This is a genomic window from Plantibacter elymi (nom. nud.) (assembly GCF_900177795.1).
GTDB lineage: Bacteria > Actinomycetota > Actinomycetes > Actinomycetales > Microbacteriaceae > Plantibacter > Plantibacter elymi.
In genome coordinates this window covers 913,172-970,842 of the sequence record NZ_FXWJ01000002.1, presented here as the reverse complement: position 1 = coordinate 970,842, position 57,671 = coordinate 913,172, and the positions used below count along the sequence as shown (strand labels likewise).

The following is a 57,671-nucleotide window of genomic DNA, read 5'->3' as shown; positions in this document are numbered from 1 at the left end:
GACGGCGGCGGCGCGCAGACCACCGCGGCCCTGCTCGACGGCACCGTCCAGCTCGCCGACATCTACACCACGACGCCGTCGATCACCGAGAACGACTTCGTCACGCTCGAGGACCCGGAGAACCTGATCCTCCCGCAGAACGTCCTGCCGCTGATCAACTCGGCCAAGGCCAGCGACAAGGTCAAGGAGGTCTTGAACGCCGTGTCCGCGGAGCTGACCACCGAGGACCTCATCGAGCTCAACGCCCGCAACCAGGGCGACGAGAAGGCCGCTCCGAAGACCCTCGCGGCCGACTGGCTGAAGGACAAGAAGCTCTTCAGCTGAGCAGCAGCCACACGTCGATGGCGTCGTCCGGTTCTCCGGGCGGCGCCATCGCGCTGTTCGCGGGGAGCGCATCCGCCTGCAGCCGGATGTCCAGGGGGTCTCCGACACCTGAGGAGTTGGTAGCGTCAGGGTATGAGTTCCGAGACCCCCGCAGAGTTCATCGCGTCCTGGACCGCCTGGCACACCGCTCGCGAGCGTTCCGTCCGAGCACCCCACGGTATCGCCGCCCTCCGGTTCACCCACTGGCTGACCGAGGAGGCGACCGCCCTCGAGGGCGCGCCAGGCACCTGGCGTGCGGACGCGACCGGCATCGTCGGGGAGCGGCTCACGGGTACCGGACTGACCACGCCGAGTGGCGCGCAGATCATGACCGACCGCGTCGAGCTGGTGCACGGTGACGAACTGCACTTCGGCGACGCGCTGCTCCGTGGCATGGAGCGGGACGGCGTCTACGCCCTCCGCGTGCTCGACCCGGAGGCACCGACGCGGACCTCGCTCGCGGGCATCAGCGCGTTCGCTCCCGACGTCGCCTGGATCCGGCCGGCGCGGTTCGTGCCGTCCCCGGACGTCACGGTCGAGACCGAGTCGATCGACGGCCACGTCACGACCGAGACCCCCGTCGGCCGCGTCGAGTTCGAGCTCGGTGATGAAGCGGTGTCGCTGACGGTCACCGGCGGCCCGAACGGACTCTGGGCGGTCTTCTCCGACGGCACGAGTGGCGACGAGAGCTACCGGTTCCGGTTCATCAGCATGCAGGCCCCGACCGCGGACGGCCACGTCCTCGTCGACTTCAACCGCGCGTACCTGCCGCCCTGCGCGTTCAGCGACCACTACGTGTGCCCCCTGCCTGCGCCGAACAACCGGCTCCGCACGCGGATCACGGCGGGCGAGCGTCTGCCGCTCGGCCAGTAGGTCCCAGGCCACGGACCCCGCATGACGAACCGGCTCGCCGAGGCGATGAGCCCGTACCTCCGCTCGCACGCCGAGCAGCCGGTCGACTGGTACCCATGGGGGCCGGAGGCCTTCGCCGAAGCGGCCCGCCGTGACGTCCCCCTGCTCGTCTCGATCGGCTACTCGACGTGTCACTGGTGTCACGTCATGGCACGCGAGTCGTTCTCGGACGAGCACATCGCCGACCTCCTCGGACGCGACTTCGTGGCGGTGAAGGTCGACCGCGAGGAGCATCCCGACGTCGACGCCAGTTACCTCGCCGCCGCCGGCGCGTTCACCCGTGACCTGGGGTGGCCGCTGAACGTGTTCGTGACGCCGCGCGGACACGTCTTCCATGCGGGGACCTACTCGCCTCCCGTCCCGCTCCGCGGGCATCCCTCGTTCCCGCAGGTGCTCGAGGCCGTCCGCGTCGCGTGGACCGAGCGACGGGAGCAGGTCGTCGAGAGCGCCGACGGACTCGCGCGGGCGATCGCCGAGACGATGGCGTCCACGGATGACGCCCCACTGCCGGAGCCCGGTGACCTCGACGCGGCGATCATGGCGGTCGAGGCGCTCGAGGACCAGGAGCTCGGCGGCTTCGGCACGGCTCCGAAGTTCCCGATGGCCCCGTTGTTCGACTTCCTGCTCACACCGCGCGAGGGGGAGGTCGCCCGCCGCGGTGTGGACCTCGCGCAACGCACCCTCAGGACGATGGGGGCCTCGGCGCTTCGGGACCCGGTCGAAGGCGGGTTCTTCCGGTATGCGGTCAACCGGGACTGGACCGAGCCGCACTACGAACGCATGCTGACGGACAACGCGCTCCTCCTCACCGCGTACACGCGGGCCTGGGCCGAGCGCCCGAGCTCGTGGGCGGCCAGTGTCGCCGCCGGGATCGCCGAGTTCCTCATCGGCACGCTGCAGCAGCCGAGCGGTGGTTTCGGGTCGGCGCAGGACTCCGAGAGCGTCGTCGACGGCGTCGGATCGGAGGGTGGCTACTACCGACGCGATGCGGACGGCCGGGCGACGCTGACCCCGCCGGCCGTGGACCGCAAGGTGCTCGCCGGTTGGAACGGGCTCGCGATCGGCGCGCTGGCGGAGGCCTCGACGGTCTTCACCCGCCCCGAGTGGCTCGAATCAGCGAGGTGGGCGGCGGACGCGGTGGCCGAGAACCACCTCGGCTCGGACGGCACACTCGCCCGGGCCTCGCTCGATGAACGGCGGTCGGGTGCGGCGGCGGCCCTCGAGGACTACGGCATGCTCTCGGAGGGGCTCCTGCGCCTCGGCCTCGCGACGGGCGAGGTCCGCTATGCGGAGGTCGCCCGCGACCTCGTCGACCGGTGCCTGCCAGCCGACACCGTGCCTGACGAGACCATGACCGACGCCTCCTCCAACACGGTGGCCGGCTTCATCCTGCCGGGCGGCGGCGACCCGGTGCTGTCGGCCCAGGGCATGCGAATCGACGGCGACCCGTCGGAGGGCGCGTATCCCTCGGGGATCTCCTCGCTCGGACGCGCGTCGCTGCTGCTGTTCCAGCTGACGGCCGACGGACGGTTCCGGGACGCCGCCGTGGGCGCGGTCCGGTTCGCCGCGTCGGCTGCGCTGTCGGCACCGACCGCGTTCGGCGCGAGTCTGGCCCTGGCGGCATCGCTCACCGGTCCGGCCTCGCAACTGATCGTCGTCGGTCCGGATCGGGCTGATCCGGACGAGGACGAGGATCGCGCGACGGCGGACCGGGCGATGCGCGACGCGGTCCGGACGCGCCGGGACGACGTGATCGCGGTGGTCTCCGAGCGGCAGGCCGCGGCCTGGGCGATGAGCGGGTTCGACCTCTTCGCCGAGCGGACGAGTCGGGACGGCCGACTGACCGCCTACCACTGCCGGGACTTCGTCTGCCGTCTCCCCGCGACGGATGTGGCGCAGCTCGACGCCCGCTGAACCAGCGTGCCCATCGCCCCGACAGCCGGGCGGGTCAGGCTCCGAACGTGCCGTCCGGTCGGCCGAAGCGCAGCTCGCGGGCTTCGGAGCGCCATCGTGCGAGCCCGCCGTCGAGGAGTGCGACGCGTTCGTACCCGGCTCCGGTCAGCGCTGCACGGAGGCGCTCGGCCGAGCGCCCGTCCAGCTGGTCGTACAGGACGACCGTGTGCTGCTCCGTGACACCGATGGAAGCCGCACCGCGTCGGACCTCGTCCGGTGAGGATGCTCCGAGCCCCTGGCGTGCGTCGAGCAGCTCGACGAACACGGCGCCGGGCACATGGCCGTCGAAGAGGTACAGGTCGTAGCCGCTCACCAGTCGTACCGGGCCGCCGTCCTGCGCAGGCAGCTCGACGACACTCGCGTCGAGGACGATGAGGCTGTCGCTGCCGAGATGGTCCGCGAGCCACTGGGTGGAGACGAGCGGGTCCACCAGGAACGGCGCGTGCATGGAGGTCATGCGCCCACCGTAGGAGGCCGCTGCCCGGATGACCACGGTTGTCGGCAATACGCGGTCACATGACGCCGCGGTTCAGCACTCGATGACGTTGACCGCGAGACCGCCCTCGCTCGTCTCCTTGTACTTCGTCGACATGTCGACGCCGGTCTGGCGCATGGTCTCGATCACGGTGTCGAGCGACACCAGGTGCGTCCCGTCGCCGTGCAACGACAGGCGTGCGGCGCTGACGGCCGTCGAGGAGGCGATCGCGTTGCGTTCGATGCACGGGACCTGGACGAGCCCGCCCACCGGGTCGCACGTGAGGCCGAGGTGGTGCTCCATCGCGATCTCCGCGGCGTTCTCGACCTGACGCGGTGTGCCGCCGAGGACGGCGCACAGGGCACCGGCGGCCATGGCGCACGCGGAGCCGACCTCGGCCTGGCAGCCGCCCTCGGCGCCCGAGATGGAGGCGTTCGCCTTGAAGAGCGAGCCGATGGCGGTCGCCGTGAGCAGGTACCGACGGATCCCGTCGAGCGAGGCGCCCGGCACGAACCGCAGGTAGTAGCTCCCGACCGCCGGGATGATCCCCGCAGCCCCGTTCGTGGGTGCGGTCACGACCCGCCCGCCCGAGGCGTTCTGCTCGTTGACCGCCAGGGCGAACGCGTGCAGCCACTCCGTGGGGAGCTCACGCCCGCTCTCGGCCTCGGCCACGTCGAGGCGCTCACGGACGGCACGTGCCCGGCGCTTGACGCCGAGACCGCCCGGGAGTGTGCCGGTGTCGGCGAGCCCGGCGGTCACGCACTCGTGCATGGCCGTCCAGATGGCGTCGAGGCCGGCGTCGACCTCGACCGCGGACCGTAGGGCCTCTTCGTTGCGTCTCGCCATCGCGTCGATCGGGAGCCCCGTCTCGTCGCAGAGCCCGATGAGCGTCTCAGCGGTCCGGAACGGCATCGGCACGGGTGTCGACGGCAGCACCGTGCTCGGGTCGTCGCCGTCACGGCGGATGAAGCCGCCGCCGACGGAGTAGTACGTCTCGGAGCGCACCGGGAGGTCGCTCCGCTGATCCCAGGCGTGCAGCGTCATGGCGTTCGGGTGGCCCGGCAGCCTCGTCCTGGGCACGAACGAGACGTCGTCCTTCGAGAACGCGATGGCACGCGTCCCGGCGAGCGTGAGCGGAGCGCCGTCGGGGTGGTCGCTCCAGGCCCGGCGGACCTCGGCGGGATCGCACCCTTCGGGGGTGAGTCCCTGGAGTCCTGCGACGACGGCGTCGGGGGTGCCGTGACCGATGCCGGTCGCGCCGAGCGATCCGTACAACGAGCACGTGACGCGGTCGACCCGGTCGAGCAGGCCGTCGTCCGCGAGCCCGGTGGCGAAGGCCAGGGCCGCCCGCATCGGTCCGACCGTGTGCGAGCTGGACGGCCCGATTCCGATGGAGAAGAGGTCGAACGCGGACACGTATGCGGTCACTGGACGACCCCCTTCGGTGCGACTGGCTCCTCTCACTCTAAGCGTCTTCGGCGCCGGGTGCGGTGTCAGCGGCCGTCAGCGGGTGTCAGCGGCAGGTGAGCGATCCGTGAGCGCCCCCGCCCACACTGTTGTCCGGGTCGCCCACCGGCGGCCCACACCTGATTTCGAAAGGCATCCGCATGAGCATCAGCTCCGACTGGGCGATCGAAGCCCACGGCCTCGTGAAGACCTTCGGCGACAACCGGGCGGTCGACGGCGTCGACCTCTCGGTCCGCACCGGCACCGTCTACGGCGTCCTCGGCCCGAACGGCGCCGGCAAGACCACCACCATCAGCATGCTGGCGACGCTCCTGCGTCCCGACGCCGGCACCGCCACCGTCTTCGGACACGACATCCAGCGGGAGTCGCAGGTCGTGCGCCAGCTCATCGGCGTGACCGCGCAGTTCGCGTCCGTCGACGAGAACCTCTCGGCCACCGAGAACCTCGTCATCTTCTCCCGACTGCTCGGACTCGGCCGCGCGGAGGCGAAGCGCAAGAGCGCCGAACTCCTCGAGGAGTTCGGCCTGAGCGACGCGGCGTCGCGACCCCTGAAGAAGTTCTCGGGCGGTATGCGTCGCCGTCTCGACCTCGCGGCGAGCCTCATCGCCCAGCCGCCCCTCATCTTCCTCGACGAGCCGACCACAGGCCTCGACCCGCGGACCCGTGCGCAGATGTGGGACACGATCCGCCGCCTCGTCGCGACGGGCTCGACCGTCCTCCTGACCACCCAGTACCTCGACGAGGCGGACCAGCTCGCCGACCGGATCGCCGTCATCGACCGCGGTCTCGTGGTCGCCGAAGGCACCTCCGTCGAACTGAAGGCCTCCGTCGGCGAGTCGTCGCTGCAGCTGCGGCTCGCGGACCCCGCCGACCTGGAGGATGCACGTCGGGTCATCTCGAGCGTCCTCGGCGTCGACACCGTCGTCTCGCCGGAGGCCACCCGCATCACGGCCCCGATGCGCGACCCCGACGCCGTGACCGACCTCTTCATCACGCTCCGGGAAGCCGGGATCCGGCTCGCGGAGATGAGTGTCCAGAAGCCGACCCTCGACGAGGTCTTCCTCACCCTCACCGGCCACGGTGTCGAGGCGGACGACGCCGGCGCCACATCCGACACCGATTCCCTCGACACCGCAGAGCAGGTCCACGCATGAGCACGATCACCATCACCCCGGCCGCAGACCGGTCCCTCCGGAACCACGTCAGCCTCTCGCAGACGGTCCGCAACTCCTTCACCATGGCGTACCGCGGACTGCTCAAGATCAAGCGCACGCCCGAACAGCTGATCGACGTGACGGTCCAGCCGATCATCTTCACCCTGATGTTCACGTACATCTTCGGCGGCGCGATCGCCGGCGACGTCGCGAGCTATCTGCCGATCATCATCCCGGGCATCCTGGTCCAGACCGTCATCACGACCTCGGTCGTGACCGGCATCCAGCTCCGCGAGGACATGGACAAGGGCGTGTTCGACCGCTTCAAGTCGATGCCCATCGCCCGCATCGCACCGCTGGCCGGTGCCCTCCTCGCCGACACGGTGCGGTACACGATCGCCACGACGCTCACCTTCGCGATGGGCTTCGTGATGGGATACCGGCCGGAGGGCGGCATCGGCTTCGTGGCCCTCGCCGGGCTCCTCGTGATCGTCTGCGCCTGGGCCATCAGCTGGATCTTCGCGTTCTTCGGGGTCATCGCCCGCAGCGCGAGCAGCGTTCAGGGCATCTCGTTCCTCGTCCTGTTCCCGCTGACGTTCCTGTCGAACGCCTTCGTGAACCCGGAGACGATGCCGAGCTTCCTCCAGGGCTTCGTGGACGTGAACCCCGTGTCGCACCTCGTGACCGCGGTCCGTGACCTCGCGAACACGGGTGTCTTCGGCGGTGACGCCTGGCTGGCGCTCCTCGGTGCCGCCGTCATCGTCGCGGTCTTCGCGCCGCTCACCGTGCGGGCGTACATGCGCCGCGCCTGACGACGAGACGACCGCCGCGACCGATCAGCGCGCCGCCAGGGCAGGACTGCCGAGCAGTTCGAACGCCCTGGCGGCGCTCTCGTGCGCCTGCAGGGGGAGGGTCCGCTCGGCGATGCGGTCGCGCTCGGTCGCGGTGAGGCGCGCCGCCGCTGCTGCCTCGTGTGGTGCGCGGACGAGCGACGGGATGTCCTGACGGGAGGCGAGCGCACTGGCGAGCACGACGAGCTCGGCACCGATCAACCGCACCTCGTCGTCGTCCGAGCGGACGTACCAGGAACCGAGGGCGATGACGGTGGAACCCAGCACCGGTCGGTCGAACCGGTTCGGGAGGAGGCGTCCCAGCGCGATGGTGCGGGTGCGGACCCGTCGCACGAGATGCTGGACCTCGGTGGCGTCCGGGACGCCGTCCAGCACGGCGGCGGCGATCGAGGCGGAGCCGACGAGGGTGAACCACGGCGATCGTCGCGACTCACCCGGAGCGAACGCGACGAGCGCCTTCCCGTAGAGCTCCGCTCCCCGTGCGGCGTCGCCCTGTGCCCGCGCGATCTCGGCGAGACCGGCCCAGCCGATCGACCGCCGTTCGGGGAGGGGTGCGAACGCGGAGAACGAGACGTCGTCCGAGAGGAACCGGTCGAGCACGGTGGTGGCGGCGGCGTGGTCACCGCGGGCGATGTCGCCGATCGCGATCAGCCACTCGAGTTGACGGAGGTCCGCCTCGGCACCGATCGCGGTCAGACCCTCGGCAGCGCGGGCCGCCCAGACGAGCGCCTCCTCCGGCTCGTCGTTCTGGCTGTGCAGTTGGGCGAGCATGTGCGCACTCATGGCAGCGCCCCACACGTCTCCGAGCGTGAGCGAGAGGTCGTTCGCGCGCAGGGCGGCCGCTTCGGCGGCGCGGGGGTCGCCGTCGTTCTCCGCCGCCTGGGCCGACATGAGGTTCCCGAGGTTCGCGACGTGCGGGTCGTTCGACCGGGAGTACTCGCGGAGGAGGGCCTCCGCGCGTTCGGGGCGGCCCGCGACCAGCAACAGGCTGACCATCGCGCGCATCCGTGGGGCCTGTGTCCTCCGCGCCCGTTCGAGTCGGCGGAGGACACCGATCGCCCGCGCGGACGTCCGGGGATCGGTGGCGAGGAAGGTCACGGTGATGATGGCGACGGCGATGGCCGGGGTGTCGGTCGACACCGACTCCGGGTCCTGATGGCGGAGCACGTCGAGGACGGCCGTTCCGAAGACCAGGACCTCCTGATGCGCGCTGCGGATCGTCCAGAAGAGGGCGAGTCCCGCGAAGACCGGGGCGACGACGTCGGCGCGATCGTCGGCGACGGCCCTGCGGAGCACGTCCACCAGGGTGTCCTGTTCGAGGGCGAGGCGCGCGAATGCCGCCACCTGTCGCGGTCCCTGCATGGCGGGGAGGAGCGTCTCGGCGAGTGCGACCGCCCAGGTCCGAGTGCGGTCGAGCACGAGGGCGTCCTCGTGCGCCTCGGCGGACTTGATCGCGCCGAACTCGCGGACCGTCTCCAGCATGCGGAATCGGACGGTCCCGGTGGCCGGGTCGTCCTGCACGGTGAGCAAGGATTGGCCGACGAGCGCGTCGAGCGCTTCCACGACCTCGACCTCGGGGGCGAGCGCTGCAACCGCCTCCAGATCGAAGCCGTCGGGGAACCTGGACATGCGACGGAGGACGACACGTTCGTGCTCGCCCAGGAGGTTCCAACTCCAGTCGATGACGGCGAGGAGGGTGCGGTGGCGCTCAGGCGCACTGCGATCACCGGCGGTCAGCAGGGTGAAGCGGTTCCCGAGTCGCCGCTCCACCTCCTCGACCGACATGGATCTGGTGCGCGCCGCCGCGAGCTCGATCGCCAGCGGGAGGCCGTCGAGTTTCGCGCAGAGACGTGCCGCGACGTCGAGTGGCACATGGAGCGCCGGACGGGCGGCGCGGGCACGCTCGACGAACAGCCGCACCGCCGGGCCCGCGTGTTCGAGGTCGGTGCCGTCCACGGCGGCGTCCAGCGGGTCGAGTTGATACACGTGCTCCGCGGCGATCGACAACGGGCTCCGACTCGTCGCGAGGACGCGGAGGTCGCCGGCCCAGTCCAGCGCGTCGGCGATCCAGCGTGCCGCCGCGTCCACCAGGTGCTCGCAGTTGTCCATCACGAGCAGCGTCGGCCGCTCCGAGAGTCGGTCGATGATGCGCTCGTGCAGTTCGACCGGTTGCGCCATGATCGCTTCGCTCAGCCGACGCGGCGTCGGGGCCTCGCGAATGCCGAGTGCGGTCGCGACCGCGAGCGGAAGATCGTCCGGGTCCCGCACGCTCGCCAGTTCCACCACGACGACGCCGGGCGTGGTCGTGGTGGCGCGCCGGGCGACCTCCTGGGCGAGTCGGGTCTTCCCGAGGCCACCGGGGCCGAGGATCGTGGTGAGGCGGACCTCGGACACGAGCGTGCCGATCGCGTCGAGGTCGGTGTCGCGACCGAGGAGCTCGTTCGGCGCCGTCCGGAGTCCGAGCACCATGCTGGAGACCCGGGCGGCCAGGGGAGTGGCCGCCGGCGGAGACGGCTCGACGGCGTCCTGCAGGAGCGCCGCGTGTGCCGCGACCAGCGCCGACGTCGGGTCGGCACCGAGTTCGTCCCGGAGTCGGTGTCGGTGGTCTGCGAAGAGCTGCATCGCGTCGGAGCGACGTCCGCTCTGCGCGTAGGCGTTGAAGAGCATGAGCTGGGTGGCGTCGTCGAGCGGGTCGGCGGCGACGAGCGCCTCGAGATCGGTGATGACGGCCGCGCCGTCGCCGAGTTCGAGGCGGCTCTGGGCACGCACCCGGCGCAGCTCGTCGCGCAGCCGCGCCGCGCGGTGCGCCAGCTCGTCGCCGAGCGGGCCGTCCAGTTCCGCGCCGGGATCACCCGTCCAGAGGAGGAGCGCGTCCCGGGTGAGCGTGCCCGCGGCGTGCGGGTCGGCGGCGCGGATGGCCGTCGACGCCGCATCGGCCGCCTGCGCGGCGACGTGGAGATCGACCAGGGACTGGTCGATCGACAGTCGATAGCCGGCGGCCGAGGAGTCGATGAGGTCGGGCGCCGACACGGCGCGCACCCGTGAAACCAGGGTCTGCAGCGCGGCTTTGGCACCCGCGGGCGGTGCGTCGTCCCACAGCTCGTCGATGAGGGCCGCCGTCGAGACGGCGCGCCCGTCGGCGAGCACCAGGATGGTCACCAGCGCTTTGGCGAGCCGGCCGCCGGGTTCGACGAGCCGACCGGTGCGTCCCTCGACGAGCACCGGCCCCAGGACGGTCACTCGGAGGTTCGACGCAGGCACGTCACGAGTGTATCCAGGGCTGTATCCCGGACTGTCCCGGTCACTGAGCCGTCCCCGGTCACTGAGCCTGTCGAAGTGCGACCTGCCGACGAGTTCAGGGAACCGAGGCGTCAGCGCAGGGTCTTGCGGGCGGTGATCTGGCCGGTGTCGAAGCCGAGCAGGTGGAGGCCACCGTGGAACCGCGCGTGCTCCACCTTGATGCAGCGGTCCATCACGACGTTCAAGCCCTTCGACTCGCCGTACTCGGCCGCCTCCTGGTTCCAGATGCCGAGCTGCACCCAGACGGTCGGTGCTCCGATGGCGACGACCTCGTCGATGACCTGTGGGATGCCGCTCGCCTTGCGGAAGACGTCGACGATGTCGGGTACCTCCGGCAGGGAGGCGAGGTCGGGGTAGGCGGGCTGACCGAGGATCTCCGTGGCGTTCGGGTTCACGAAGTAGATCGTGAAGTCGCTCGACTGCTGCAGGTAGGTGCCCACGAAGTACGAGGAACGCGCCGGGTTCGGTGAGGCGCCGACGATCGCGACGGACTTCGCCTCGCGGAGGAGCTTCAGGCGGGCCTTCGCATCGGGGCCCGCCCAGGTGCGCTGCGAACGCAACAGCTTCGCGAGCGGCGAATTGGCGGGCAGCGAGCAGGTGAGGCCGTTGGTGAGCCGCACCGTCTCGGTCGCGTCTCCGTCGGTCACGGTCGCGTCCACACCGGTCACTGAGCTTGTCGAAGTGCTCATGCCATCACTCCTTCACCGCGGCGGCGAGCGCCTGGTCGAGGTCGTAGATGATGTCGTCAGGGTCCTCGATGCCCACGCTCAGCCGGACGATGCCCGGCAGCACGCCGGCGTCGACGAGCTGCTGGTCGGACAGCTGCGCGTGCGTCGTCGATGCGGGGTGGATGATGAGCGTCTTCGCGTCGCCGATGTTCGCCAGGTGGCTCGCGAGGTCGACGGACTCGATGAGCTTCTGGCCGACCTGACGGCCACCCTTCACCTCGAAGCTGAAGACCGAGCCCGGCCCCTTCGGCAGGTACTTGTTCGCGCGCTCGTGGTGCGGGTGAGCGGGGAGCCCGGCCCAGTTGACGGCGGCGATGCGCGGGTCGGCGTCGAGCCACTCGGCGACGATCCGCGCGTTGTCGACGTGGGCCTGGATCCGGAACGGCAGCGTCTCGACGCCCTGGGCGAGGAGGAAGGCCGAGTGCGGTGCGAGGGCCGGACCGATGTCGCGGAGTTGCTCGGCGCGCAGCCGGGTGAGGAAGGCGTATTCGCCGAAGTTGCCCGACCACTGCAGGCCGCCGTAGCTCGGGACGGGCTGACCGAACAGGGGGAACTTGTCGGTGTTCCAGTCGAAGCGCCCGCTCTCCACGACGACACCGCCGAGGGTCGTGCCGTGGCCGCCGAGGAACTTGGTGGCCGAGTGCGTGACGATGTCGGCACCCCACTCGATCGGGCGGTTGAGGTAGGGCGTCGCGATGGTCGAGTCGATGATGAGCGGAATGCCGTGCGCGTGCGCGACGTCGGCCAGGCCCTCGATGTCGGCGATCTCACCCGAGGGGTTCGCGACCGTCTCGGCGAAGACGAGCTTGGTGTTCTCCTGGATGGCGGCGGCGTAGTCGGCGGCGTCGGAGGACTGCACGAAGGTGGTCTCGATGCCGAACCGGCGGAGGGTGACGTCGAGCTGCGTGATCGAGCCTCCGTAGAGGTTGGCCGAGGCGACGATGTGGTCGCCCTGCCCCGCCAGGGAGGCGAAGGTGATGTACTGCGCGGCGAGACCGGAGGCGGTCGCGACGGCGCCGAGGCCGCCCTCGAGGCTGGCGATGCGCTCCTCGAAGCTCGCGACCGTCGGGTTGGCGAGGCGGGAGTAGATGTTCCCGTACTTCTGCAGGGCGAAGCGCGCGGCGGCGTCGGCGGTGTCGTCGAAGACGAAGGCACTCGACTGGTAGATGGGCAGCGCCCGTGCGCCGGTCACCTGGTCGGGGATGTTGCCCGCGTGGATCGCACGCGTGCGGAAGCCATACTCACGATCTGCCATGCGTTCACGCTACCGGAGCACCGTCGAGCGCTTCACCGTGCTGCAACATTGCGTCGCATTCGACCCCACTGCACAGGGCCTGCCCAGGGCGTCGGCGTATCGTGTGAGTCACAGCCCTGATCGGGCTGCCGGACGAGGGCGCAGTACCCGGAACGCGACAAGACTGACCACTTGGGAGTGATCGTCATGTCTTGGATCGTACTCATCGCCTCCGGCGTCCTGGAAGCCGTCTGGGCCACCGCGCTCGGCAAGTCCGAGGGCTTCACGAAGCTCTGGCCGACCGTGACGTTCGCGGGGGCGCTCGTGCTCAGCATGGCCGGCCTCGCCTGGGCCATGCGCGACATCCCGGTGGGCACCGCCTACGCGGTCTGGGTCGGGATCGGTGCCGCGCTCACCGTCGGGTACGCCATGACCTTCGGCGGCGAGCAACTGTCGGTCGTCAAGGTGCTGCTCATCCTCGGGCTCATCGGCTGTGTCATCGGCCTGAAGATCGTGGGCGGCGAGCACTAGCCGAGCTGCCCAGGCACGTGCCCGCGCCCGCGGCACGCCGTGCATGACGTGCCGCGAAAGCGACCGCGTGCCCCTGCCTCAGGCCAGGTGCACCGCTCCGAGCGCGAGCACCGCGATGAGGAGCCAGGAGACGAGCCCGACGACGAGCGCGCGCCACCCGGTGGTGACGAGCGTGCGGACGCGGATCGCGGCACCGAGCGAGAAGAGCGCCATCGCCAGCAGCGCGGTCTGCACGCCGTCGGCGACGTCGAGGACGAGCTCGGGCACCGGGAGCAGGGTGCGGACGAGGACCGCGGCGATGAAGCCCGCCACGAACAACGGGACGATCGGCGGTCGGGCTGCGGTCGCGGCTCCGTCTGCATCAGCATGGGCACCGGTGCGGGCCGACACCGCCAGGAGTCGGCGGCGCTCGATCGTCGCGGCGGCGGCGACCATGGGGGCGAGGAGCACGACGCGGGTCAGCTTGACGACGACGGCGATCGCGAGTGCGCCCGTGCCGGCGATCTGGGCGGTCGCGACGACCTGGCCCACATCGTGCACGCTCGCCCCCACCCAGTGACCGAACTGCTCGTCACTGAGCCCGAGTGGGCCGCGGAGCGCCGGGAGGACGAAGATCGCGAGGGTCCCGCAGAGCGTGACGAGCGCGACGGGCGTCGCCTGCTCCTCGTCCTTCGCCTTCACGACGCCGCTCATCGCGCCGATGGCGGAGGCGCCGCAGATGGAGAAGCCCGTGGCGATGAGGAGCGGTTCGGGGCCCGCGAGCCCCAGTCTCCGGCCGAGCCAGAGGGTGACGAAGAACGTGACGACGACGATCGCGACCGTGGTGGCGAGCGTGACCCACCCCAGGCCGGCGATGTCGACGAGGCTCAGCTTCAGCCCCAGCAGGACGACACCGATCCGCATGAACCGTTTCGCGCTCATGCCGAGTCCCGGCTTCAGGACGCCCGCCGCGAGCCGCTGGAACGGCGGAAGCTGGCCCACCACCATGCCGAGCAGGACGCTCGCGGTGAGCAGCGGGACGACCGGCAGGAGGGTGTGGAGGCCCAGGGCGGCGAGCGCCGCTGCACCGGCGACGAGCACCCCGGGGAGCGCCTTCATCACCGACCTCCCGTCACACCCATGACGGCAACCAGGCGTGCAGGTGCCAGAACCAGTAGGGCACGGTGATGGCGGTCCAGAGCGGATACCAGAAGATGCTCAACAGCGTCGTGATGGTCACGAACACCCCGATGACGCCGACGCCGGCGAATCGGCGTTCCTCCGGGTCGTCGCGGGACCCGAGGATCTTCCCGATCGCGAAGACGAGCGCCAGGATGAGGTACGGCTCGAAGACGATCGTGTAGAACTGGAACACCGTCCGGTTCAGGTAGAGCAGCCAGGGCAGGTACCCGGCTGCGACGCCCAGGACGATGAGCCCGACCTGCCACTCGCGGTAGCGGACGAGCCGGTAGACGCAGTACCCGAGCGCGACGGCGGCGCCCCACCAGATGAGCGGGTTGCCGATCGAGGTGATCGCGGAGGAGCAGGCGTCCCACGCGCAGCCGTCGGTCCCGGTGGCGGGGGACTGGTAGTACATGCTCGTCGGCCGGATCATGAGCAGCCAGCCGAGCGGGTTCGCGGCGTAGGGGTGCGGGGTGCTGAGGCCGACGTGGAAGCTGTAGGCGCTCTGGTGGTAGTGGAGGAGACTCTGGAACCAGTGGGGGACCCACGCGAAGGTGCCGGTCCAGGCGTTGCCCACCGCATCGGCCCACTGGCGGTCGTACCCGCCGGACGTCCTGATCCAGCCGGTCCAGCTGGCGAGGTACACGACGGCGGACACGGGGACGAGGGTCACGAAGGACACGGGGCCCTGCTTGAGGACCGCTGCGCTCGCCCACAGGCTGAGGCCCAGTCGGCGGCGGAGCAGCAGATCCGTGACGATCACGTACACGCCGAACGCGGCGAGGAAGTACAGCCCGTTCCACTTGACCGCGGTGGCCGCGCCGAACGCGACCCCTGCGGCGAGCAGCCACGGCCGCCACCAGAGGACGGGACCCCAGGCCGGATCGGCGCCGCTCGCCCGGGCTGACGCGACCTTCGCCGCGAGGCGTGACGCGTGCCACGACCGGTCCAGCAGGATCGCGCCGAATCCCGCCAGGACGAAGAACATGACGAAGTTGTCGAGCAGCGAGACCCGGGCCATGACGATCGCGTGGCCGTCGATCGCGAACAGGAACCCGGCCAGGACGGCGAGGATCGACGAGGTGAACAACCGCTTGGCGATGAGCGTGACGAGCAGGACCGCGAGCGTTCCGGCGATCACGGTGGAGATGCGCCACCCGGTGCTGTCGTCGATGCCGAAGACGGCGATGCCGAGCGCGATCAACCACTTCCCGAGCGGTGGGTGCACGACGTAGGAGGGGTTCGTGCTCGGGCTGCCCGCGTCGCCGTTCGCGAAGCCCTCGTCGGCCCCGTCCGGCCAGGTGCTCTCGTAGCCGTTCAGCCACAGCGACCACGAGTCCTTCACGTAGAAGGTCTCGTCGAAGACGAGCGAGTGCGGGTGACCGAGGTTCCAGAACCGCAGCACGAACGCGAGGAGTGTCACGGCGGCCGGACCGCCCCAGATCCAGAGCTTCCGGCGGCGCTCGGTGCGGAGCATCCGCTCCCACCAGCGGTCGAGGCGGGATCCCGTCACAGGGGCTTCCAGAAGATCGACCGACACCGTCTCATCTAACCACCCCGACCGGATGGGAGACTGGTCCGGTGATCATCCTCGGAGCGACCCCCATCGGCAACCTCGGCGATGCGTCGCCACGACTCCGGGAAGCGCTGGCCGCGGCGGAGGTCATCGTCGCCGAGGACACCCGGACGGCCATCCACCTCCTGCGCGCCCTCGGTGTCGAATCGCGGCCGAGGCTCATCGCCATGCACGACCACAACGAGCGCGAACGTGCGGCCGAGATCGTCGAACTGGCCCGTGAGACCGACGTCCTCGTGCTCAGCGACGCCGGCATGCCGACCGTGTCCGACCCCGGCTTCCATCTCGTCGACGCGGCGGCGGCCGCAGACGTCCAGGTCACCGCGATCCCCGGGCCGTCGGCGGTCGTGACGGCGCTCGCCGTGTCCGGCCTCGCGACCGACCGCTTCACCTTCGAGGGGTTCCTCCCGCGGAAGCCGGGCGACCGACGCAGCAGCCTCCGGGGCCTCGCGACCGAGCCACGCACGATGGTGTTCTTCGAATCGCCCAACCGACTCGCCTCCTCCCTCGAGGACATCGCCTCCGTGCTCGGAGCCGAACGTCGCGTGGCGGTGTGCCGGGAGCTCACCAAGCTGTTCGAGGAGGTCAAGCGGGGAACGGCCGCTGAACTGGCCGAGTGGGCGTCCGGGGGTGTGAAAGGCGAGATCTGCATCGTCATCGCCGGTGCGGAGGCCGTCGAGGCCGATCCGGCCACCGCGCTCGAGCAGGTGCTCGCGCTCGTGGCGTCGGGCACGCGCCTGAAGGACGCCTCCAACGAGGTCGCCGAGGCCACCGGCCTCTCGAAGCGCGACCTGTACCAGGCGGCCCTCGCAGCCCGGCCCCCGAAGGCGTCACCGGACGCGCAGGTGCGTCCCGCACCGTAACAGGCACGGTGGCGACGCCCGCTCGTCCTAGGATTGACCCCATGGCCGACGGCACCTCGTTCTACATCACCACGCCCATCTTCTACGTCAACGATGCCCCGCACATCGGGCACGCCTACACGGAGGTGGCCGCGGACGTCCTCGCGCGCTGGCACCGTCAGGCCGGAGACCGCACCTGGTTCCTGACCGGGACCGACGAGCACGGCCAGAAGATCCTGCGCACGGCGACCGCGAACGGCGTGACGCCGAAGGAGTGGGCCGACAAGCTCGTCAGCGAGTCCTGGTACCCGCTGCTCGACACGATCGACATCTCGAACGACGACTTCATCCGCACGACGGACGAACGGCACGAGCAGAACGTCCAGCTCTTCCTCCAGCGCCTGTACGACGCCGGCTTCATCTACACCGGTGAGTTCGAGGGGTACTACTGCGTCGGCTGTGAGGAGTACAAGCAGGAGAGCGACCTCGTGCAGGGCACCGGCGAGTACGTCGGGCAGCTCGTGTGCGCGATCCACTCGAAGCCGGTCGAACTGCTCCAGGAGAGCAACTACTTCTTCCGCATGAGCGACTTCGCCGAGCGCCTGCTGGCCCTCTACGAGGAACGACCGGAGTTCGTGCAGCCGGAGTCGGCGCGCAACGAGGTCATCCAGTTCGTGCGCCAGGGGCTCAAGGACCTGTCCATCTCCCGCTCGACCTTCGACTGGGGCATCAAGGTGCCGTGGGACGAGAGCCACGTCGTCTACGTGTGGTTCGACGCCCTGCTCAACTACATCACCGCCGCCGGGTACGGCTCCGACGAGGAGGCGTTCGCCGAGCGCTGGCCCGCCACACAGATCGTCGGCAAGGACATCCTGCGGTTCCACGCGGTCATCTGGCCGGCCATGCTCATGGCCGCCGGGCTCGAGGTCCCGAAGCGGGTCTTCGGTCACGGCTGGCTGCTCGTCGGCGGCGAGAAGATGTCGAAGTCGAAGCTCACCGGTATCGCACCGAGTGAGATCACCGACACCTTCGGCTCCGACGCGTTCCGCTACTACTTCATGCGCGCCATCGCCTTCGGGCAGGACGGTTCGTTCAGCTGGGAGGACCTCTCCGCGCGGTACCAGGCGGAGCTCGCGAACGGCTTCGGCAACCTCGCGTCGCGCGTGCTCGCCATGGTGACGCGGTACTTCGACGGCGTCGTGCCGGCGAGCGGCCCTTCCGAACCGGCCGACGTGGCCATCCAGGAGACGGTCGCCCGGGCGGCTGCGGACGCCGACGCCGCGATCGAGCGCCTCGCCATCCAGGACGCGCTCGCGGCCATCTGGCGGATCGTCGACGAGCTGAACGGCTACATCACCGAGCAGGAGCCGTGGGCGCTCGCGAAGGACGAGGCCAAGCGGGAGCGGCTCGGCACCGTGCTCGCCACGGCGGTCGAGGGCCTGCGCGCCCTGTCGGTCCTGCTGCACCCCTTCGTCCCGAAGGCGACCACCAAACTGTGGTCCGCTCTCGGCGCCGAAGCCGCCCTCGGCGAGCTCGGGGCACAGCGCATCGGCGACGTCGGCACCTGGGGGCAGCTGCCCGCCGGCACCTCGGTGGCAGGGCTCGAGCCCCTGTTCCCGCGGATCGAGGCCGTCGCCGAATGAGCGGGGGCGTCGCGCCGGATCCGGCCGCCACACCGCACCTGCGGCAGCGCGAAGCGGGGGAGCGGAAGCAGCTGAGCTACCCCGAGGCACCTGAGGTGCTGCCGGTCGCGGTCTACGACAACCACACGCACCTCGAGCACGCCGACGGCGACGCCCCGCTGACCCCGTCCGAGCACTTGGACCGTGCGGCCTCCGTCGGGGTCCGCGGCATCGTGCAGGTCGGCACCGACGTCGAGACCTCGCGTTGGTCGGCGGCGATCGCCGCTCGTGACCCCCGCGTGCTCGCGGCGGTCGCGATCCACCCCAACGACGCACCGGACCTCGACCGCGCGGGAACCCTGGACGAGGCGCTGGCCGAGATCGACCGTCTCGCGGCAGAGCCCCGTGTCCGTGCCGTCGGCGAGACCGGCCTCGACTTCTTCCGCACCGAGGAGGACGGCCGAGCGGCGCAGTTCGCATCGTTCGAAGCACACATCGCGATCGCGAAGCGGCACGGTGTCGCGCTGCAGATCCACGATCGGGACGCCCACGACGAGGTCGTCGAGACGCTCCTCCGGGTGGGCGCTCCCGAACGCACCGTCTTCCACTGCTTCTCGGGCGGCCCGGAGCTCGCCGAGCTGTGCGCCGAGCACGGCTGGTACGCCTCCTTCGCCGGGACGGTCACGTTCAAGAACGCCGCACCGCTGCGTGAGGCGCTCGCGATCCTGCCCCGCGAGCTGATCATGGTCGAGACCGACGCGCCCTACCTCACGCCCGCCCCGTTCCGTGGCCGTCCGAACGCGCCGTACCTCCTCCCGTACACGGTGCGCGGCATGGCCGAGCACCTGGGCGAGGACGTCGCCGCGTTCGCGACGCAGCTCGCGACGAACACCGAGCGCGTCTACGGCTCCTGGGCCGACTGAGCGACTGAGCCCGTCACCGAGCCTCGCGCCCGTCGCCCGACGAGGACCGGCTCCGCGATCAGGGATACTGGAGGGATGACCGCCTCCGTCGCCCTGCTCGGCCCCGCCGAGATCCGAGATCTCGCCACCCTGCTGGACGTGACGCCGACGAAGAAGCTCGGTCAGAACTTCGTCATCGACGCGAACACCGTCCGCAAGATCGTGTCGGTCGCGCACGTCGCTCCGGGCGACGTCGTCGTCGAGATCGGCCCTGGCCTCGGCTCGTTGACGCTCGGCCTGCTCGAGGCCGACGCGAGCGTCGTCGCCGTCGAGATCGACGGTCGGCTCGCCAAGCAGCTGCCGCTCACCGTGGGGGAGATGGCACCGGGCATGATCGACCGGTTGTCGGTCGTCCACGAGGACGCGATGCGCATCGAGGAACTCCCGGCGCAGCCCAACCGACTCGTCGCCAACCTGCCGTACAACATCTCCGTGCCCGTCCTCCTGCACTTCCTGGAGCACTTCACCTCGCTGACGGCCGGTGTCGTCATGGTGCAGGCCGAGGTCGGCTACCGACTCGCCGCCGGCCCGGGGAGCAAGGTCTACGGCGCCCCGAGCGCGAAGGCCGCCTGGTACGGCGCCTGGCGCATCGCCGGTCAGGTGAGTCGGCAAGTGTTCTGGCCCATCCCGAACGTCGACTCCGTGCTCGTCGGATTCGAGCGGCGCATCGACGTCATCGGCACCGAGGAGGAGCGCATCAAGACCTTCGCGCTCATCGACGCGGCGTTCCAGCAGCGTCGCAAGATGCTCCGGCAGGCACTCGGGAGCGTCCTCGGCAGCTCCCAGGCCGCGACGGAGCAGATGGAGGCCGCCGGGGTGAAGCCGACGGCCCGCGGCGAGGAGCTCACGGTCCACGACTTCCTGTCGATCGTGCGTGCGGGACGATAACGTTGGCGCATGACCGCTGATGCTCGATTCCCGCTGAACGTCCCCGACATCCACCGCCCGTACGCAGCGGCGGACGACCGCTACGCGCGGAACGACTACCGCCAGGTCGGCACCTCGGGGCTCTTCCTCCCGCCGATCTCGCTCGGCCTCTGGTACAACTTCGGCGACAACCGGCCGTTCGACGGGCAGCGCGCGCTCCTGCGCCACGCGTTCGACCACGGCATCACCCACTTCGACCTCGCGAACAACTACGGCCCGCCCTACGGCTCCGCCGAGACGAACTTCGGTCGCATGATGCGCGAGGACTTCGGTCCGTACCGCAACGAGCTCATCATCTCCTCGAAGGCCGGCTACGACTTCTGGCCAGGCCCGTACGGCAACTTCGGTTCGAAGAAGTACCTGACCGCGAGCCTCGACGAGTCGCTCGAGCGGATGGGTCTCGACTACGTCGACATCTTCTACTCGCACCGGGTCGACGAGGTCACGCCCATCGAGGAGACCGTGGGCGCGCTCGACGCGATCGTGCGCTCCGGCAAGGCCCTGTACGTCGGCATCTCCTCGTACTCGGCCGAGCGGACGGCCGCCGCACACGCCGTCGCTCGCGAGCTCGGCACGCCGCTCGTGATCCACCAGCCGTCGTACTCGATCCTCAACCGCTGGGTCGAGGACGGCCTCACCGAGGTGCTGACCGAGACCGGCCTCGGCGCGATCGCCTTCGTGCCGCTCGCGCAGGGCCTGCTCACCGACAAGTACCTCGGCGACGGCCCGGCCGAGCGTGCGACGAACCGTCCGTCCCTGCCCGACCGGCAGGTGAGCGAGGAGATGGCGACCCGCCTCCGGTCCCTCAACGACATCGCCGTGGAGCGCGGGCAGACCCTTTCGCAGATGTCGCTCGCCTGGGTCCTGAACAACCCCGCGATCACCTCCGCCCTCATCGGCGCCTCCCGCCCCGAGCAGCTCGACGAGAACCTGGCGGCGCTCGACGGCCCCGCGTTCACGACCGAGGAGCTCGAGGAGATCGACCGACTCGCGGAGGGCGCCGACGTCAACATCTGGGCGGACTCCTCCGACAAGTGACGCGGTCCGAGGCGCCTGCTCGATCGACTAACTTGGAACAATGACCACCGAGGCCATCCTCAAGCACGTCCACGTGCGAGCACCGGGGAAGATCAACGTCTTCCTCAAAGTCGGCGAAGTGATGGACGACGGCTACCACGACGTCGCGACCGCGTACCAGGCGATCTCGCTGTACGAGGACGTGCACGCGTACCCGGCCGACGACTTCAGTGTGTCGTTCTCCGGCTCGGTCGACGTGTCGGGTGTGCCGACCGACACGAGCAACCTCGCCATCCGTGCCGCGAAGGCCCTCGCGAGACGGACCGGGTACCGCGGCGGTGTCCGGCTCGAGATCGAGAAGCACGTGCCGGTCGCCGGCGGGATGGGCGGCGGCTCAGCCGACGCCGCGGCCACGCTGCTCGCCTGTGACGCCCTCTGGGGGACCGAACGCAGCCGCGACGACCTCCTGGCGCTGGCGGCACGCCTCGGCGCCGACGTGCCCTTCGCCCTCCTCGGCGGCACCGCGGTCGGAACCGGCCGCGGCGACCAACTGAGCAGCGCGTTGGCCAAGGGACAGTTCGAGTGGGTGCTCGCCCTCGCCGACTTCGGCATGTCGACCCCGCAGGTCTACCAGGAGCTCGACGCCCACCGTGCGCGGCACATCCTCGACATCTCGCCGTCCGGTCGTCAGCCGACGGTCGACGCCGCGGTGCTCCAGGCGTTGCGGGCGGGCGATGCCCACCTCCTCGGCGAGGTCCTCTACAACGACCTGCAGGCCGCTGCGCTGCAGCTGCGCCCGGTGCTGGGCGAGGTGCTCGAGTTCGGCGACTCCCAGGGCGCCCTCGGCAGCCTCGTCTCCGGCTCAGGGCCGACGATCGCCTTCCTGGCGGCCGACACCGACGACGCCGTCGAACTGCAGGTGACGCTCGCCTCGTACGGGCTGAAGGTCATCCGTGCCCACGGACCGGTCCACGGCGCCCGCATCGTCTCGCAGAGCTGAGACCCGGCCCGCACGACACGAAGCAGCCCCGGTCGGAGATCCGACCGGGGCTGCTGGACGAAGGTGGCGCGGTTCAGGCAGCGACGCCGCGCACGCGGAGCGAGTTCTCGATGATCGTGAGCCCCTCCATGCCGGGGAGCTTCGCGATGTGCCCGTCGATGCGACGCACTTCGGCCAGGCCGTCCTCGTCGCCGAAGAGGTGGCCCATGACGTGCGTGACCTCGGAGTCGGGCATGACGCCCGAGCCGACGGGGCCCCACACCTTGCGGAGCAGGAAGCGGGTGAGTCGACGTGCGCTCTTCGACGACTCCAGGCGTGCCTTGGCCTGGCTCGCGTAGAACGCCACGTGACGCGTCTCCTGCTTCGCGATCCGCTTGAGGAGCACCGAGAGCACCGGGTGCCGCTCCAACTGCGCGAGGCGGGTGTACGCGGCGGTCGCGGACCACTCGTTCGCCGCGCCCCAGCTCATGTGCACCGCGATGAAGTCGGTGCCCACGAGGTTGCCGAGGATCGACTGCTTGATGGGGTCGAGGCGGTCCTTCCAGCCGAGCTTCAGGCGCGTCGCCTTGAGCTCGTCGAAGTCGACCGTGATGTCATGGGCGGCGAGGACGGCGGCGAGCGCCTCCCCGTGCCAGAACTCCTCACGGTTCCACATCGTCATGAACGCGCCGACCTCGTCGTCCTCGTGGGACGGCGTCATGAGCATGTCGCGCAGGTAGCAGACCGTGTGGTACTCGATGTCGCACATGTAGCGCAGGCTGCGCAGGGTGGAAGCGGGGAGCGGGTTCGTCTTGAACTCGTCGAAGTCGAGGTCGCTCCAGTTCACCGAGACACTCGTCTCGGTGAACTTGTCGATGTCAAACGCCATGTGCGGTGGGGCGGTCGGGGATCGTGTCCTCGGCCGTCCGCTCTCCTCTCGGCTGTGCGGGGCGCGGTGCGCGGGTCAGTTCGTCTTCGGAGCGGACGCCTCCGGTGGTTCGTGCCCATTCTCGCACCGTCCACCGGCCGGCCTGCGCCAGCTTGTACAGGGTGTGGTCGGGGTTGACGGCGACCGGGTTCCCGACCAGCTGCAGCCAGGCGGCGTCCGCATGGGAGTCGCCGTAGCCGTAGGAGTGCGCGAGGTCCATGCCGTGCTGCTCGGCGTACTGCGTGAGCCAGGCGCCGCGCGCTTCGTCGACGAGCGGCGGGCTGTCGAGGTAGCCCGTGAGGCGTCCGTTCTCGGCGTGCATCGCCCCGGCCACGACCTCGTCGAAGAACGGCTCGAGCGGAGCCGTCATGAGGTCGATGGTGCCGGTGACGAGGATCGTCCGGTGACCGGCTGCCCGGTGCGCGGCGATCTGCTCGAGCGCCTGGGGGAGGAGGCGGGACCGGACGGCCTTGCCGAAGCCGCCCCGGACGATCTTCTCGAGCTGCGCCACGTCGACGCCCTCGTAGCGGCGCATGAACGTGCGGATGAACTCACCGCGGTCGCGGAGTTCAGCACCGATGTACCCCGGCATGGAGGCGCCGAGCGCGGCGATCTCGATGGGCCAGCGCGACCGCGAGGTCGCGGCGAGCCGCAGCCAGAGGTACTGCTCGATGAGGTTCCAGGCGAGCACCGTGCCCTCGAGGTCGAACACCGCGAGGACGTCGTCGCGCACGGGCAGGATCTTCTGCTGCTTCGCGGCGCCCGCCTTGCGGTTGGCGAAGGCGCGGGTCAGGGTCGTGACGGCGGGGAAGTGGATGCGCTGGAAGTAGTCGTCCCAGTCGATCGTCGTGACGTCGAACCCGCGGTCCGCCTGCTGCTCGGGCGTCAGCGAGGCGTGGAGGTCACGGGTGCGCTGGTCGTCGAAGACGATCTCGCTCTGCACGTAGGAGCGGTAGAGCCCGGTGAAGTCGCGGAGTGAGCCGAGGTCACTCGACGCCTTGCGGATCCGGTCCTGCCACCCGCGGGTGGTCGCGTTCGCCGGCAGGTGGGAGACGACCCGGCCGGCCGCCGTCGTCGCCTTCTGCCGCCGGTCGATGGAGCGCTCGATGGCGCGCCCGCCGGGGAAGTTCCAGGTCGGCACACTGATGTCGCCGGCGTCCGCCGGGATCGGGTGCTCCGTGAAGTAGCTGTGCACGTTCGCGTACATCTTGTGGAACGGCAGCGGGTTGCTGGCTCCGGAGCTCACGTGGAAGTAGCGCGCCGCAGCCGGCTCCGGCGGGGTCTGGGCCGCAGCGAGGATCGCGTTGACGACGAAGTCGACGGGGATGATGTCGAGCACGCTGTCGGGGAGGCCCGGGAAGTCGGGCAGCTGTCCGCGCCCGTAGGCGATGATCAGCGGGTCGGCGACCTTGTAGCCGTCGATCCAGCCGGGGAAGGGGTGCGCGAGCGCGCTCTCGATGATCGACGGACGCACGACGGAGAGTCGGTTGCCCTCACCGGCCCAGCGCTCTTCGGCGACCCGCTCGGCCATCGCCTTCGTGAAGGTGTACACGTCGGTCCAGCCGAGGCTCTCGGCGCGTGCGCGCCCGTGGGCGACGAGTCGGGCGTCGACCCACGCGATGCGTGCGGCCTCGGCGGCGTTCGAGACGGCCTGGGGCCCGGCCTTGCCGTGCTCGCGACGGGCGGTCTGCATGAGCTTGCGCAAGACCTCCGGACGACGGGACGACTCCTCGGTGCGGACGCGCGCCGAGCGGGCTGCCTCGGCCTCGACGCGCCAGTCGACGTCGTGCGCGAGGCTGCGTTCCGGCTGGATGCCCTTCCGCGTGCCGCCGACGTAGGCGGTGGAGACGTGGACGACGTGCGGGGTCGCGCCGCTCTTCGCGAGCGCCGCGTACAGGGTGGTCGCGCCGCCGACGTTCGTGGCGAAGGCCTCGTCGATCGGCGGGTCGAAGGAGACGGTCGACGCGCTGTGGATGACGACGTCGAGGTCGGCCGGCAGTGCCATCTCGTCGAGGCCACCCTCGATCACGCTGACGCGTTCGGCCACGATCGCCGCAGCGGCCTCGGCGCCGACGCGTTCGCGCCAGGCCTTGAAGACCGGCTTGCGGAGCAGGGTCTGGAGGCGGTCGCTCCCGCGGACCGACCCCTTCTTCCGGATGAGCAGGCTGACGCGCGTGGTCGGGTGATCGGCGAGCAGGCGCTCGAGCACCGCCTGGCCGAGGAAGCCGGTGCCGCCGGTGACGAGGACGTGCGCGCCGTCGAGGGCGTCCGGGGCGATGGCGGGCTGCTCGGCTGCGGACTCCTGTGCGTCCGGCTGCTGAGCCTCCGGCTCCTGGGCGTCGGGCTGCTCGGCGTCTGGGGTGGGGGTGTCGGTCATCGGTTCTCCTCGAGGCTGCCGCGGCGTCCGCGGCGGGCAAGTCTTGCGGCGAGATGGAGGCCCGACTGACCGGGCAGCGCGTCGATCGACGCGTCGATGCCGAGGACGGCGGGGTCGCTCCAGGTGGCGGTGCTGCGGAACACGAGCGCGGCGAACCGCGCCGTCTGTCGGGGGCCGTTCGCATCGGAGCCGGTGGGCCACACGGCGTTCCGGATGCGGCGACGGGTGATGCCCTGCGCGCGGGGCGACGCGGCGAGGCGGTCACTCGCCTGAGCGGTGAAGAACTCGAGGTGCCTGGCCTTCGTCTCGAGGATCTCGTCGACGAGGCGGTCGAGCACGGGGTGCGGCTCGCGCTCGCGCACCGCACGGTACGCCGTGTGGGTGATGAGGTCGTCGATCGTCCCGATCGTCATGTGCCAGGCGATGACGTCCTCGCCGAGCACGTTCGCGATGAGGGCCTGGCCGATGGGCGCGAAGCGGTCGCGCACGCCGTGGACGGTGCGGCGGAGACCCGTCGAACGCGTCTTGTCGCGCGGGGTCCCGTTCGCCTTGAGCACGGTGTCGAGGGTGTCGGTGATCCAGTACTTCTCGTACGCCCAGGTGATGAGGAACGCGGTGACCCTGGCGTCCTTGTGGGTGGGGGTGACGAGCACCCCGCGGAGGTACTGCATCGTCGCGCGCTCGATGTCCGACAGGGCGCGGAGCAGCGCGACCGTCTCAGCACGCAGCGGCGTTTCGGCGAAGGCCGCGGCGTCGATCTCCTTGCGACGACTGCCGACGGCGGACTTCGCGTAGTCGCGGACGCTGAACCCGTGGGCAGGCCGCAGCATGGCGCTCTCCTGCTCCGCGTCCTCGAGGGCCGCGGGTGCTGTTCCGCGCGGCGAATCCCGGTTCACCATGGCGTCTCCGTTCCGTGACGATCCGACCTCATCACTGTAGCTTGCAACGATACGCAACGCGTAGCGTATTCTGATCCCCATGGCTACAGCTCTCGTCACCGGTGGGACGTCCGGCATCGGTGCCGCGTTCGCCACGGCGCTCGCCGGACGGGGCTTCGACCTGGTGCTCGTCGCCCGTGACGTCGGGCGGCTCGAGCAATCGGCCGAGCGACTGCGCGCGACCGGTCGCACCGTCGAGGTGATCAGTGCCGACCTCTCGGACCGCGCCGACGTCGCGAGACTCGCCGCGCGGATCGAGGATCAGGGGTCACCGATCGACGTGGTCGTGAACAACGCCGGGTTCGGCGTGCACGCCCGGCTCACCGACCCCGACACGAGCGAGCTCGACAACGCGATCGAAGTCATGTGCCGGAGCGTCACCACGCTCTCGGGCGCCGCGGCCCGCGCCATGCGGGAACGCGGACGCGGCACCATCATCAACGTCTCGAGCACGGCCGGGTACATCGCCACCGGCGGCTACTCCGCGGTGAAGGCGTTCGTCACCACCTACACCGAGGCGCTCGCGGTCGAGCTCGCCGGCTCGGGTGTCCGCGTCACGGCCCTGTGCCCCGGGTGGGTCCGTACGGAGTTCCACGATCGCGCCGGCATCAGCACCCGATCGATCCCGTCAGGTCTGTGGATCGATGTGGACCGGCTCGTCGCCGACGCCCTCCGCGACGCCGGGAGGGGGGTCGTCGTCTCCATCCCGAGCTTCCGCTTCAAGGCCCTCATGGCCCTCGTCAAGTTCGCGCCCCGTGCGTCCATCCGGTGGATCTCCGGCCGGATGTCCTCGAGCCGTCGAGCCGCCAACGCCGCCCAGTCAGGAGCCCGCCGATGACCGCAGAGCCGCGGTTCACCTCCTCCCTCCACGCCAACGCGCGGTTCGTCGCCCAGCGTCTGCTGCTGAAGCCGCTCGTCTGGTCGCTGACCCGCGTGACGGTGACGGGTCGCGAGCGTCTGTCGGGCGTGACCGGGCCGTACATCGTCGTCGCCAACCACCAGTCGCACCTCGACGCACCGCTCGTCGTCGGGGCGATGCCGCGTCGGTTGTCGCGCTACCTCGCCGCCGGTGTCGCGGCCGACTACTTCTTCGACGTGCCCGCCCGCCGCATCTTCGCCGCGCTCTTCTTCAACGCGTTCCCGGTCGACCGCTCGGGTGACCGCAAGCGTGCAGGCGTGTCACGGGAGCTGCTCGAGAGCGGCGTCCCGATCCTCATCTTCCCCGAGGGCGGCCGATCGCGGACGGGTGAGCTCGGCCGGTTCAAGCCCGGTGCCGCGGCACTCGCCACCCGCCAGGGCATCCCGTGCCTCCCGGTGGCCGTCCTCGGCACCCACTCCGCCATGCCGAAGGGTCGCAACTGGCCCGTCCCCGGACGACCGCCGGTGCGCGTCGTCTTCGGGCAACCGATCCACCCGCAGCCGAACGAGACGCCCGTCCAGCTCATGGACCGCGTCGTCGCCGAGATCGTCGCGCTGCGCGCCTCGGTCGAGCCGGGAGCACACGTTTCGATCGACACACCACGAAAGGAAGCCGGATGACGTCTGTGGAGCACATGAAGTGGTGGGGCTGGGGAGTCGAAGGGGTCGCCTTCGAGCACAGCAACAAACCGGACTTCGCGCCGTTCGTGAAGCAGGCCGTCGGTCTCGACCTCCGGAAGCCGGCGCAGGCGCACCTCAGCTTCGACGAGCTCACCGTCCCCGCATCGCGCGCGTCCGAGGAGTTCATCGCCGAGCTCTCGACGCTCGTCGGTCAGGGTCACGTGACCACGGACGACCAGGAACGCGTCGTCCACACCTACGGCAAGAGCATCCGCGACCTGCTCCGGATCCGCGCGAACGACCTGCCCCGCACGCCCGACCTCGTCGTGTACCCGGCTGACGAGGCCGAGGTCGCGTCGGTCGTCGCTGCAGCCGTCGCCGCAGACGCCGTGATCATCCCGTTCGGCGGCGGCACCAACATCGCCGGCTCGCTCGACCCGCAGCCGACCGAGGAGCGGGTCATCATCTCCCTCGACCTCGGCCGGCTCGACCGCGTCCTGTCGATCGACGAGGGCTCCGGTCTCGCCACCATCCAGGCCGGCGCGCAGGGCCCCTCGATCGAGGAGCAGCTGGGCGCCAAAGGCTGGACGATGGGCCACTTCCCCGACAGCTTCACGCACTCCACGCTCGGCGGATGGGTCGCGACCCGCTCCTCGGGCATGCAGTCCGACAAGTACGGTGACATCGCCGACATCACCAAGGGCCTGCGGATGGTGCGCCCGAACGGCATCGTGGCGATCCGCCCCGTGCCGAGTGCGTCGACCGGGCCGAGCGTCCGCGAGATGATCATCGGCAGCGAGGGTCGACTCGGCATCATCACCGAGGTCACCGTGCAGGTCCACCGGACGCCCGCCGTCCGCGAGGTCCTCGGCTACTTCTTCCCCACCTGGGAGGCCGGGCTCGCGGCGATGCACGAGATCGCTGAGAGCGACGCCAGCCCGTCGGTCACCCGGGTGTCGAACGCCCGGGAGAGCGGCTTCTCGCTCGCGACCCGCAAGGCCAGCACCGGCGTCTCGGCCCAGGTCACCAAGGGGCTCATGAAGGTGCTCACGGCCAGGGGTTGGGACCTCGAGCAGCTGTGCCTCTCCTTCATCGGCTACGAGGGCAGCGCGTCGCACGTGCGGTACGAGAAGGGCCTCGTCGGCTCGATCGTCCGGAAGCACGGCGGCATCGGCGTCGGCAAGGGCCCCGGTGCCCTCTACGACCAGAAGAAGTTCGACACCCCGTACCTGCGCGACTTCCTCCTCGACCGCGGAGCCGCGGCAGACGTCTCGGAGACCGCGGCGCCCTGGTCGCGCCTGCAGGAGGTCTACGACGCCGCGAACGACGCCGCCAACGCCGCGTACGACAAGCTCGGGGTGCACGGCTGGATCATGTGCCACCTGTCGCACTCCTACCACTCCGGCGCGTGCCTGTACTTCACCTTCGCGTTCATCACCGGCGACGACCCCATCGGCGAGTACGAGCAGGTCAAGTCGGCGATCCAGCAGTCCTTCGTCGACCACGGTGGCACCCTCTCGCACCACCACGCGGTCGGCGTCGAGCACTCGCCGTGGATGGAGCAGGACATCTCGACCGAGGGCGTCGCGATCATGCGCGGCCTCTTCGACAGCGCTGACCCCGGCTCGAACTTCAACCCCGGCAAGATCCTCGCGGACTGAGCCGTTTCCGGTCCCTGATCCTGTCGAAGGGCGGGCTCAGGGCCGGAGCCGACCCGATCGCGCCGCCGTCACCGGTAGTCGGACGATGAGCGCACCGGGGTCGACGGTCAGCCGGGCCGCCGAGACCAGGCCGATCCCGTCGCCGTCTGCCTGGAACTCGGCGGGTGGTGAGACCGTCACATCGATCCGTCGTACCCGCAGGTAGCGGAGCGCCCCGCCGGCGGAACCAGCCGTCTCGACGGCACTCGGCTGCACGCGGCGGCCCCGTGTCCGTCTTCCCTTGGAGAACCGGGCGACGGGGTTGTTCGCGCGGTGCAGCCAGCGCGTGACCCGGACCCCGTCCCACCCCTCGAGGGACCGCACCATCAGGACGTCGAGCACACCGTCGTCGAGGAGTGCGTCGGGGAGGACGTCGAGGCCCGCCGAGACGGTGCCGCAGTTTCCGACGAACATCGTGTGCGTCCGTCCGCTCCGGATCGGTCCGCCGTCCTCCTTCCAGGAGACGCGGGGCCGGTCGCGGCGGAACAGCCCGCGGATGATCGGGACGACGTAGGCGATCCAGCCGAAGCGGCGCTTCAGGACGGGGTCGGCGTAGGCCACCATGTCCGCGTCGACGCCGAAGCCGGACATGACGAGGAACGGGGTGCTGCGCCGGACGCCGTCGGGGTTCCGGTACTCGATGACGCCGACGTCCACGCTCCGGTCCTCCCCGGTGAACACGGCCCGCACGGCGGTGGCCGTGTCGATCGGGATACCGGCGTTCCGGGCGAAGAGGTTCGCGGTGCCGACGGGGACGACGGCGAACGGCGTCCGGGTGTGACGCATCGCCCCGGCCACCTCGCGGACCGTCCCGTCACCGCCGGCGGCGATCACGAGCGACGCGCCGCCTCCGAGCGCCTCGGCGACCTGGTCGACCGCGGTCGACCGCTCGCGGGTCGGGATCCAGCTCGTCGGGCCCCAGCCGGCGTCCGTGGCCGCGGCGTCGACGAGCCTCGTCACGCGCTCGAGCTGGATGCGCGTCGGGTTGTAGATCACCGCAGCGTGCGGCGGGGTGCTGCCTCGCGTCATGCGGCCAGTGCCGGCCAGAGGACGGACAGGACCTGGTCCGCCCAGTCGTCGTCCATGTCGGCGCCGCGGACGAGCTGTCCGAGGACCGCACCGAGGAGCAGAGTCGCGACGAGGCGGCCGTCGAGTCCGGGCTTCAGATCGCCGGTGGAGATCCGTTCGTCGACCAGGTTGGACAGCGCGCGCGCCCGGTTCCTCGTGAGGTCGCGGAGCAGCGTCGAGAACTCGGGGTCGTCCTGGAGCAGGATCGACGCGATCGTGCCCCGGCCCACCACGTCCTCGATCATCGCCCGGGCTTCGTGGAGCAGCCAGGTGAAGGTGTCGTAGGTGGAGAGGTTCTCGGGGATCTCGACCGGGGTCTCCATGGCGCGCGCGACGGCCGCCGTGAGCAGCTCGGAGCGGTTGCGGTACCGCCGGTAGATCGTCGTCTTCGCCACGCCGGTGGTCTCCGCGACCGCTTCGATGTTGACGGCGACCGAGCCGCGCGAGCGCATGAGGTCGAGCGCTGCGTCGAGGATGCGGTCGCTCATCTGCTGAGCGCGGGAGACGCGTCGGGAGACGGGCACCGACCAACCTCCTCCGCGCGACGCCGGAGTCCGGTCGGATCGGTCCATTGCGCTACGCCCACCGTAGCGCAACGGGATGGGTGCGCATAGGGAGGGCCCCGGTGACGGTCTGGTCGTCAGTCCCAGCGGGGGTCGTCGGGGTCGGGGGAGTCTTCGCCGTCGGCATCGGTCATGACCGTCGCCCCGTCGATCCAGGCCGTCAGGGCGTCACCGTGCAGTTGCTCAGGGGCGGGAGCGCCGAAGAGCTGCGGGTGCGTCACAGCCGCGAGCGGTGCGTCGCTCGCGAAGACGACGACGTTGCCGAGCGGCCCCTCGTCGTCGACCGGATCGAAGTCGAGGACGACGGCGACATGTGCGAATACGGCTCGCAGGGTCGCCGCCTGGCGTCTCGAGTAGTCGAAGGGGCTGCCGTCGAGGAGGTTCACCGCAATCACGCCGTCGTCCGCGGACCGCGCTGCCACGCGGCGGTAGAACTCGAGGCTCGCGACCCGACGGTGGATCACCGCGGCGTCCCAGAGGTCGACGACGGTCACCTTCGCGTCCCGCCATGCCGTGACGTCCCCGTCGGTGGCAGCGATTTCGTCGATCGGCTCGTCCGCGACGGCCCTGGCGTCACCGAAGCGGACCTCGACCCGGTGGCCGTCCGGGAGCGGCAGCGCCTCCAGCATCCCGGCGTACAGCTCCGGCTCGAACTCCACGACGAGTTGCGGCGATCCCGGACGCGTCGCCTGGACGTAGCGGGGGAGCGTCAGCGCGCCGGCACCGAGGTGGACGACGACGAGCTCCTCGCCCGCCGGCGCCTCGGCGTCGATCACGCGGGCGATGTGCCGGATGTACGGGTACTCGAGCGAGCGGGGGTCCGCGAGGGAGACCACCGACTGCGGGATGTCGTCGACGCTGAGCTCGTAGCGCTGCGTCCGCTTGTCGAGGAGGGTGATCCGGGCGTCGCGACGGCCGAACGGGAGTCGGCGGGAACGGGAGAACAGAGGCACCCGTGCAGCCTACGGTGCACGGGCGGTGGTCGACGCCCGGGCCCGGTATCGTTGACCGGATATGGCACACCTTCTCGGCGCTGAAGCGCTCAACCTCGAGTACCCGACCAAGGTCGTCTTCGACGGCATCACGATCGGGGTGAACGAGGGCGACCGCATCGGCATCGTCGGCCGCAACGGCGACGGCAAGTCCACGCTCCTCGGCCTCCTCGCCGGCCGCAAGGAGCCCGACTCCGGACGCGTGACGGTGCGCAACGGTGTCACGGTCGGCGTGCTCGACCAGTCCGACACCCTCGACCACGACAAGACCGTCGGCCAGACCATCGTCGGCGGATTCGACGAGCACGAGTGGGCGGGCGACCCGAAGGTCCGCGACGTCATCTCCGGCCTCGCCTCCGACATCGCCTGGGACGCCCTCGTCGCCGACCTCAGCGGTGGTCAGCGCCGCCGGGTCGCCCTCGCCGCCCTGCTCGTGGGCGACCACGACATCCTCTTCCTCGACGAGCCCACGAACCACCTCGACGTCGAGGGCATCACCTGGCTCGCGCAGCACCTCAACCGTCGCTGGTCGAAGAACTCCGGCGGCCTGCTCGTCGTGACCCACGACCGGTGGTTCCTCGACGCCATCTGCACGGCCACGTGGGAGGTGCACGACCGCATCGTCGAACCCTTCGAGGGTGGGTACGCGGCCTACGTCCTGCAGCGCGTCGAGCGCGACCGCTCCGCCGCGGTCTCCGAGGCCAAGCGCCAGAACCTCATGAAGAAGGAGCTCGCCTGGCTGCGCCGTGGCGCTCCCGCCCGCACGGCCAAGCCGAAGTTCCGCATCGAGGCCGCCAACGCGCTCATCGCCGACGAGCCGCCCGTGCGCAACACGGTCGAGCTGGCCGGCATGGCGACCGCCCGCCTGGGCAAGGACGTCGTCGACATCCTCGACGTCACCGTGTCCTACGGCGACCGGACGGTCATCAAGGACGTCGAGTGGCGCATCGCCCCGGGCGAGCGCACCGGCATCCTCGGCGTGAACGGCGCCGGCAAGTCCACCCTCCTCGGGCTCGTCACGGGCGAGGTCGAAGCGACCGAGGGTCGCGTCAAGCGCGGCAAGACCGTGCAGGTCGCGACGCTCACGCAGCAGCTCGACGAGCTCGCCGAGTACGAGCAGGACCGCGTGAGCGACGTCATCGGGCGCAAGCGCACGAGCTACGTCGCCGGCGGCAAGGAGATGACCCCGGGACAGCTCCTCGAACGCCTCGGCTTCACGAGCGCGCAGCTGTCGACGCCGGTGAAGGACCTCTCGGGTGGTCAGCGCCGCCGCCTGCAGCTCCTGCTCATCCTGCTCGACGAGCCGAACGTCCTCGTGCTCGACGAACCGACCAACGACCTCGACACCGACATGCTCGCCGCCATGGAGGACCTCCTCGACTCGTGGCCGGGCACCCTGCTCGTCGTCTCGCACGACCGGTACTTCCTCGAGCGGGTGACCGACCAGCAGTACGCGATCATGGACGGCCACTTCCGGCACCTGCCCGGCGGCATCGACCAGTACCTGGAGCTCAACGCCGGGACGGCCGGCAGCCGCTCCCAGGAGCACGACCGCCCGACGGCCTCAGGCGGTGGCCCGACCAAGAAGACACCGAAGCTGAGCGGTGCAGAGCTCCGGAACGCGCAGCAGGAGATCAAGGCGATCGACCGCAAGCTCCACAAGCTCAACGGTCAGATCGAGCAGGCACACGAGAAGGTCGCGGTCCACGACCAGAGCGACTTCGCCGGGATCACCGCGCTCGGCGCCAAGATCCAGGCCATGTACGGCGAGATCGCCGACCTCGAGGTCCGCTGGCTGGAGCTCTCCGAGCTCGTCGAATAGCCCACTCACGGCGACCGGATCACCTCGTTCGTCGCTCTGTTCCGAAGTGTTACGCACCGGTTCGTCATCCCTGCTAGGCCGACGTACCGTCGAATCAGCGTCCACCGGCGCGCACCACCCGAAAGAGGAATCACAGCAATGACCTTCTCGAAGAAGCTTCTGGCCGGACTGGCCATCATCCCCGCCATCGCGCTCCTCGCCGGATGCGCCGGCGGCTCAGGCTCAGGCGCCGCCGCTGAAGACAAGGGCACCGAGGCGAACCCCGTCAAGATCGGCGTCGTCGGCGCGAGCGACCCCTACTGGGAGACGTACAAGGACGCCGCCGAGAAGGAGGGCATCTTCGTCGACATCGTCGACTTCGGCGAGTACACGCAGCCGAACCCGGCGCTCACCGAGGGCGAGATCGACCTCAACCAGTTCCAGCACATCGTCTACCTCGCGCAGTACAACGAGGCCTCCGGTGAGGACCTCACGCCCATCGGCTCGACGGCGATCTACCCCCTCGGCCTCTACTCGACCAAGGTCGACAGCGTCAAGGACATCAAGAAGGGCGACACGATCGCCATCCCGAACGACGAGAGCAACCAGGCTCGTGCGCTCCTCGTCCTGCAGTCCGCAGGCCTGCTGGAGCTGAAGGACGGCGGGAACATCTTCTCGACGCCGGACGACATCATCGCCGACAAGTCGAAGGTCACCGTCACCTCGCTCGAGGCTTCGCTGACGCCGACCTCGCTGCCTGACGTCACCGGCGCGATCATCAACAACGACTTCATCAACGACTCCGGTCTGAAGGCGTCCGACGCGATCGCCGAGGACGACCCGTCCGACCCGAACGCGCTGCCGTATGTCAACATCTTCGCCGCGAAGGCCGCAGACGCCGACAACGAGACGTACGCGAAGCTCGTGAAGATCTACCAGGACACGAAGTCCGTCGTCGACGGCGTCGTGGAGAACTCCGGCGGTACCGCGGTTCCGTTGAAGACCCCGGTCAAGGACCTCGTGAAGTCGCTCGAGACCGTCCAGAAGGACATCAAGGCCAAGGGCTGATCCGACGTTCAGAGCGTTCCTGTGGGAGGCTGTCATCCGCTCCCACAGGAACGCTTCGTCGTTCCACCGCCTCCTGATCACACGACACACCGAGGACACCCCCCATGCCACTCGTCAGCCTCCGAGACGTCGCGAAGCGGTACCCGTCTCCGCAGAAGGGCGCCGCGCCGATCGCCGCGATCGACGGCGTCGACCTCGACATCGAGGCCGGTGACGTCTTCGGGATCATCGGCTACTCGGGTGCCGGTAAGTCGACCCTCGTGCGCCTCATCAACGCGCTCGAGCCCGCGACGTCGGGGAGCATCGTCGTCGACGGCACCGAGGTGACGACGCTCTCGGAGCGCGGCCTCCGCGACCTCCGCCTCGGCATCGGGATGATCTTCCAGCAGTTCAACCTCTTCAACTCCAAGTCGGTGCGGAAGAACATCGCGTACCCGCTCGAGGTCGCCGGACGTCCCCGCGCGGAGATCCGCACCCGCGTCGACGAGCTGCTCACGTTCGTCGGGCTGTCCGACAAGGCCGACAACTACCCCGACCAACTCTCCGGCGGGCAGAAGCAGCGCGTCGGCATCGCTCGCGCGCTCGCGACCTCGCCCCGGATCCTGCTCGCGGACGAGGCGACCAGCGCCCTCGACCCCGAGACCACGCAGGAGGTCCTGGCGCTGCTCAAGCAGGTGAACCGCGACCTCGGCGTGACCATCGTCGTCATCACCCACGAGATGGAGGTGATCCAGTCGCTCGCGACGAAGGTCGCCGTCATGGAGCGCGGCAAGGTCATCGAGCAGGGCGACGTCTTCGAGGTGTTCTCCGACCCGCAGCACGCCGCGTCCAAGCGCTTCGTGTCGACGGTCATCAAGGGCGTCCCGTCGCCGGCCGAGCTGGCGGTGCTCAAGGAACGGCACGTGGGGCGCATCGTCACCCTCTCGTTCCGCGACGGCGACGCCTCACAGGCCGGCGTCTTCCTCACGCTCGCGCAGGCGGGCGTCGACTTCGAGCTCGTCTACGGCGGGATCAACGACATCCAGGGTCGCGCGTTCGGCCACCTGACGCTCGCCCTCCGCGGCGACGACCAGACGATCGACGGAGCGCTGACCGCCATCGGATCCCAGGCGACCGTGACGGAGGTGCGCTGACATGGACGCACTGATCGATCTGCTCCCGAAGCTCGGCGACGCGACCGTCGAGACCCTCTACCTCGTCTCCTTCAGCCTGCTCTTCGGCGGGATCGCAGGGCTCGTCGTCGGCACCGGTCTCTACGTGACGCGGCCCGGCAACTTGTACTCGCACCCCGTGCTCTACGGCGTGCTCAACGTGATCGTGAACATCTTCCGGCCGATCCCGTTCATCATCTTCCTCGCGGCCGCCCAGCCGCTGTCGCGACTCGTGATCGGCACCGGCATCGGCGCGAACGCGTTCATCTTCATCATCTCCCTGGCGGCGACCTTCGGCATCAGCCGGATCGTCGAGCAGAACCTGCTGACGGTGTCGCCCGGGGTCATCGAGGCCTCGCGTGCCGCGGGAGCGAGCCGGCTCCGGACGCTGCTGAGCATCGTCCTTCCGGAGGCGCTCGGTCCGCTGATCCTCGGCTACACCTTCGTGTTCGTCGTCATCGTCGACATGTCGGCGGTCGCGGGCTTCATCGGCGGCGGTGGGCTCGGTGCCTTCGCGATCCAGTACGGCTTCCGGCAGTTCGAGCCGGTCGTCACGTGGGCCGCGGTCATCATCATCATCCTGCTCGTCCAGCTCATCCAGTTCTTCGGCAACTGGCTGGCCCGGAAGATCCTCCGGCGCTGATCGGTCCCTGAGTCACCCCCACCCGGTCCCTGAGCCACCCCACCCGGTCCCTGAGCCACCCCACCCGGTCCCTGAGCTTGTCGAAGGGCGCACTTCGACAGGCTCAGTGACCGAGCGTGCTCCGCTAGTCGAAGTCGAGGCTGAGCTTCCGCAGCAGGACGGTCAGCCGCGCCTGTTCGGTCGAGCTCAGCCCGTCGAGCAGGTCCGCCTCGGCGTCGACGAGGCGCGTGATGGCCGCATCGACCGTGTTGAGTCCCGCGTTCGTCATCTGCACGAGGATGCCGCGGCCGTCGTTGGGGTCGCCCTGGCGTTCCACGAGTCCGCGCTCAACGAGGCGGTCGATGCGGTTCGTCATCGTGCCGCTCGAGACGAGCGTCTGGAGCAGCAGGGCCTTCGGACTCAGCCGGTAGGGGGAGCCGGCGCGACGGAGCGCCGCGAGGACGTCGAACTCCCACGGCTCGAGGTTCGACCGGGTGAAGGCCGCCCGACGTGCGCGGTCGAGGTGGCGGGACAGCCGGGCGACACGGGAGAGGATCTGGAGGGGCGAGAAGTCGAGGTCCGGGCGCTCGCGGTTCCAGGCGTCGACGATCCGGTCGACCTCATCGGTGCTAGCTGGCATCCCACCATTATCGAGGCAACGCTCGTGTCGTATCGGATCCGAGTCGGCAGCACAGGATCCGTCTGGCAGAATTGACCACGCTGCCCGGCCTCCGGGTGGTGGTCCGCCATAGTGTAACGGCAGCACGGCAGCCTTTGGAGCTGTTCGGTCCAGGTTCGAATCCTGGTGGCGGAGCGACCGATCACCGACCGGGCCAGTGCCCGGACCGAGGGAGAGCACACGTGACCGACGACCGTCTGGCCATCATCATCCTGGCTGCTGGCCAGGGAACCCGCATGAAGTCGGCGCTGCCGAAACTCCTGCACCCGCTCGGCGGCGTGCCGATCGTCGGCCACGTGCTGGCGACCGCCCGTTCGCTCGACGCTGGGCACGTCATAGCCGTCGTCCGCCACGAGCGCGACCGCCTCGTCGAGGCCATCGAGTCGGAGCTCCCGGGCGCGACCATCGTCGACCAGGACGAGGTGCCCGGCACCGGTCGCGCGGTGGAACAGGCGCTCCTGGCGCTGCCCGACGACTTCGACGGTGACGTCCTCGTGGTCAACGGCGACGTCCCGTTGCTGAACGCCGCCACGCTCACCACGCTCATCGAACGCCACCGCAACCACGATGTCGCGGCGACCATCCTCTCTGCCATGCCCGACGACGCGACCGGCTACGGACGCATCATCCGCACCGAGGCCGGGGCACTCGACTACATCGTCGAGCAGAAGGACGCGACCGATGCCGAGCGGGCTGTGAACGAGATCAACGCCGGGGTCTACCTCTTCGGCGTGAGCCAGCTCCGCGACGCCCTCGCCGAGGTCACCACCGACAACGCCCAGGGGGAGAAGTACCTCACGGACGTCATCGGCCTCCTGCGACGCGCGGGCTCCGAGGTGTCGGCGCTCCCTGTGAGCGACTCCTGGCTGGTCGAGGGCATCAACGACCGCGCCCAGCTGAGCGCCGCCGCGGCCAAACTGAACGCCCTCCTCGTGCGCGCCTGGCAGCTCGCCGGCGTGACCGTCCAGGACCCGGCCACGACGTGGATCGACATCAAGGCGCGGCTGCACGCCGACGTCACCCTGCTTCCCGGGACGCAGATCCTCGGCGCGACGGTCGTCGAGTCCGGTGCGACGATCGGTCCGGACACCACGCTCATCGACACCGAGGTCGGCGCTGGTGCGCGCGTCCGCCGCACGGACGCGACGCTGTCGGTCATCGGCGCCGGTGCCGAGGTCGGGCCGTTCGCCTACCTACGACCAGGCACGGTGCTCGGCGAGCGCGGCAAGATCGGCACTTTCGTGGAGACGAAGAACGCGCAGATCGGCGAGGGCAGCAAGGTCCCGCACCTCAGCTACATCGGCGACACCGAGATCGGCGTCGAGTCGAACGTCGGTGCCGGCACGATCACCTCGAACTACGACGGTGTGCACAAGCACCGCACGACCATCGGATCGCACGTCCGCACCGGCGCGCACAACACGCTCGTCGCCCCGGTCAGCGTCGGCGACGGCGCCTATTCCGGTGCCGGCACCGTCATCCGCAAGGACGTCCCGGCAGGGGCGCTGGCGTTGACGGTGGCTCAGCAGCGGAACGTCGAGGGCTGGGTCGAGCAGAAGCGCCCGGGCACGGCTGCCGCGACGGCCGCGAGCGCCGCATCGGCGACCCCGGCCGTCGATGCCGTGTCGGACGACGCGGCTGCTGCTGGTAACGTCGACTCGTGAGTGAGGCCGGAGCATTCCGGCAGAAGGCAGGGTCTGTGTCAGGCATCACGGCGGACAACAAGAAGCAGCTGGTTCTCGTCTCCGGACGAGCCCACCCGGAACTCGCCGAGGCGATCGCGGCGGAGCTCGACTCCGAGCTCCTCCCCACCGATGCCAGGACCTTCGCCAACGGCGAGATCTACGCCCGGTACGACGAGAGCATCCGCGGCACCGACGTCTTCGTCATCCAGTCGCACACCGCTCCGATCAACGAGTGGCTCATGGAACAGCTCATCATGGTCGACGCGGCCAAGCGGGCGAGCGCCAAGCGCATCACCGTGGTCGCCCCGTTCTACCCCTACGCGCGCCAGGACAAGAAGGGTCGCGGACGCGAGCCCATCTCGGCCCGCCTCGTCGCCGACCTCTTCAAGGCCGCCGGCGCCGACCGCATCATGTCGGTCGACCTCCATGCCGCGCAGATCCAGGGCTTCTTCGACGGCCCGGTCGACCACCTCTTCGCGATGCCGGTCCTCCTCGAGCACTTCCGCGCCAAGCTCGACGCCTCGACGCTGACGGTCGTCTCGCCCGACATGGGCCGCGTCCGCGTGGCCGACATCTGGAGCGACAAGCTCGGAGCGCCGCTCGCCATCATCCACAAGCGCCGCGACCCGCTGGTCCCCAACCAGGTCAGCGTCCACGAGATCGTCGGCCAGGTCGAGGGGCGGGTCTGCCTGCTCGTCGACGACCTGATCGACACCGGACGCACGATCGTCAAGGCTGCCGAAGCGCTCAAGAACGCCGGTGCCATCGGTGTCGTCGTCGCGGCCACCCATGCGGTGTTCTCCGACCCGGCGGTCGAACTCCTGCAGAGCGACGCCATCGACTCGGTCGTCGTCACCGACACCCTGCCGGTCGTCGAGGCCAAGCGCTTCGACAAGCTGACCGTCCTCTCGATCGCGCCGCTCATCGCCCGGGCGATCCATGAGGTCTTCGACGACGGTTCCGTGACGAGCATGTTCGACGGCGCTGCGTAGCCCGTCACCTTCCGCTGGTACGCAGAACGCCCGGTCCGACTCGGACCGGGCGTTCTGCGTCTGCAGGCCGTGAGCTAGTGGCTCGAGCCCGCCTGCTCGACCTCACTGCGGTCGCCCGACCAGAGGGTGTGGAACGTGCCGTCGAGGTCGACGCGCTTGTAGGTGTGCGCGCCGAAGAAGTCACGCTGGCCCTGGACGAGCGCTGCGGGCAGACGCTCGGCGCGGAGTCCGTCGTAGTACGACAGCGACGACGAGAACGCCGGCGAGGGGATGCCAGCCTGGGCGGCTGCGACGACCACGCGGCGCCAGCTGTCCTGCGCCTCCGCGACGGCGTCGCTGAAGTAGGGCGCCGTCACGAGGGCGACCAGCTCGGGGTTCTCCTCGTAGGCCTCGGTGATGCGGTTGAGGAACTGCGCACGGATGATGCAGCCACCACGCCAGATCTTCGCGATCTCGCCCTTCTTGATGTCCCAGCCGTACTGCTCGGCACCGGCGACGATCTCGTCGAAGCCCTGCGAGTAGGCGATGATCTTCGACGCGTAGAGCGCCTGGCGCACGTCCTCGACGAACTGGTCGGGGTCGGCGACGGTCCACTCCTCGGAGGGACCGGCGAGCTCGCGGGCCGCTGCGCGCTGCGCCGGCTTCGACGACAGCGAACGGGCGAACACGGCCTCCGCGATGCCCGACACCGGGATGCCGAGGTCGAGGGCCGTCTGCACGGTCCACGCGCCGGTGCCCTTGGCGCCGGCCTGGTCGAGGATGACGTCGACGAGCGGCTGCCCGGTCTTCGCGTCGACCTGCTTGAGGACCTCGGCGGTGATCTCGATCAGGTAGCTCTCGAGCGTGCCGCGGTTCCACTCGGCGAAGATCTCCGCGATCTCGGCCGGCGACTTGCCGGTGCCGCGACGGATGAGGTCGTAGGCCTCGGCGATGAGCTGCATGTCCGCGTACTCGATGCCGTTGTGGATCATCTTGACGAAGTGGCCGGCGCCGTCGGTGCCGACGTGGGTGACGCAGGGCTCACCCTCGGCGATCGCGGCGATCGACTTGAGGATGGGGCCGAGGGTCTCCCACGCTTCGGCGGAGCCGCCCGGCATGATCGACGGTCCCTTGAGGGCGCCTTCCTCGCCGCCGGAGATACCGGCGCCGACGAAGTTGATCCCCGTCTCGCGGACGGCCTTCTCGCGGCGGATGGTGTCGGTGAAGAGTGCGTTGCCGCCGTCGACGATGATGTCGCCGGGCTCGAAGACCTCGGTGAGCTGCTGGATGACGGCGTCGGTGCCCTTGCCAGCCTGCACCATGATGATCGCGGTGCGTGGCTTCGAGAGCGACGCGGCGAACTCCTCGATGGTCTTCGACGCGACGAAGCCGGCCTCGGGGTGCTCGCTCACGAGCAGGTCGGTGCGTTCGGGGGAGCGGTTGTACACGGCGACCGTGTTGCCCTCGCGGCTCGCCAGGTTGCGTGCGAGGTTGCTGCCCATGACGGCCAGACCGACGACGCCGATGTTGGCGCGAGCTTCGGCGGTGTTCACCATGTGGTTCTCCTTCAGAGTGGGTGATGCGGGAAGCGTTCCGAGCGCTCAGGAGTCGTTGGGGGCGGCTGCGGGACAGCGGCGACACCCTCGTCGATCCGGGCACGGCCCGTCCTGCAACCGTAGCAAAGGGAGGTGTCGCTGCACCTCTCAATGACCCCGCGTGCAGGTGAGGTCCGAGCGGACCGTCCGGGGGTGTCCGGTATCGTGCTGTGCGGGTCGGACGAGCCGGCCGCCCGGCCATCGGCCGGAGACCACAGGGGGTTCCGTGTGAATGCACCGCTCGTCGTCGTCATGGGCGTGTCCGGGTCCGGGAAGAGCACGACCGGAGTGCTGATCGCCGACCGGCTCGGGGTGCCCTTCGTCGACGCCGACGCCCTGCACCCGCTCGAGAACGTGCGGAAGATGGCCGCCGGCACGCCGCTCGAGGACCCCGACCGCTGGCCCTGGCTGGCCCTCGTGGGCAAAGCACTCGCCGACGCCTCGGACACCGGGCTCGTGATGGCCTGCTCCGCACTCCGACGGGCCTACCGGGAGGCGATCCTCGCGGAGGCGCCCGGGGTGCGGTTCGTGCTCCTCCACGGCTCGCGCGAGGTGCTCGGACGCCGCATGGAGGGCAGGAGCGGTCACTTCATGCCGCCGTCGCTCCTCGACTCGCAGTTCGCGCTCCTCGAGGACCTGGACGCCGACGAACCGGGGTTCGTGGTGGACGTCGACGCCACCGTCGACGAGATCGTGGACGAGGCGGTCGCGGGCCTCAGCGCGGTGCGATAGACTCTCCCACTGAACTTCGGCGAGGGAAGCGGCCCGTGGCAGCTTCCGTGATCGACGCGGTGGTCTGGCTTCCGGCTTTTCCTCACGCAGATACGCGTTCGAGTTGACTCATCCATTCCGCCGCGCATCGTCGCGGCACGACCAACCGGGTGCAAGACCCGTGAGGAGAACATCATGTCCGATGACCTGAAGGTCACCGCGGAACTCCGCGAATCGTTCGGCAAGGGCGCAGCCCGCAAGCTCCGTGCCCTCGGCAAGATCCCGGCCGTGCTCTACGGCCACGGCACCGAGCCCGTGCACGTCTCGCTGCCCGGCCACCAGATGCTGCTCATCCTCCGCAAGTCCAACGCGGTGCTCGAGCTCGACATCGCCGGCACGGGCCAGCTCGCGCTGGTCAAGGACGTCCAGAAGGACCCCGTGCGCCAGATCATCGAGCACCTCGACCTCATCGTGGTCAAGAAGGGCGAGAAGGTCCAGGTCGACATCCCCGTGACCATCGAGGGAGAGTCCGCCGCCGGCACCATCCTCAACCAGGACGCCACCACGGTGAGCCTCGAGGTCGAGGCGACCCACATCCCCGAGCGCGTCACCGTCAGCGTCGAGGGCCTCGAAGAGGGCGCCCAGATCCTGGCCGGCGACCTCGAGCTCCCGAAGGGCGCTTCGCTCATCACCGAGGCCGACGTCCTCATCGTCGCGATCACCGTCCCGGCCGCTCCGGCGGACGAGGAGACGGAGGCCGCTGAGGCCGCCGCCGAGGAGACCGCAGCCGAGGCCGCGGAGTAGTCAGCACTCCAGCAGACGAACCTGTCGCCCGCCCGCCCCGATAGTCTCGGTGCATGGCAGGCGGCAGGTTCGCTCGGTTTCTGGCCGGTCTCACCGGTCGCGCCGAGGCGTTCGATCAGGAAGGCAGCATGGCTGCAGACACGTGGCTCATCGTCGGACTCGGGAACCCGGGCGAGCAGTACGCCCGCAACCGGCACAACGTCGGGCAGATGGTCCTCGACGAGCTCGCGAAGCGGATCGGCGGAACCTTCAAGACCCACAAGGGCAACGCGCGCGTGGCCGAGGGGCGGCTCGTGCCGGGTGGCCCGAAGCTCGTCCTCGGCAAGCCGAACAGCTACATGAACCTCTCAGGCGGCCCGACCGCCGCGCTCGCCCAGTTCTTCTCCGTCGACCCCGACCACGTCATCGCCGTCCACGACGAGCTCGACATCCCCTTCGACTCGATCAAGCTCAAGCAGGGTGGTGGGCACGGTGGGCACAACGGCATCCGCGACATCGCCTCAGCGCTGAAGACCCCCGAGTTCCTGCGCGTCCGGGTCGGCATCGGTAGGCCGCCGGGCCGTCAGGACGCCGCCGACTTCGTCCTCAAGGACTTCGCGGGAACCGAGCGGGAGCAGCTTCCCATGCTGGTCTCCGACGCGGCCGATGCGGTCGAACTCCTCGTGAACGAGGGCCTGTTGGCTGCACAGACCCGGTTCCACGGCGCCTGACGCCCGCTCAGCCGAGCGGTGAGCGGACGCGTCGGCCCCGGCGCGTGCCGGCGCCGACGAGCACCGCGCCCACCAGGAGCAGTCCGCTGATGAGCAGTGCGGTGGAGAGCGGGACCTCTGCTCCCGTCCGGGCCAGCGGCGCCTGCGGATCGAGTGGCGCGACCCTCCACACGATGCCGAGCGAGGTGTGGAGTGCCCCCGTCGAGACGCGGGGTGCGTCCGGGAGCGGTAGACGACCGGTGTCGGCGGCGGTCACCGACCCGATGGCGGCGTGGTCCGACGCGCGCGAGTACCCGGTCAGGACCGCCTCGAACGCGTGGGCGAACGAGCCGTCGTCGAGCGCGGCCGGCGTCAGGACGAGCGGTTCGGTACTGGCGCAGACCGTCGAGGTGCCAGGCTCGATGAGCTCGCTGGTGCAGGTGAGGCGGGTGTCCGGCGTCTCCGCGAGCGTGATGTCGCCCAGCGCGTTCGCGCCGGTGTTGGTGACCGTCGCGATGACGCGCAGCCGGTCACCCGGGTCGGTCGTGACGGTCTCACCCTCGACCGGAACCCATGATCCGTCGGCACCCTGGATCTCGAGGCGGACGGTGCCCTCCGCGGCCAGCTCAGGGACGAGCACGCGGTAGGTGGTCTCGTCCGTGCTGCTGAGTTCAGAGGCGGTCTGTTCCACGCGGACGACCGCTTCGCCGGACTCGACGGTCACGGTGCTCGTGCAACTCCAGCGGCCGGACGCGTCGACGGTGGTCTCACACCGGGTGTGGCCCTCGCCGTCGCGCACCGTGATGTCGGCGCCCGGCTCGCCCGTTCCGGCGAAGGTCGGTCGTGAGGACTCCACGAGGGCATCGGACACCGGGCTCTCGATCGCGACCCGGTCGATGGCCGTCAGGGCCGGCTGTGAGCCGATGTCGAGCCCGCGGACGGCGTCACCCGTCAGGGCGACGGTCAGCGCGCCACGAGCGACCGGTGTGGCGTCGACCTCGATCGTGCAGGACTCCTCGCCTGTCGCGAGGTCGCCGGTGAACGCGATGTCGGCCCCGGACGCCGGAGCGGTCACCTCCGCCGTGCAACTCGCGCTGACGCGCGGATCGGCGGCGACCGCGAGTCCACCGGGCAAGGCCGTCTGCACGGACCAGCCGGCCTTCGCTGCGAGTTCCGGGGTGTTGCGCACGAGGAAGCGGAGGCGGACCGTTTCACCGACGACAGCGGTGTCCTCCGACAGCTCGACATCGAGGGTCGGGGTCACGTCGATGATGCTCAGATCGTCGAAGGCGTGATCGTTCCCGAATCCGCTGCCCTGCTCGTTGCGCATGACGACACCGATCGAGGTCGCGTCCACCAGCATCGAGGCATCGGCGGTGAAGTGCCCGGCACGAGCGGGGACGCCGCCGTGGCTGAACGATTCGGCACGGTCGTCCGTGCACGGGTCGATCGCCTGCTCGGACACCGGGTGTTCGACGCCGTCGGGGGTCAGCAGCGCGAGCTGCAGGGCGGTCGGGACCGTTGCGAAGCAGTTCAGGGACGCGACGTTCACGGAGGCGGTCAGGAAGCGGCCGGAACCGGTCGCGAGTGGGACCAATGTGGTCGTCTCGAGCTCGACCGCGCCGTCGGGACCGTTCGTCTGGGTGTAGGCCGCAACGACGGAATTGGACCTCGGATCGGTGCCGTTGAGGATACCCAGCACTCCGGCGAGGGCTCGGACGTGCGCCAGAGCGCTCGGAGCGTCCAGACAGTCGCCGGGCTCGGCGCCCGTCATGGAGGCGGACAGGATGAAGCCGTTGCACGCCGCTCGGTCCGTCCAGAAGTCGTCGGCGTCGAACCGCAGGTCCGAACGGCCCAGGTAGTCGCGGACCGACATGGGCGTACCGGTGTCGGGTGCGCGTTCGAAGTCCTCGTGGAAGACCTCCCCGCGTGGAGCACCCGCTGCGTCGGTCGTCGGCTCGGAAACCGACGCTCCGGCCGCTGACGGCTGGATCATCGAGAGCGTCCAGCCGACCGCCAGCACGAGGGTCGCGGTCAGGATCGGACGGAGTGGGCTGGTCGAAACGCGCATGCAGCATCCCAAGAGATCATCGGATGGGGGGAGGCCGCCAGCGTAGCAGTGCTGGTCTACTGAGATATCAGACGATCGAGGGGTGGGTGTCGACGGCGCGGAAGCCGACGGCTCAGGCTCGCATGTACCGCGAGATCAGGAGGTCGTCCGCGCGCAGGAGGTGCTGCAACCGCATCGCTCGCGGCACCTCGGACGCGGGACCTGCGGCGACCCGGACGCTCTCCCCGCCGACGAGGGTCGGACTGATCGTCAGACAGAGTTCGTCGACGGCGTCGGCAGCGATGAACGAGCCGAAGAGCGCCGGACCGCCCTCGCACAGGATCTGCCGCAGGCCACGGTCGGAGAGCGTCTGGACGACACGCGCCGGTTCGACGTGTTCGTCGCCGCATGCCACCACGTCGGCGACCGCCTCGAGTGCCGTGCGCTTCGCGGGGTCGGCGCGGTCGGTCGTCACGACGAGGGGCCGGACCGGTGCCTGGGTGAAGACCTCCGAGCGGAGATCGAGGTCGAGCGAGCCCGACACGATCGCGAAGACCGGGTGCAGGGGGAGGTCGTGGTCGTCGCGCCACGCCGCGGCGTCGACATCGAGCCGCATGGCACCGTAGCCCTCGTCGCGCACGGTCCCGGCACCGACGAGCACGACGTCCGCGAGTCGACGCAGGATGTCGAACACGGTCTTGTCGGCCGGGTCGCCGAGCCCGCCGGAGACGCCGTCGACGGTCGCCCCACCGTCCAGGCTCGTCACGAAGTTCACGCGGACGGTCGTGGCGGATCGGTCCTCGACGGTGTACGCCGCCACGAGTTCGTCGACCGACAGCGGTCGGTCCTGCGTGGGGACCAGGCTCGTGATGCTGGGGATGCTCATGCGACTCCTCGAGGGTTCCGGATCAGACGTTGTGGACGGGCGCCACCGGCCCGCGGAAGCCGAGGATCGCCTCGGTCATCCGCACGGCCGCGATCGACTCTGGTACGGCGTGCATCCGCACGATGCGGGCGCCGAGGAGGATGCACGCCGCCGCAGACACCAGGGAGCCCTCGAGGCGTTCCGACTTCGGTCGGTCGAGGGACTCGCCGATGAAGTCCTTGTTCGAGACCGCGGCGAGCGTCGGCAGCCCGAGCGCGGCGATCTCGTCGAACCGACGGGTGAGTTCGAGCGTCTGCACGGTGTTCTTGTTGAGGTCGTGCCCGGGGTCCACGATGAGCCGTGACTCGGGGACGCCGTGTGAGATCGCGAGGTCGACGCGGGCCGCGAGGAAGGCTGCGACCTCACCGGCGACGTCGTCGTAGTGTGGGCGGGGATGCGGCTGCCTCGGCCTGGCCAGACTGTGCGTGATGACGAGGGTGGCGTCGCTCGCGGCGACGACGTCCGCGAGAGCCGGGTCGTGGATCCCCGTGGTGTCGTTGATGACGGAGGCGCCTGCCGCGATGCAGGCCTCCGCCACTTCGGGGCGGAAGGTGTCGACGGAGATGACGACGTCGCTCCGTGCGGCCAACGCCTCGACGACGGGGAGCACGCGGTCGAGTTCCTCGGCGCTGGGGATCTCCGGCCCCGGGGCGAACTTGGCTCCGCCGATGTCGACCCAGTCGGCGCCCTGTTCTGCGGCGCTCACGGCGGCGTCGACGGCTCGGTCGAGTGAGAACGTCGCGCCCTGGTCGAAGAAGGAGTCCGGGGTGCGGTTGATGATCGCCATGACCGCGACCTGCTTCGAGAAGTCGAACGTCCGCGCTCCGATCCGGCGGATCGGCTGACGGATCGGGGGGAGCGGGAAGCCGCCGGTCCGTTCGGGGTGTCTGTCTGACCGGGTCTCCGTGCTCGTCATGGGTCAATCATGACGCGTCCGGCGCGCGAGGATGCCGCGTGACGCGTCGTCGCAGCCGATTGACAGCGGTGCCTGGCGGTGACCGACCGGCGATCGGGTCATGGGTGTCGGTGGCTCGGCGTAGGCTGTCCCGGTGACGCTTCAGGGTTTGACTCACGCGCTTCGGCGCGCCGCAACGATCGACGATGCCCTCGCGTACGCGGGCAAGAGCGCGGACTTCTCCGTGATCGACGGGCTGCGTGCACCGCTCCTCGCGGCGCTCATGGACGAGCGTGGTCGGCAGGGGGCCGCCCAGGCGGCCCTCGTCGTCACCGCGACCGGCCGCGACTCCGAGCGGCTCCGCTCCGCGCTCAGCGACCTCATGCCCGAGGCCGAGATCGTCGAGTTCCCGGCCTGGGAGACTCTGCCGCACGAGCGCCTCAGCCCGAGCGCCGAGATCGTCGGCCGACGCCTGGAGGCGCTGCGGCGGCTCGGCGCCTGGACGGGGGAGCGGCCGTTCCTCCTCGTCGCCTCGGTGCGCGCCGCGCTGCAACCCGTGGCCGACAACCTCACCGAGACCGCTCCGATCGAGCTCGTCCAGGGCGGTCGCGGACACGACCTCGCCGCGATCGCGCTGCGCCTCGTCGAACTCGCGTACACCCGGGTCGACATGGTGTCGCGGCGTGGCGAGTTCGCGTTGCGCGGTGGCATCCTCGACGTCTTCCCGCCGGTCGCCGACCACCCGTACCGCGTCGAGTTCTTCGGCGACGAGGTCGACGGCATCCGGGCGTTCTCGGTCGCCGACCAGCGCTCACTGCCCGAGCCGGTCGACGCGATCCGCCTGCCGCCCTCTCGGGAGCTGCTCCTCAGCCCGGCTGTCCGGCAGCGCGCCGCAGAGATGCAGCACGAGTTCCCGAGCCTCACCGGCATCCTCGAGAAGATCGCGGAGGGCATCGCGGTGGAGGGCATGGAGTCGCTCTCCCCGGCCCTCGTCGACCGCCTCGTCCCGATCACCCACTACCTGCCGGATGGAGCGGCGGTCGCCGTCGTCTCACCGGAGCGCGTCGTCACGAGGTCGATCAGCCTCGCCGAGACGAACCGCGAGTTCCTCGCCGCCGCATGGAGCGCCGCGACCGTCGGCGCGAACGCGCCGATCGACCTCGCCTCCGGCGACTTCATCTCGCTGGGCGCCCTGAAGGAGTCCGTCACCTTCAGCGCTCCCGGCCAGCCGGCGCCCGACCACCCGTGGTGGACGTTCAGCGGCTTCCGCGCCGGCCCCGACGTCGAGACGCTCCCGGAGCACCTCGAACTCGACGAGCTCCTCACCGTCACGGTCGACGGCGACACCGTGCCGAGCTTCCACGGCAACGTCGAGGGCGCCATCGAACACGTCGCCGACCGCATCCGCGAGGGGTGGACGGTCGTCGTCGCCGCCCGCGGGGTCGGTCTCGTCGAGCGCGCGGCGGACGTCCTCGCCGAGCACGAGATCGCCGCACGCATGGTCGACGAGCTGCCGGCCGATCCGGAGCCCGGCGTCGCCTACCTGCTGCAGGCCGACGTCGAGGGCGGCTTCGAACTCGAGACGTCGAAGCTCATGCTGCTCGGCGAGACCGAGTTCTACGGACGCACCGCCGGGTACGACTCGCGCCTGGTCAAGAAGCTCGCCACCAGACGCAAGAACGTCGTCGACCCGATGCAGCTCCGGTCCGGCGACTTCGTCGTGCACCAGACCCACGGCATCGGCAAGTTCGTCGAGATGACCCAGCGCGAGGTCTCGAGCGGTGGACGCAACCCGGTGAAGAGCACCCGCGAGTACCTCGTACTCGAGTACGCACCCTCCAAGCGCGGCTACCCGGGCGACAAGCTGCTGGTCCCCACGGACCAGCTCGACCTCCTTACCCGCTACGTCGGTGGCGAGGCTCCGCAGCTCAGCAAGATGGGCGGCAGCGACTGGTCGCAGGCGAAGAGCAAGGCGCGCAAGGCCGTCCGCGACATCGCCGTCGAGCTGGTCAAGCTCTACTCGGCGCGCATGGCGTCGAAGGGGCACGCCTTCGGTCCCGACACCCCGTGGCAGCGCGAGCTCGAGGAGGCGTTCCCGTTCGCGGAGACCCCCGACCAGCTGCAGACCATCGACGAGGTCAAGGCCGACATGGAGCGCGAGATCCCGATGGACCGCCTCCTCTCCGGCGACGTGGGGTTCGGGAAGACCGAGGTCGCCGTCCGTGCCGCGTTCAAGGCCGTCCAGGACGGCAAGCAGGTCGCGATGCTCGTGCCGACCACCCTGCTCGTCAAGCAGCATTTCGAGACCTTCCAGGAGCGGTTCGCCGGGTTCCCCGTGCACCTGCGGCCGCTCAGCCGGTTCCAGTCCGACAAGGAGGCGCGGGAGGCGCTCGCCGGACTCGCCGACGGCACGGTCGACGTCATCATCGGGACGCACCGTCTGCTGACCGACAAGGTGCACTTCAAGGACCTCGGCCTCGTCATCATCGACGAGGAGCAGCGGTTCGGCGTCGAGCACAAGGACGCCCTCAAGAAGCTGAAGACGAACGTCGACATCCTGGCCATGAGCGCGACCCCGATCCCGCGCACGCTCGAGATGGCGGTCACCGGCATCCGGGAGATGTCCACGCTCGCGACGCCACCGGAGGACCGCCACCCGATCCTGTCCTTCGTCGGTCCGTACAACGGCAAGCAGGTCGGCGCGGCGATCCGGCGCGAGCTCCTGCGCGAAGGCCAGATCTTCTTCGTGCACAACCGGGTCTCGTCCATCAGCCGCGTCGCGGCAGACCTCGCGGAGCTCGTCCCCGAGGCGCGCATCGCCATCGCCCACGGGCAGCTCGGCGAGGCCGCGCTCGAACAGGTCGTGGTCGACTTCTGGGAGCGCCGTTTCGACGTCCTCGTCTGTACGACGATCATCGAGACCGGCCTCGACATCTCGAACGCGAACACGATCATCATCGACCGCGCCGACAAGTACGGCCTGAGCCAGCTGCACCAGCTGCGGGGTCGTGTCGGTCGCGGCCGCGAGCGCGCCTACGCGTACTTCCTGTACGACGAGCACAAGCCGCTCTCCGAGACCGCCCACGACCGGCTCTCGACGATCGCGGCGAACAACGAGCTCGGCAGCGGCATGCAGGTCGCCCTGAAGGACCTCGAGATCCGTGGCGCCGGCAACATGCTCGGGGGCGAGCAGGCCGGCCATATCGCGGGCGTCGGCTTCGACCTCTATCTCCGCATGATCGGCGAGGCCGTGTCCACCTTCCGTGGCGACGTCGCCGAAGGGCAGACCGAGCTCCGGCTCGAACTGCCCGTCGACGCACACATCCCCGAGGAGTACGTCGACAGCGAGCGGCTGCGGCTGGAGGCTTACCAGAAGCTGTCGGCCGCGTCCGGACCTGCGGCCAAGGACGGCCAGATCGACCTCGTGATCGACGAACTCACCGACCGCTACGGCGAGCCGCCGGCGCAGGTGAGCACGCTCATCGCCGTGTCGCGGCTCCGTCAGCGTGCGCAGCGCTCGGGACTCAGCGACCTCATCGCCGTCGGACCGAACCTGCGGGTCACGCCTGCGGACCTCCCCGACTCCATCCAGACGCGGCTGCGCCGCATGTATCCCGGCGCGAAGTACCTGGCCCAGACGAACACCGTCATCGTGCCGTTGCCGCGCGTCGGCGACGAACCGCTGGCCGACACCGACCTCATCGCCTGGGTGCAGCAGTTCCTGAACGCGATCTACCCGCTGCCGGAGGGCTCGACGTCGTCCTAACGGGCAGCCGCAGATGGGCCTGCGGGACGACATCGTCGGTACCCGCGGCCGATCCGACGGTCGTCGTCCATCCCTAGCGTGGAGGGATGAAGAAGTTCCTCCGCATCGTCCTCACCGGGGTCGTGGCGCTCGTCGCGCTCGTGCTCGCCGGGCTCCTCACGACCACCATCGTCAACACCGCCGCATCGGCTTCCGAGGCCACGCGCATCGAGGAGTACGGGCAGCGGGTCGAGGTCGACGGTAAACGCATGAACGTGTCGGTGACGGGGGAGGGCGACCAGACGATCGTCCTGCTGCCCGGCTTCGGCACCGGTTCGCCCGTGCTCGACTTCTCGCCGCTCGTCGGGGAGCTCTCGTCCTCCTACCGGGTGGTCGTGGTCGAGCCCTTCGGCTACGGGCTCAGCGACCAGACCGACGTGCCGCGCACGACCGAGAACATCGTCTCCGAGATCCACGAGGCGGTCGCCGGGCTCGGCATCGACCGGTACGTGCTGATGGGACACTCCATCGCGGGGATCTACGCGCTGGACTACGTCGAGCGGTTCCGCGACGAGGTGACGGCGTTCGTCGGCATCGACAGCAGTGTGCCCGACCAGCCGGGTATGGACGCCGCGCTGCCGGTCGACGCCCTGCGTGCGGCGAAGGCACTCGGCATCACCCGGGTCGTCACGGCGCTGTCGGGCGACCCGTACCCGGATCCGCCGTACGACCAGCACACACGTGAGCAACTCGGGATGATCTCGCTGCGCAACACCTCGAGTGCGACGTCCTCGGACGAGATGTCGCGCATCGCGGCGAACTTCCGTGCGGCGAAGGGGAAGACCTTCCCCGTAGACCTCCCGGTGCTGCTCTTCGCCCAGCGGGACAACCCGACGGTGGAAGGGTGGCTGCCGCTCCATGAGGAGCAGGCTGCGAGCGTCGATCGAGGCGAGGTCGTGCCGCTCGATGCCGACCACTACCTGCACCACACGAAGTCCCGCGAGATCGCGGCGGACGTCGACCGCTTCCTCGCGACTCCGAGCGGCCGGTAGCCGGTCGCCGAGCCGGGCCGTCGGTCTGCGGACGGACGTATGCTGGTGCCCACGATCCCGTCGAGTCGGAGGAACCCATGGCGACCAGCATCCGGACGAAGCAGGAGCCGAAGGTCGTCGTGGCCGACACCGTGGCCCGTCTCCGACAGACCTTCGACCGCGGCACCACGAAGCCCGTCGCCTGGCGGCTCCGCCAACTCCGTGCGCTGAAGCAACTGCTCCTCGAACGCGGCGGCGAGCTCGAGCGGGCGCTGGCGACCGACCTGGGTAAGAGCGGCACCGAGGCGCAGATCACCGAGATCGGCCTCCTCGTCGGCGAGATCGATCACACGCTCAAGCACCTCAAGCGGTGGGTGCGGCCCCGACGCGTCGCGGTGCCACTCACCCTCGCCCCGGCGTCTGCATCGGTCGTGGCGGAACCGGTCGGCGTGGTCCTCGTCATCGGCCCGTGGAACTATCCGGTCCAGCTCTGCATCGGTCCCGTCATCGGGGCGCTCGCCGCGGGTGACGCCGTCCTCCTGAAGCCCAGCGAGCTCGCCCCCGCAACGAGCGCCGCACTCGCGCGACTCCTCCCGGAGTACCTCGACGACCGTGCCGTCGCGGTGGTCGAGGGCGATGCGGAGGTCGCCACCGCCCTCCTCGCCGAGCGGTTCGACCACATCTTCTACACGGGTGGCGCCACCGTGGGCAAGGTCGTCGCCCGGGCAGCGGCGGAGCATCTGACCCCGATCACCCTGGAACTCGGCGGGAAGTCACCGGTGTACGTCGACGACACCGTGGACCTCGCGGACGCGGCCCGCCGGATCGTCTGGGGCAAGCTCATGAACGCCGGCCAGACCTGCGTCGCTCCCGACTACGTGCTCGCGACGCGCTCGGTCGCCGATCGGCTCGTCCCGTACCTGCGCGACGCGATCGCGGCGCTCTACGGACCGGACCCCGCCGGCAGCGCCGACTACGGCCGCATCATCTCCGACAAGCACTTCGCCCGGGTCAGCGGTCTGCTCGACGGTCTCGAGCCGGCCCTCGGCGGCGAGGTCGACGCCTCGGAGCGGTACATCGCCCCGACGGTCGTGAACGGCGTCGACGCTTCAGCGTCGATCATGCAGGAGGAGATCTTCGGTCCGATCCTGCCGATCCTCCACGTGTCCGGGCTCGAACAGGCCATCGCGCACATCCGGGCGGGGGAGAAGCCGCTCGCGCTCTACGTCTTCAGTGACGACCGCGCCACGCGGAAGCGGTTCACACGCGACACCTCCTCGGGCGCGCTGGCGTTCGGCGTGCCGGCCGCGCACCTCCTCGTGCCGGGTCTGCCGTTCGGCGGTGTCGGGGCCAGCGGAATGGGCGCGTACCACGGTCGCCATTCCTTCGACACGTTCAGTCACGCGAAGGCGGTGTTCTCCAAGCCGCTGTCCCCGGACACGCTGTCGCTCGTGTACCCACCCTTCACCGAAGCGCGCGACCGGATCGCGCGACTGATCTCGAAGACCGGCAGCACCGACGACCGCCGCTCGTGGGGAGCCCGTCGGTGAGCAGCGAACCCGTCGGCGACACCTCCGGTGAGCGCCTCGTCGACGCCATGCGGCAGATCCGCGACCGCTGCGTCTGGACGCAGGGCATCGACCACGACATGCTCGTGCCGTACCTCATCGAGGAGAGCTACGAGCTCGTCGAAGCGGTCGAGGCCGGGACGCGCGACGAGCTCGTCGAGGAACTCGGCGACGTGCTGTGGCAGGTCGTCTTCCATGCGGAGATCGCTTCCCGTGACGCCGATGCGCCGTTCGACTTCGACGACGTCGCCGAGGCCGTCACCCGCAAGATGGTCCACCGTCATCCACACGTCTTCGGCGACGAGGCGGCTCCGACCCCGGAGGACGTCGTGCGCGTCTGGAACGCCGCGAAGGCCGAGGAGAAGGCGAAGCGGAGCAGCGCGCTCGAGGGGATCCCGCAGGGGATGCCGTCGCTCGCCCTCGCCGACAAGGTGCTGGGCAGGGCCGTGCCGTTCGGAGTGGGGCCGACGGTCGACGCCGATGTCATGGACGACGAGGACGCGCTGGGGGAGCAGCTCCTCGCCGTCGTGGCGGCAGCACGGGCGAACGGGCTCGACGCGGAACGGGCGCTCCGGGGTGCCGTCCGTCGGTTGAGCGCGCGAGTGCAGGACGCCGAGCGTCCGGTGGCGTCTCCGACCGACGACTGAGCGAGGGGTCGCCGGGCGCCTGCTCACGGTGCCGGTTCCCCGCCATGCCAGAATTGAGGCATGGCAGCTCCAGTGAACCCGCCGCGCGGCATGCGCGATTTCCTCCCCGCCGACAAGGCCCGTCGGGAGCACGCGCTGGGCACCATCCGTCGCGTCTTCACTGCACACGGCTTCGACGAGATCGAGACGCCCGTGGTCGAGGAGTACGACCGGCTGCACTCCGGCCTCGGCGGCGACAACGAGAAGATGGCGTTCAACATCCTCCGGCGCAAGCTCACCCCGGAGGCCATCGTGGCCGCAGCCGACAACCAGACCGAACTCACCGACCTCGGCCTCCGCTTCGACCTCACCGTGCCGCTCGCCAGGTTCTACGCGACGCACCGGGCTGAGCTCCCGCCGGTGTTCCGCTCGATCCAGATCGCTCCGGTCTGGCGCGGCGAACGTCCGCAGCAGGGCCGGTACCGCCAGTTCGTGCAGTGCGACATCGACATCATCGGAGAGTCGTCGAACCTCGCCGAGACCGAGCTCATCATCGCGACCCTTGGGGCCCTCGCCGAGCTCGGCATCACCGGCTGCAGCGTGCGGATCAACGACCGCCGACTCCTCATCGGCATGCTCGAGTCGCTTGGTTTCCCCGCCGATGAGCACGCGCAGGTGCTCATCACGATCGACAAGCTCGACAAGATCGGTCAGCAGGGCGTGGTCGCCGAACTGCGCGACCGTGGCGTCGACGCCACCGCCGTCGACGCGCTCGAGGCCTTCTTCTCCCGTCCGCAGACGATGGAGTTCAACACCTTCGGCGAGCGGGCTATCCGCAAGGCGCTGCCGATCGGTGCCGACGACGCCGTCGTCGCGGAGCTGGACGCACTCGGGAAGGCTGTCGCCGCGGCCACCTCCCTCCAGGGTCAGCCGGCCGACCCCTTCGCGAACCCGCTCGTGTTCGATCCCTTCCTGGTGCGGGGCATGGGGTATTACACCGGCGCCATCTTCGAGATCGCGCACCCCGACCTCGGGTACTCGCTCGGCGGCGGCGGTCGCTACGACGGCATGATCGGGCGCTTCCTCGGCCAGGACGTCCCGGCGGTCGGGTTCTCGATCGGCTTCGAGCGCATCGTCGACCTCATCGAACTCCCCGCCGGTGCGGCCGCGGATGCCGTCGTGCTCGTGCACGACCGGGACGTGCCTCCGGTGACGCTCGTGGCGTTGAAGGCCAAGCTCGTCGCCCAGGGGCGTCGGGTGCGCCTCGAAGCCCGCGTGAAGAACGTCAAGGCCCTCCTCGACCGCGTGTCGGCGGCCGGCTTCGGTGCTTTCGCGTTCGTGTCGGCCGACTCGACGCTCGAGTCGCTCGAGTTCAAACCGCTCGACTGACGATTCGCCCACCCGCTTTCCGCTCCGCGGCGCGCTTCCGAGCCGCTGCCCAGCTCGTCGGTGCAGGATGGAACATTCGGCCGGATCGCCTCCCACGAGCGATCCGTCCGCTCTGCCCCCGATCGAAGAACTGGTTCCCCCGATGAGCGTCATGGCCCCTGCAGCGCGCCCGCAGCGCCCCCCGGAGTCGACGGGCTCGCCGCGCCGCCGGGTGAGCATGGTGCGGCGCCGGGCGACCACGCTCGCGCTGGCCATCGGCGTCCCGCTCGCCCTGCTGACGGCCGCCCACGCCCTCGTCCCCGACATCCTCGGCCTCGGGCTCGTCTGGGACAACGCCCTGCCGTGGACGTGGGTCGTGCTGCCGGTGCTCTTCCTCGTCCTCCTCGTCGCCCGCACGCCGGGCGCCGTCATCGGTCTCCTCGCGCCGACGCTCGTCTGGGCCTTCCTGTTCGGTCCCGGCGTCCTCCCGATGGGTGACGCACGCTCGGCTGTCCCCGCCGGGGCCTCCCTCACGGTCGCCAGCCAGAACCTCGGGCCGGAGGGCGATCCCTCGGTCATCGCGGCTTCCCTCCAGGCCAGTGGGGCGGATCTCATCGCGCTCCAGGAGATCGAGGACCACGACCGCGAACCGCTCGCCGCCACGCTCGACGAGCAGTACCCGTACTCCGTGCTCACGGGGACGGTGGGGCTCTGGAGCCGCTATCCGATCGCCGACTCGGTCGGGCTGAAGCTCGGCCTCGACTGGTACCGGGCGATCAACGCCGTCGTCGACACCCCGTCCGGGGCCGTGAGCGTCTACGTGATCCACGCCGATTCCGCGCGTCCGGGCGCGCACGCCGAGCGGGACGTGATGCTCACGGAGTTGGCCGACACCGTCGCGGCGAACACCCGCGATCGGATCGTCGTCATGGGCGACTTCAACGCCTCCGCCTCCGACCGGGCGCTCGCCGCACTCCAGAGCGAGGTCTCGGAGCCCAACCAGAGCGAGGGCGGCTTCGGACTCACCTGGCCGGCCGGGACACCGCTCATGCGACTCGACCACGTCTTCGTCCGCGGCATGACCGCGACCCACAACGCCGTCGGCGACGCCGAGGGCAGCGACCACCACGGCATCGTGTCGAGCTTCCGGCTCGACCGCTGACCGCGCGCCTCGGGCGACGATCCGCGGCTCTGCGCCCGTTCAGCCGATGTCACTAGACTGAGCGCGGGCGGCCGTCGTACCCGTCCCACGTCCCAATCCCCACAAGGAGAACATCAGTGGCACTCATCGAGGCAGTAGGCGCTCGCGAAATTCTCGACTCCCGAGGCAACCCGACCGTCGAGGTCGAGGTGCTCCTGGAAGACGGCACGGTCAGCCGTGCAGCAGTCCCGTCCGGCGCATCGACCGGTGCGTTCGAAGCGTACGAGCTGCGTGACGGCGATGCCGCGCGTTACCTCGGCAAGGGTGTCGAGAAGGCGGTCGACGCCGTCCTCGACGAGATCGGCCCGGCACTCGAGGGCATCGAGG

Annotated in this window: 49 protein-coding genes, 1 tRNA gene and 1 riboswitch (2 of these 51 running past the window's edge); of the genes, 32 read left to right on the top strand and 18 right to left on the bottom strand. The window is 70.0% G+C overall.

The genetic code is table 11. The features are described from left to right. The 3 genes from CCK91_RS09450 to CCK91_RS09440 form a co-directional block, all read left to right on the top strand. Positions 1–324, top strand: the end of a protein-coding gene (locus CCK91_RS09450) for an ABC transporter substrate-binding protein (protein WP_079705431.1). It extends 612 nt beyond the left edge of the window; 324 of the gene's 936 nt are visible here — the last part of the coding sequence; the start codon falls outside the window, past its left edge; it ends in the stop codon at positions 322–324. Between the two features lie 132 nt (positions 325–456). Further along, positions 457–1,236: a DUF1684 domain-containing protein gene (locus CCK91_RS09445; protein WP_086473751.1), complete on the top strand. Its 780-nt coding sequence runs from the start codon at positions 457–459 to the stop codon at positions 1,234–1,236. Between the two features lie 21 nt (positions 1,237–1,257). Continuing rightward, the gene (locus CCK91_RS09440) at positions 1,258–3,189 is read left to right on the top strand and encodes a thioredoxin domain-containing protein (RefSeq protein WP_086473750.1); all 1,932 of its coding nucleotides are present in this window, start codon (positions 1,258–1,260) and stop codon (positions 3,187–3,189) included. A 34-nt stretch (positions 3,190–3,223) separates the two neighbouring features. On the opposite strand, the gene CCK91_RS09435 is transcribed toward CCK91_RS09440, so the two are convergent. Next, positions 3,224–3,685 carry a rhodanese-like domain-containing protein gene (locus tag CCK91_RS09435; protein WP_133059971.1) on the bottom strand — a complete coding sequence of 154 codons (462 nt, stop codon included), beginning with the start codon at positions 3,683–3,685 and terminating at the stop codon, positions 3,224–3,226. A gap of 72 nt (positions 3,686–3,757) precedes the next feature. Next, entirely contained in the window at positions 3,758–5,131 is a 1,374-nt protein-coding gene (locus tag CCK91_RS09430; RefSeq protein WP_086473748.1) for an L-serine ammonia-lyase, read from the bottom strand. A gap of 179 nt (positions 5,132–5,310) precedes the next feature. Between CCK91_RS09430 and CCK91_RS09425 the strand changes: the two genes are divergently transcribed. Further along, entirely contained in the window at positions 5,311–6,324 is a 1,014-nt protein-coding gene (locus CCK91_RS09425; protein WP_086473747.1) for an ATP-binding cassette domain-containing protein, read from the top strand. After that, complete coding sequence (locus CCK91_RS09420) at positions 6,321–7,136, top strand: ABC transporter permease (RefSeq protein ID WP_064296503.1); 816 nt, start codon at positions 6,321–6,323, stop codon at positions 7,134–7,136. Before CCK91_RS09425 ends, CCK91_RS09420 begins: the two co-directional genes overlap by 4 nt. A 24-nt stretch (positions 7,137–7,160) precedes the next feature. On the opposite strand, the gene CCK91_RS09415 is transcribed toward CCK91_RS09420, so the two are convergent. From CCK91_RS09415 to CCK91_RS09405, 3 genes are all read right to left on the bottom strand, one after another. Beyond that, the gene (locus CCK91_RS09415; protein ID WP_119863550.1) at positions 7,161–10,436 is read right to left on the bottom strand and encodes a BTAD domain-containing putative transcriptional regulator; all 3,276 of its coding nucleotides are present in this window, start codon (positions 10,434–10,436) and stop codon (positions 7,161–7,163) included. A 110-nt stretch (positions 10,437–10,546) separates the two neighbouring features. Beyond that, positions 10,547–11,164, bottom strand: coding sequence for a CoA-binding protein (locus CCK91_RS09410; RefSeq protein ID WP_086473745.1), 618 nt, complete (start codon positions 11,162–11,164; stop codon positions 10,547–10,549). A gap of 4 nt (positions 11,165–11,168) precedes the next feature. Further along, the gene (locus CCK91_RS09405; protein WP_079705440.1) at positions 11,169–12,458 is read right to left on the bottom strand and encodes an O-acetylhomoserine aminocarboxypropyltransferase/cysteine synthase family protein; all 1,290 of its coding nucleotides are present in this window, start codon (positions 12,456–12,458) and stop codon (positions 11,169–11,171) included. Positions 12,459–12,566: 108 nt separating this feature from the next. Then, positions 12,567–12,630, top strand: a riboswitch (guanidine-III (ykkC-III) riboswitch). 14 nt (positions 12,631–12,644) lie between these two features. On the opposite strand from CCK91_RS09405, the gene CCK91_RS09400 reads away from it, so the two are divergent. Continuing rightward, complete coding sequence (locus CCK91_RS09400) at positions 12,645–12,968, top strand: DMT family transporter (protein ID WP_079003866.1); 324 nt, start codon at positions 12,645–12,647, stop codon at positions 12,966–12,968. 78 nt (positions 12,969–13,046) lie between these two features. Here the strand turns inward: CCK91_RS09400 and CCK91_RS09395 are convergent, their stop codons facing one another. Further along, complete coding sequence (locus tag CCK91_RS09395) at positions 13,047–14,066, bottom strand: YeiH family protein (protein WP_086473744.1); 1,020 nt, start codon at positions 14,064–14,066, stop codon at positions 13,047–13,049. 13 nt (positions 14,067–14,079) lie between these two features. Next, positions 14,080–15,642, bottom strand: a complete 1,563-nt coding sequence (locus tag CCK91_RS09390; RefSeq protein ID WP_242664492.1) for a dolichyl-phosphate-mannose--protein mannosyltransferase — start codon at positions 15,640–15,642, stop codon at positions 14,080–14,082. A 68-nt stretch (positions 15,643–15,710) separates the two neighbouring features. On the opposite strand from CCK91_RS09390, the gene rsmI reads away from it, so the two are divergent. From rsmI to CCK91_RS09360, 6 genes are all read left to right on the top strand, one after another. Beyond that, on the top strand, positions 15,711–16,568 hold the full coding sequence (rsmI, locus tag CCK91_RS09385) for a 16S rRNA (cytidine(1402)-2'-O)-methyltransferase (protein WP_086473743.1): 858 nt from the start codon (positions 15,711–15,713) through the stop codon (positions 16,566–16,568). A gap of 41 nt (positions 16,569–16,609) precedes the next feature. Then, on the top strand, positions 16,610–18,190 hold the full coding sequence (gene metG, locus CCK91_RS09380) for a methionine--tRNA ligase (RefSeq protein WP_086473742.1): 1,581 nt from the start codon (positions 16,610–16,612) through the stop codon (positions 18,188–18,190). Next, the gene (locus tag CCK91_RS09375; protein WP_086473741.1) at positions 18,187–19,092 is read left to right on the top strand and encodes a TatD family hydrolase; all 906 of its coding nucleotides are present in this window, start codon (positions 18,187–18,189) and stop codon (positions 19,090–19,092) included. The genes metG and CCK91_RS09375 overlap by 4 nt, the downstream gene beginning before the upstream one ends. A gap of 75 nt (positions 19,093–19,167) precedes the next feature. Next, on the top strand, positions 19,168–20,019 hold the full coding sequence (rsmA, locus tag CCK91_RS09370; RefSeq protein ID WP_086473740.1) for a 16S rRNA (adenine(1518)-N(6)/adenine(1519)-N(6))-dimethyltransferase RsmA: 852 nt from the start codon (positions 19,168–19,170) through the stop codon (positions 20,017–20,019). A gap of 9 nt (positions 20,020–20,028) precedes the next feature. Beyond that, positions 20,029–21,096 carry an L-glyceraldehyde 3-phosphate reductase gene (mgrA, locus tag CCK91_RS09365; RefSeq protein ID WP_086473739.1) on the top strand — a complete coding sequence of 356 codons (1,068 nt, stop codon included), beginning with the start codon at positions 20,029–20,031 and terminating at the stop codon, positions 21,094–21,096. Between the two features lie 40 nt (positions 21,097–21,136). After that, positions 21,137–22,075 carry a 4-(cytidine 5'-diphospho)-2-C-methyl-D-erythritol kinase gene (locus CCK91_RS09360; RefSeq protein WP_086473738.1) on the top strand — a complete coding sequence of 313 codons (939 nt, stop codon included), beginning with the start codon at positions 21,137–21,139 and terminating at the stop codon, positions 22,073–22,075. A gap of 73 nt (positions 22,076–22,148) precedes the next feature. Here the strand turns inward: CCK91_RS09360 and CCK91_RS09355 are convergent, their stop codons facing one another. Genes CCK91_RS09355 through CCK91_RS09345 form a run of 3 tightly spaced genes read right to left on the bottom strand, consistent with a single transcriptional unit; the run spans position 22,149 to position 26,258 of the window. Next, the gene (locus CCK91_RS09355) at positions 22,149–22,943 is read right to left on the bottom strand and encodes a hypothetical protein (protein ID WP_079705450.1); all 795 of its coding nucleotides are present in this window, start codon (positions 22,941–22,943) and stop codon (positions 22,149–22,151) included. Next, positions 22,933–25,359 carry an SDR family oxidoreductase gene (locus CCK91_RS09350; protein WP_086473737.1) on the bottom strand — a complete coding sequence of 809 codons (2,427 nt, stop codon included), beginning with the start codon at positions 25,357–25,359 and terminating at the stop codon, positions 22,933–22,935. Before CCK91_RS09350 ends, CCK91_RS09355 begins: the two co-directional genes overlap by 11 nt. Next, a complete protein-coding gene (locus CCK91_RS09345; protein WP_086473736.1) occupies positions 25,356–26,258 on the bottom strand; it encodes a hypothetical protein in 903 nt (300 codons plus the stop codon). Before CCK91_RS09345 ends, CCK91_RS09350 begins: the two co-directional genes overlap by 4 nt. 79 nt (positions 26,259–26,337) lie before the next feature. On the opposite strand from CCK91_RS09345, the gene CCK91_RS09340 reads away from it, so the two are divergent. The 3 genes from CCK91_RS09340 to CCK91_RS09330 are packed head-to-tail and all read left to right on the top strand — an operon-like array spanning position 26,338 to position 29,497. Beyond that, on the top strand, positions 26,338–27,135 hold the full coding sequence (locus CCK91_RS09340) for an SDR family NAD(P)-dependent oxidoreductase (RefSeq protein ID WP_086473735.1): 798 nt from the start codon (positions 26,338–26,340) through the stop codon (positions 27,133–27,135). Further along, entirely contained in the window at positions 27,132–27,836 is a 705-nt protein-coding gene (locus CCK91_RS09335) for a lysophospholipid acyltransferase family protein (RefSeq protein ID WP_079705454.1), read from the top strand. The genes CCK91_RS09340 and CCK91_RS09335 overlap by 4 nt, the downstream gene beginning before the upstream one ends. Continuing rightward, positions 27,833–29,497 (top strand): FAD-binding oxidoreductase, encoded by a 1,665-nt coding sequence (locus CCK91_RS09330; protein WP_064296489.1) that lies wholly within the window; start codon positions 27,833–27,835, stop codon positions 29,495–29,497. Before CCK91_RS09335 ends, CCK91_RS09330 begins: the two co-directional genes overlap by 4 nt. 36 nt (positions 29,498–29,533) lie before the next feature. Here CCK91_RS09330 and CCK91_RS09325 read toward each other — a convergent pair whose 3' ends face one another. From CCK91_RS09325 to CCK91_RS09315, 3 genes are all read right to left on the bottom strand, one after another. Further along, on the bottom strand, positions 29,534–30,565 hold the full coding sequence (locus CCK91_RS09325; protein WP_086473734.1) for a diacylglycerol/lipid kinase family protein: 1,032 nt from the start codon (positions 30,563–30,565) through the stop codon (positions 29,534–29,536). Then, on the bottom strand, positions 30,562–31,128 hold the full coding sequence (locus tag CCK91_RS09320) for a TetR/AcrR family transcriptional regulator (RefSeq protein WP_161578540.1): 567 nt from the start codon (positions 31,126–31,128) through the stop codon (positions 30,562–30,564). The genes CCK91_RS09325 and CCK91_RS09320 overlap by 4 nt, the downstream gene beginning before the upstream one ends. A 116-nt stretch (positions 31,129–31,244) precedes the next feature. Next, a complete protein-coding gene (locus tag CCK91_RS09315; RefSeq protein ID WP_086473732.1) occupies positions 31,245–32,120 on the bottom strand; it encodes a spermidine synthase in 876 nt (291 codons plus the stop codon). Positions 32,121–32,181: 61 nt separating this feature from the next. Here CCK91_RS09315 and CCK91_RS09310 point away from each other — a divergent pair, with 61 nt between their 5' ends. From CCK91_RS09310 to CCK91_RS09295, 4 genes are all read left to right on the top strand, one after another. Then, the gene (locus CCK91_RS09310) at positions 32,182–33,981 is read left to right on the top strand and encodes an ABC-F family ATP-binding cassette domain-containing protein (protein WP_086473731.1); all 1,800 of its coding nucleotides are present in this window, start codon (positions 32,182–32,184) and stop codon (positions 33,979–33,981) included. A gap of 138 nt (positions 33,982–34,119) precedes the next feature. After that, a complete protein-coding gene (locus CCK91_RS09305) occupies positions 34,120–35,028 on the top strand; it encodes a MetQ/NlpA family ABC transporter substrate-binding protein (RefSeq protein ID WP_086473730.1) in 909 nt (302 codons plus the stop codon). Positions 35,029–35,132: 104 nt separating this feature from the next. Beyond that, complete coding sequence (locus CCK91_RS09300; protein WP_086473729.1) at positions 35,133–36,161, top strand: methionine ABC transporter ATP-binding protein; 1,029 nt, start codon at positions 35,133–35,135, stop codon at positions 36,159–36,161. Between the two features lies 1 nt (position 36,162). Next, positions 36,163–36,822: a methionine ABC transporter permease gene (locus CCK91_RS09295; RefSeq protein ID WP_064296483.1), complete on the top strand. Its 660-nt coding sequence runs from the start codon at positions 36,163–36,165 to the stop codon at positions 36,820–36,822. 124 nt (positions 36,823–36,946) lie between these two features. Here CCK91_RS09295 and CCK91_RS09290 read toward each other — a convergent pair whose 3' ends face one another. Then, a complete protein-coding gene (locus CCK91_RS09290; RefSeq protein ID WP_064296482.1) occupies positions 36,947–37,441 on the bottom strand; it encodes a MarR family winged helix-turn-helix transcriptional regulator in 495 nt (164 codons plus the stop codon). Between the two features lie 102 nt (positions 37,442–37,543). On the opposite strand from CCK91_RS09290, the gene CCK91_RS09285 reads away from it, so the two are divergent. The 3 genes from CCK91_RS09285 (at position 37,544) to CCK91_RS09275 (ending at position 40,157) form a co-directional block, all read left to right on the top strand. Further along, positions 37,544–37,615: transfer RNA gene (locus tag CCK91_RS09285), tRNA-Gln, on the top strand. Positions 37,616–37,662: 47 nt separating this feature from the next. Next, positions 37,663–39,144, top strand: a complete 1,482-nt coding sequence (gene glmU / locus CCK91_RS09280; RefSeq protein ID WP_086473728.1) for a bifunctional UDP-N-acetylglucosamine diphosphorylase/glucosamine-1-phosphate N-acetyltransferase GlmU — start codon at positions 37,663–37,665, stop codon at positions 39,142–39,144. Between the two features lie 35 nt (positions 39,145–39,179). Further along, positions 39,180–40,157, top strand: a complete 978-nt coding sequence (locus CCK91_RS09275; protein ID WP_086473727.1) for a ribose-phosphate diphosphokinase — start codon at positions 39,180–39,182, stop codon at positions 40,155–40,157. Between the two features lie 74 nt (positions 40,158–40,231). Here the strand turns inward: CCK91_RS09275 and gndA are convergent, their stop codons facing one another. After that, positions 40,232–41,692 carry an NADP-dependent phosphogluconate dehydrogenase gene (gene gndA / locus CCK91_RS09270; RefSeq protein WP_079001993.1) on the bottom strand — a complete coding sequence of 487 codons (1,461 nt, stop codon included), beginning with the start codon at positions 41,690–41,692 and terminating at the stop codon, positions 40,232–40,234. A 267-nt stretch (positions 41,693–41,959) separates the two neighbouring features. Here gndA and CCK91_RS09265 point away from each other — a divergent pair, with 267 nt between their 5' ends. From CCK91_RS09265 to pth, 3 genes are all read left to right on the top strand, one after another. After that, positions 41,960–42,463 (top strand): gluconokinase, encoded by a 504-nt coding sequence (locus CCK91_RS09265; protein ID WP_229938709.1) that lies wholly within the window; start codon positions 41,960–41,962, stop codon positions 42,461–42,463. A gap of 174 nt (positions 42,464–42,637) precedes the next feature. Beyond that, positions 42,638–43,246 carry a 50S ribosomal protein L25/general stress protein Ctc gene (locus tag CCK91_RS09260; protein ID WP_086473726.1) on the top strand — a complete coding sequence of 203 codons (609 nt, stop codon included), beginning with the start codon at positions 42,638–42,640 and terminating at the stop codon, positions 43,244–43,246. Between the two features lie 128 nt (positions 43,247–43,374). Continuing rightward, on the top strand, positions 43,375–43,956 hold the full coding sequence (pth, locus tag CCK91_RS09255; protein WP_086473844.1) for an aminoacyl-tRNA hydrolase: 582 nt from the start codon (positions 43,375–43,377) through the stop codon (positions 43,954–43,956). Between the two features lie 7 nt (positions 43,957–43,963). Here pth and CCK91_RS09250 read toward each other — a convergent pair whose 3' ends face one another. From CCK91_RS09250 to folP, 3 genes are all read right to left on the bottom strand, one after another. After that, complete coding sequence (locus tag CCK91_RS09250) at positions 43,964–46,006, bottom strand: DUF7933 domain-containing protein (protein ID WP_086473725.1); 2,043 nt, start codon at positions 46,004–46,006, stop codon at positions 43,964–43,966. A 112-nt stretch (positions 46,007–46,118) separates the two neighbouring features. Continuing rightward, a complete protein-coding gene (locus CCK91_RS09245) occupies positions 46,119–46,871 on the bottom strand; it encodes a pyrimidine reductase family protein (RefSeq protein WP_086473724.1) in 753 nt (250 codons plus the stop codon). Positions 46,872–46,893: 22 nt separating this feature from the next. Further along, positions 46,894–47,826 (bottom strand): dihydropteroate synthase, encoded by a 933-nt coding sequence (gene folP / locus CCK91_RS09240; RefSeq protein WP_086473723.1) that lies wholly within the window; start codon positions 47,824–47,826, stop codon positions 46,894–46,896. Positions 47,827–47,959: 133 nt separating this feature from the next. On the opposite strand from folP, the gene mfd reads away from it, so the two are divergent. The 7 genes from mfd to eno all read left to right on the top strand — a co-directional run. Further along, positions 47,960–51,571: a transcription-repair coupling factor gene (gene mfd / locus CCK91_RS09235; protein WP_086473722.1), complete on the top strand. Its 3,612-nt coding sequence runs from the start codon at positions 47,960–47,962 to the stop codon at positions 51,569–51,571. Positions 51,572–51,657: 86 nt separating this feature from the next. Beyond that, entirely contained in the window at positions 51,658–52,602 is a 945-nt protein-coding gene (locus CCK91_RS09230) for an alpha/beta fold hydrolase (protein ID WP_086473721.1), read from the top strand. A gap of 77 nt (positions 52,603–52,679) precedes the next feature. Continuing rightward, entirely contained in the window at positions 52,680–54,131 is a 1,452-nt protein-coding gene (locus tag CCK91_RS09225; protein WP_086473720.1) for an aldehyde dehydrogenase family protein, read from the top strand. After that, positions 54,128–54,796, top strand: coding sequence for a MazG family protein (locus tag CCK91_RS09220; protein WP_242664484.1), 669 nt, complete (start codon positions 54,128–54,130; stop codon positions 54,794–54,796). The genes CCK91_RS09225 and CCK91_RS09220 overlap by 4 nt, the downstream gene beginning before the upstream one ends. 60 nt (positions 54,797–54,856) lie before the next feature. Beyond that, positions 54,857–56,164: a histidine--tRNA ligase gene (hisS, locus tag CCK91_RS09215; RefSeq protein ID WP_086473719.1), complete on the top strand. Its 1,308-nt coding sequence runs from the start codon at positions 54,857–54,859 to the stop codon at positions 56,162–56,164. A 151-nt stretch (positions 56,165–56,315) separates the two neighbouring features. Beyond that, on the top strand, positions 56,316–57,305 hold the full coding sequence (locus CCK91_RS09210) for an endonuclease/exonuclease/phosphatase family protein (protein WP_165767013.1): 990 nt from the start codon (positions 56,316–56,318) through the stop codon (positions 57,303–57,305). Between the two features lie 116 nt (positions 57,306–57,421). Next, on the top strand, positions 57,422–57,671 hold the 5' portion of the coding sequence (gene eno / locus CCK91_RS09205; protein WP_056007454.1) for a phosphopyruvate hydratase. 1,031 nt of this gene lie beyond the right edge of the window; 250 of the gene's 1,281 nt are visible here — the first part of the coding sequence; its start codon is at positions 57,422–57,424; its stop codon lies off the right edge, out of view.

Coding starts and splice junctions, on each gene's coding strand:
- CCK91_RS09245 (WP_086473724.1), bottom strand. CDS start 46,871: ATGAGCATCCCCAGCATCACGAGCCTGGTCCCCACGCAGGACCGACCG.
- CCK91_RS09295 (WP_064296483.1), top strand. CDS start 36,163: ATGGACGCACTGATCGATCTGCTCCCGAAGCTCGGCGACGCGACCGTC.
- CCK91_RS09250 (WP_086473725.1), bottom strand. CDS start 46,006: ATGCGCGTTTCGACCAGCCCACTCCGTCCGATCCTGACCGCGACCCTC.
- CCK91_RS09210 (WP_165767013.1), top strand. CDS start 56,316: ATGGCCCCTGCAGCGCGCCCGCAGCGCCCCCCGGAGTCGACGGGCTCG.
- CCK91_RS09350 (WP_086473737.1), bottom strand. CDS start 25,359: ATGACCGACACCCCCACCCCAGACGCCGAGCAGCCCGACGCCCAGGAG.
- folP (WP_086473723.1), bottom strand. CDS start 47,826: ATGACGAGCACGGAGACCCGGTCAGACAGACACCCCGAACGGACCGGC.
- CCK91_RS09425 (WP_086473747.1), top strand. CDS start 5,311: ATGAGCATCAGCTCCGACTGGGCGATCGAAGCCCACGGCCTCGTGAAG.
- mgrA (WP_086473739.1), top strand. CDS start 20,029: ATGACCGCTGATGCTCGATTCCCGCTGAACGTCCCCGACATCCACCGC.
- CCK91_RS09405 (WP_079705440.1), bottom strand. CDS start 12,458: ATGGCAGATCGTGAGTATGGCTTCCGCACGCGTGCGATCCACGCGGGC.
- CCK91_RS09340 (WP_086473735.1), top strand. CDS start 26,338: ATGGCTACAGCTCTCGTCACCGGTGGGACGTCCGGCATCGGTGCCGCG.
- CCK91_RS09330 (WP_064296489.1), top strand. CDS start 27,833: ATGACGTCTGTGGAGCACATGAAGTGGTGGGGCTGGGGAGTCGAAGGG.
- CCK91_RS09410 (WP_086473745.1), bottom strand. CDS start 11,164: ATGAGCACTTCGACAAGCTCAGTGACCGGTGTGGACGCGACCGTGACC.
- CCK91_RS09400 (WP_079003866.1), top strand. CDS start 12,645: ATGTCTTGGATCGTACTCATCGCCTCCGGCGTCCTGGAAGCCGTCTGG.
- CCK91_RS09335 (WP_079705454.1), top strand. CDS start 27,132: ATGACCGCAGAGCCGCGGTTCACCTCCTCCCTCCACGCCAACGCGCGG.
- CCK91_RS09440 (WP_086473750.1), top strand. CDS start 1,258: ATGACGAACCGGCTCGCCGAGGCGATGAGCCCGTACCTCCGCTCGCAC.
- CCK91_RS09305 (WP_086473730.1), top strand. CDS start 34,120: ATGACCTTCTCGAAGAAGCTTCTGGCCGGACTGGCCATCATCCCCGCC.
- CCK91_RS09230 (WP_086473721.1), top strand. CDS start 51,658: ATGAAGAAGTTCCTCCGCATCGTCCTCACCGGGGTCGTGGCGCTCGTC.
- CCK91_RS09260 (WP_086473726.1), top strand. CDS start 42,638: ATGTCCGATGACCTGAAGGTCACCGCGGAACTCCGCGAATCGTTCGGC.
- CCK91_RS09435 (WP_133059971.1), bottom strand. CDS start 3,685: ATGACCTCCATGCACGCGCCGTTCCTGGTGGACCCGCTCGTCTCCACC.
- gndA (WP_079001993.1), bottom strand. CDS start 41,692: ATGGTGAACACCGCCGAAGCTCGCGCCAACATCGGCGTCGTCGGTCTG.
- CCK91_RS09300 (WP_086473729.1), top strand. CDS start 35,133: ATGCCACTCGTCAGCCTCCGAGACGTCGCGAAGCGGTACCCGTCTCCG.
- CCK91_RS09225 (WP_086473720.1), top strand. CDS start 52,680: ATGGCGACCAGCATCCGGACGAAGCAGGAGCCGAAGGTCGTCGTGGCC.
- CCK91_RS09445 (WP_086473751.1), top strand. CDS start 457: ATGAGTTCCGAGACCCCCGCAGAGTTCATCGCGTCCTGGACCGCCTGG.
- CCK91_RS09360 (WP_086473738.1), top strand. CDS start 21,137: ATGACCACCGAGGCCATCCTCAAGCACGTCCACGTGCGAGCACCGGGG.
- CCK91_RS09325 (WP_086473734.1), bottom strand. CDS start 30,565: ATGACGCGAGGCAGCACCCCGCCGCACGCTGCGGTGATCTACAACCCG.
- CCK91_RS09355 (WP_079705450.1), bottom strand. CDS start 22,943: ATGGCGTTTGACATCGACAAGTTCACCGAGACGAGTGTCTCGGTGAAC.
- CCK91_RS09345 (WP_086473736.1), bottom strand. CDS start 26,258: ATGGTGAACCGGGATTCGCCGCGCGGAACAGCACCCGCGGCCCTCGAG.
- CCK91_RS09375 (WP_086473741.1), top strand. CDS start 18,187: ATGAGCGGGGGCGTCGCGCCGGATCCGGCCGCCACACCGCACCTGCGG.
- CCK91_RS09310 (WP_086473731.1), top strand. CDS start 32,182: ATGGCACACCTTCTCGGCGCTGAAGCGCTCAACCTCGAGTACCCGACC.
- CCK91_RS09420 (WP_064296503.1), top strand. CDS start 6,321: ATGAGCACGATCACCATCACCCCGGCCGCAGACCGGTCCCTCCGGAAC.
- hisS (WP_086473719.1), top strand. CDS start 54,857: ATGGCAGCTCCAGTGAACCCGCCGCGCGGCATGCGCGATTTCCTCCCC.
- metG (WP_086473742.1), top strand. CDS start 16,610: ATGGCCGACGGCACCTCGTTCTACATCACCACGCCCATCTTCTACGTC.
- rsmA (WP_086473740.1), top strand. CDS start 19,168: ATGACCGCCTCCGTCGCCCTGCTCGGCCCCGCCGAGATCCGAGATCTC.
- pth (WP_086473844.1), top strand. CDS start 43,375: ATGGCTGCAGACACGTGGCTCATCGTCGGACTCGGGAACCCGGGCGAG.
- CCK91_RS09395 (WP_086473744.1), bottom strand. CDS start 14,066: ATGAAGGCGCTCCCCGGGGTGCTCGTCGCCGGTGCAGCGGCGCTCGCC.
- CCK91_RS09290 (WP_064296482.1), bottom strand. CDS start 37,441: ATGCCAGCTAGCACCGATGAGGTCGACCGGATCGTCGACGCCTGGAAC.